A 57,167-nucleotide genomic window follows, 5' to 3' on the forward strand; every position below is an offset into this window, starting at 1 on the left:
GGGGGTGTCTCCGCGGGCGACACTGCCCGAGTGGAGAGCTTCGCTCGTCTCGACCCCGCAAGCGGGAGAGGTGAAGCGCGTCTGGCCAATCGATCTAACAAAAAATTATCATCCTCTAAGAGTCGTCAGCCCGGCGCACGTTCCACGACGTGACGTAACCACACCATACCGCCTTCGAGCGTTTCGCAATGCGTGAGACGCAGCGACTGCCCGGCGCCGGGAGGGTCCCCCTCGGGGCCGTCATAATCCACAATGCTTTGCGTACCGGCCACGCCATCGACGGCGGGATGGATCAGGGTGCTGAACTCATCGATGAGCTTGTGCTTGAGAAAGGCGCCGTTGATCTTGCCGCCGCCTTCGAGAAGAAGCGTTTTGGCACCAAGCAGCGAGGCGACCTCCTCCATCACGCGGGGCAGATCATCGCCCTTGGGTCCGGCGAAGACATAAGACACGCCGTCCTCACGCAATTCCGCGAGGTACGCATCGGACACTTCCTCGCCCAGAACGGCGACGACATGGTCGCCGCCGATATTGTCCTTGCCGTAATGAACGCGGCCCGCTGGATCGATACCGATCGCAAGCTTGCGCCCGCCGCGCGAGGCAATATGCGCTTCGCGCGCAACTTTGGGTGCATCTTTAAGCGGCCGCTCCGCTCCCTTCGCCATCTCGCTCATCGTCTTGCGGCCGACGATCCATCCGTCCGCGCCGAACTGATCATGTATGCGTTCATAATGTCCGCGCAGGACATCTCGCGAGATGCCGTTCGCTGGCGCGGTGAAGCGGCTCGGATGCAGACGGCCGTCGATCGAGGTGCCCATATGGCAGATGATGTAGGGGCGCATGGGAGCTTTTCCTCGCCTGGTGCCGGTCTCTCAATTCGACCAGCGCGGCAAATGCTGGCGATGACGGAGGACGGCCCGGTAGATCACGCCTCTATGCCAATTTGTTTCACCAGTTCGGGAATAAGCTGTCTTAGCTTGCCGTGGCTGAGGAGTGGCGAAGCGGCGATCTCGGCAAGCCGCCGTTCGACGTCGGGCCATTGATTGGTCTCGCGCGGGTCGATGTCGCCCTTGGCAAGGTTGCAGGGATAGCAGGCCAGCACGCGGTTGCTCCGGCCGTTCTGACCGCCCTTGGAGAGCGGGATGAAATGGTCGATGCTGGCCTTGACCTTGCCGCCCGTCTTCATCCGGGAGAGTGCAACGTCGCAGTAGGCGCATCGTCCGCCCCAATCGAAATAGAGGCGCTTGTAGATCACGTCGGCCATCAGCCGCTCTTCCCCAAAATCTCTCGTCGACGAATCACCATTGTCGGCATTGAATCCGACGCCGCAAGAGGAGATTGGTTTACCCGGACAGCGCGCGCCGCACCATGTTCGCCAATTGGGATTTTCGGTACGGCTTGGTCAGCAGCAGCACGCCGGGATCGAGGCGGCCCTGATGCAAGATCGCGTTGTCGGTATAGCCCGAAGTATAGAGCACCTTGACGCCGGGGCGGCGCTTGATGGCTTCATCGGCGAGCTGCCGGCCGGTCATGCCGCCGGGCATGATGACGTCGGTGAACAACAGGTCGAACGGCTTGCCGTCCGCGATCAGCGCCATCGCCGCCGGGCCGTTGGCGGCCGCGATCGTCTGATAGCCGAGGCTCTGCAGTTGGGTGATGACGAAGTTGCGCACCAGCGCGTCGTCTTCCACCACCATGATGGTCTCGTTGCCTTGCGGCAGCGCAGGGGCAGCGGCCGGCGCGGTCTCGACCTGGCCGCGGGCCGGCGGCAGATAGAGCTTGATCGTGGTGCCGTGGCCGACCTCGCTGTAGATCCGGATGTGCCCGCCCGATTGCTTGACGAAGCCGTAGACCATGCTCAGCCCGAGGCCCGAGCCCTTGCCGACCTCCTTGGTGGTGAAGAACGGCTCGAACACCTTGTTCAGCACGTCCTGCGGCATGCCAGCGCCGTTATCGCTGACCGCGAGCATCACGTAGGGGCCGGGCTTGGCGTCCGGATTGGCCTGCGCATAGGCCTCGTCGAGCACGACGTTGCGTGTCTCCAATAGCAGCTTGCCGCCGTTCGGCATCGCGTCGCGGGCATTGATCGCCATGTTGAGCAGGGAGTTGGCGAGCTGCGAGGGGTCGATATGGGCCACCGCCGTTTCCTGCTCGAGTATCGAGTTGACCTCGATCTGCTCGCCGAGTGTCGGGCGAAGCAGCTTGGCGATGTCGACGACGGTGGCGTTGATGTCGACATTGCGCGGCTGCAGCGGCTGGCGGCGGGCGAAGGCAAGCAGATGCTGGATCAATTCGCTGCAGCGTTCCGCCGCCTGGTCGATCAATTCGGCCGTCTTCTGCAGCTCCGGTTCATGGGCAAGGCGGGCTACGAGAGTCTCCGTGGTGCCGGTGATCACGGTGAGCATGTTGTTGAAGTCGTGCGCGACGCCGCCGGTGAGCTTGCCGATCGCATCTAACTTCTGAGATTGCTGCAGCTTGTGCTCGGTTTCGCGCGATGCGGTGGCATCATGGTAGACCAACGCGGCGCCGCTGATCGCGCCCGAGGTATCGCGCAGCGGCCGGCCGCTGATCAAGAGATGAACGGGCCGGCTGCCGCCGACCGGGCGCACCACGATTTCGGTGGCATCGAATGTTTCGCCGCGCAGCGCTCGTGCGGCAGGCATGTCCTGGACCGGCAGCGGCGTGACGCCGTCGGCATGGAAAACCGTGCTGAGCGAGCGCAACAGCTCGACCGTCATGCCCGGCCGGTAGCGCAGCATCTTCTCGGCGGCGGGATTGGAGAGCAACACCTCTCCCTTGGTGTCGATGACAAGCACCGCTTCCGCCATGCTGTGAAAGGTGCTGCGCAGGACGGCGGCCGAAAGCCTGAGCTCCTCGTGCGCAGCAACCAGATGCTCGGTACGCTCGGCGACCGCGGCCTCCAGCGCCTCGTTGGTCGCCTTGCTGGCGCTCAGCGAATCCTGCAGTTCCCGGCGCGAGCGGCGGGCCAACAAGGTGAGAACAGTGGCGAGGATCAGGATCAGCACCACGCCGGCGAGATCGATCGCCAGCAGGAAACTGCCATTGGTCTCGGACTCCGCACGTCTGGCGAAAAGCAGCCGCCGTTCTTCCGCGACAGCCTTTTCCAGATTGCCGGCGATCGCGGCCGTGGCCGCGCGGTCCTCCTGGGCGACGAGCGCGGCGGCGGCGGCGCTGTCGCCGGCGGTCCGGAGCCTGACCAGCTCGCCATTGAGTGCGATCTGGCGCTCCACCAGCGCCTTGGTTTCTTCGATCAATTGCTTTTCGGTGGGGTTGGCTTTGACGGCCTCGATCAGTGCCGCCAGTGCCGGCACGATCGCGTCGCTGGCCTCACGGTATTCGCGGGCGAATTCCTGATCACCTGACAGCGCGTAGGCGCGCGCCGCGCTTTCCGCCCGGTGCAGCTGCGGGCGCATATCGGAGAGCTTTCCGAGGATTCCGAGCGCGCGGTCCACGGAGGCGCTATCGGATCGCGACTTGAGGTCGAGACCGATCGAGGCAGCGCCGATGACGAGGAGGATCGCGAGCCCAATTCCGAGAATGATACGCTGGGAAGGCATTTGCCAGTTGCTATTTCGAGTCGCGTGCGGACGCTTCTGATTTGGTGATGCATTGATTGACCGAGGTCAACAGCGCGTCCGGCGTGAACGGCTTGCGCAGGCAGCATGCCGCGCCGAGCTCGATGGTCATGCGCAGGAAATCCGGTGCGCGTTTGGCGTTGGCGAAGGCGTAGCCGGACATCGCGATGATCGGTGTGTCCGGCTTGCGCTCGTGGAACATCCGTATCGACTCGAAGCCGCGCATGTGCGGCATGAACACGTCGATCAGCATGACGTCGAAGTCGGAAGTTTCGAGCGCGCGCATTCCCGCCTCACCACCGTCGGCAACGGTGACCTCGAAACCCTTGCGCGTCAGACAGACCTCGATGGCAACGCAGACCATCGGGTCGTCATCGACCACGAGAACGCGCGGCACGATGCTTCCTTCTTCGTTGGGCGGCAGTCAGATGACTGACATCCAATGTGACGATTAAGTCGAAACGCCGACAGGTCGTCTGTATGATACAGTGCACATAAGAGTTGCCGGGGGCAATTCCCTCTTCGCTGTATCAGAACGAGAATAACGAGAACAAATGCACTTCCGGTTCCGGATCTAAATCTGCCATGCCGCCGATCAAAGACGCGGGGCGGCCGTCGCCGCTCGGGCTCGTCCTGCTCGCGATCACGTCAGTGGGGTGGGGCCTCAATTTCCCGATCATGAAACATTTACTGACCGAGTGGCCGCCCTTGTCGTCGCGCGGTCTCTGCGGTGTCGCCGGTGCCACGGCGTTGGCGCTTATTGCACTCGCGCGAAGACAGAAATTGAGCGTGCCGGGGGCGATGTGGTTGCGGCTATTGCTGGTGTCGACATTGGCGATCAGCGGCTGGGTCGCTTTCATTGGCCTGGCGCTGCTGTGGCTCAGCGCCAGCGAGGCAGCGGTGCTCGGCATATCGATCCCGGTCTGGGTCGCACTCCTGGCTTGGCCAATCCTGGGTGAGCGGCTCTCGCCGCTTCGCGCCGTCTCGCTGATGGTCGCGCTCGCCGGCATTGCCGTGCTGATCGGCGGCAACGGTTTCGAGGCCAGCATCGAAAAACTGCCGGGGGTCGCGCTCGCATTGGCCGGCGCCATCGGCGTCGCACTCGGCACCGTACTCACCAAGCATTTTCCGCTGGCGATGCCGCCGCTGTCGCTGGCCGCCTGGCAGGTCGGGCTCGGCTGTCTGCCGGTCGCGATCGTCGGCCTTGCGGTCGAGCAGCCGCAGCTCGCCGCGCTGTCATGGGTCGGCTGGGCGTCGCTCCTTAACATGACGCTGATCCAGTTCTGTCTGTGCTACGTCTGCTGGTTTGCCGCGCTTGAGCGGCTGCCAGCGGCCACGGCTTCGATCGGGACTTTGCTGGTCCCCGTCGTTGGCGTGCTCGCGGCGGCTGCGATGCTGCACGAGCCGCTCGGACTGCGTGAGTTCGCGGCGCTGGTATTCACACTTGGCGGCGTCGCGGTGGCGCTTCGGTCCTGATCCAAAAACGAAAAGGGCGGCGCACCGAAATGCGCCGCCCTTCGAACTCACGATATCGTGTTATTGCGCCGGGCAGGGGTGACGCCGGCCGTCATAGCCGAGATAGGTCCCTGACGCCGGATCGTAGGATTTGTACCTGCGCATGCAATAGGCCACGGCATCATCGCCGACCGGAGGCGCAGCGGCGACGATGGTCTCGTCATAGTAATAGGGGTCATCGTAATAGTAGGGGCTGCCGTAATAGCCATACGCCGACCCGATGCCTGCGCCGATCGCGAAGCCCGGCCAGAAGCCATGACGGTGATGACGGTGAAAATGACGGCGGCCACCATGCCAGGCGCCGCCAGTCCAGGTCCCTTGGGTGCCGCCTGCGACAACTGGACCACCGGCGCCGGGGCGGACGCCCGTTGCGACGCCCGGTGCTGCGGCCATCCCACCGCCTCTCACACCAACGCCGCCACCGGCCGCTATGCCAGGGCCGCCGCCTCTAAAGCCGCCACCTGGGGCGATTGCCGCACCGCCGCCACCTCTAAAGCCGCCGCCACCGCCGATAGCTGCACCGCCACCGCCGCCACCGCCGATAGCTGCGCCGCCACCGCCGCCGCCCACAGCTGCGCCGCCACCACCGCCACCGCCGCCTGCAACGCCCGGCCGGCCCTGAGCCGAGGCTTGGCTTGCCATTGCGATCGGCACGAGCAGCGCTATCGCTGCGGCTGTACTCAACACTTTTAGATTGATCATTGTGTGGGCTCCATTTGCGGGAATGAATTATAGGGTTCCTAACCCCCTCACGGGATGGACGTTCCCGAGCCTGCGCATTCGCTGCGCGCAAGCCGAGCCTGTCGGATCGGAACTGTGTGCGGAATGAACGGATCGCGCCGATTCCGCGACCCTGCGCTGGGCGCGACCGGTCAGGCAAGACCATCCTCCCGCCGGCAGGGTTGGAATGTCGGCCTTTGTCTGGACAATCCGGCCCGTGGATGGCATCAGAGCGGCACGTTTTCTCGAACCGGCCCGAGCCTCATGAAGCAGTTTTTGCTGAAGTTTTTCACTTGGTGGAACAGCCAGACGTTCGGCACGCAGTTGTGGACCTGGCGATTCGGCGAACTGGTCGGCGAGGACGAGCAGGGCAACCGCTACTACCGCACGAAGGGCCGCAAGATCGATCCGACGCTCGGCTTCGAGCGGCGCTGGGTGATCTATAACGGCTATGCCGAGGCGAGCCGGGTGCCGCCGTCATGGCATGGCTGGCTGCATCACGTTGTCGATACCCCGCCGACGGAAGAGTCTTACACGCCGCGCGAATGGGAAAAGCCGCATCGGCCGAACCTGACCGGTACGCCCGCGGCCTATCGTCCCTCCGGCTCGACGCTCGCCAGCGGCCGTCGCCAAAAGGCAACAGGCGACTATCAGGCCTGGACGCCGGGAAGCTGACCTCACGTTTATTTTAGCGGGAACTGCCCTAGGTGCACTTGCACGCCAGGATGCGTGTAGATACACGTATCTCATGAAGCAAGCGAACGATCGTGATACCGCTGACTACATGGCTGCTGCCGGCTGCTTCTGCCTGGCATCGCGGCAGGCCGCGCGGAAGATCACGCGGCTATACGATTCGTACATGCAAGAAGCGGGAGTTCGGATCACGCAGTTCACCATCCTGTCGCAACTGATGCTGCGAGGGGATATGCCGATCGGCAAGCTGGCCACAATTCTCGGCATGGAGCGCACGACGCTGACCCGCAACCTCGGGCCGCTCGAGCAGCAAAAGTGGATTTCGGTCAAGGCGGGCGAGGATCCGCGCGCCCGCATGATCGGCATCACCGCGCAGGGGCGGGGTGTGGTGCGTCGCAGCTTTCCGTTCTGGTCGAAGGCGCAGGCGCATATCGGCAAGCTGCTCGGCGCTGACGGCCAGGCTGCGCTGAAGCTTCTGGAATCCCGGAATCTGGGATGAAGTGAAGGGGAGGGACCTTCGGCCGGGGCTTCGTTCATCCAAATAGGTGTAGCTACACTTAACAGGAGAAGCGTCATGCTCGACTTCGTCGGAACCATCGTTCTTGTTGCCGCGATCATCGTCAGCATCAATGCGCTTACCGGCGCGATGCCGATCACCACATCACAGCGCCTCGCGCTTTCGGTCGGCGCCGGTCTGTGGACGGGCTTGGCTGCCGCGCTCGCGGCAGCGAACCTGTTCCTCGGCTCAAATCCGGTGGGGCCGCCGACGATCGGCACGGTCATCGCATTACCGCTGGTCGCAACCGCTATTGCGGCGTCGATCTCTCCATCCGTGCGCGCTGCGCTGCTCGCGATGCCTATGCCCTTCCTGATCGGTCTCAACGTGTGGCGTTTGGGTGGAGCATTCTTCCTGCTGCTCGCGGCGGAGGGACGGCTTGCCGGACCCTTCCCGTATTCGGCGGGTTGGGGCGATATCATAACCGGCGCGCTGGCGCTGCCGGTGGCCTGGATCGCGCTGCGCGGGGGAGGCAAGGCGCTGGTCTGGGCCTGGAATGCTTTTGGGATGCTCGATCTTGTGGTCGCGCTGACGCTCGGGATCACCTCGGCAAGTGGCTCGCCATTGCAGATCATTCACGCCGGCGTAGGTTCGGCAGGCGTGCAGGTGCTGCCGTGGTCGCTGATTCCGACCGTCCTAGTGCCCATGTTTCTAATCGTGCACGCCGTCATCTTCGCCCAACTGACCGCCGCCAGCAGGGCAACGGAGGCGCCGCAACTGTCTTCATCACGTTGACCCAGGCCTGTGGATAGCGGGATCAGCGGGTACAACCGTCGCGTTCATCTTGTGCTGTTCGCGTTATCGCGGCTTAATGGGGACATCTTACGGAGATGGGAAACCATCGCGTCGGTGTCGGGCTCCAGTTCGCGACTGTCCCGGCGAGCAGCGGCCACCGAGTAGGATACGGCCGGGAGATAGGCCCCCGGGTGCAGATATCCTGAAATCGCCCGCTAATGTGTGGCTGCCGTAGGAAAGGAAAGGCCGTCCGGGAAACCGGGCGGCCTTTTTCTTTGTTGGCGGGTTCACTTGTCCCGGATGCGGCTTCCGGCTTTGCTATCCCAGCCTTGCGGCGGCGCGGCCGATCATCTCGCTGCGGCGGGCCTGCGCCGGCGCGATTCGCTCTTTCATGAAGGCCAGCACTTCTGGCGGCGCGGTGTCGGGCGAGCCGGAATTGAACGGCGGCGCGGGATTGTATTCGAGGCGAAGCTGGATGGCTTCCGCGGTCTTTTGGTCGTGCAGCAATGAGACCAGCGTCAGCGCGAAATCGATGCCGGCGGTGACGCCGCCGCCGGTGACGCGATTGCGATCGACGCAGACGCGGGTCTTGGTCGGGATCGCTCCGAAAGCTTTCAAAAAGTCCATCGCCGTCCAGTGCGTCGCCGCGCGATAGCCTTTGAGCAGGCCGGCGGCGCCGAGCACCAGCGAGCCCGTGCAGACCGAGGTGATGTATTTGGCGCCGGGCGCCTGCTTGCGCAAAAAGGCCAGCATCTCCTCGTCGTTGATCATGTCGTCGGTGCCGAACCCGCCGGGCACGCAGATGACGTCGAGCTGCGGGCAATCGGCAAAGGTCGTGGTCGGCGTCAGCACCAGCACGGAATCGCTCGTGACCGGCTCGATCCGTTTCCAGATCAGGTGAACCTTGGCGCCGGGCAGACTGGAAAACACCTGCAAGGGACCGGTGAAATCGAGCTGGGTGACGCGCGGGAACAGCACGAGACCGATTTGCAGCGGGGTGGGGGTTGGAGATGGCTCGGACATCGTGACCTCCAGAAAATTTGCCTTGACGGGAGGCATCATGCCATGGTCGCTTCATGTCATAAACGGCATATTTCCCTCATTTTAGGACATCGGCCAAAGTTGCGGCTGAAGTGCAGGACGGACCAGCATCATGATCGGCGTTCTCATCTTTCCGGATTTCCAGTTGCTCGACGCAGCCGGGCCGATCTCGGCCTTCGAGATCGCGGCGCGCTATGCCGAGGGCGCGCCAGCGATCCGGGTTCTGGCGGTGACGCCGGGGCCTGTGCGCTCGTCATCGGGGGTGGAGATCGTAGCAAGAGGGTTGAAATCGGCATCCGCCGTGACGACGCTGATCGTCGCAGGCGGCGAGGGCGTGCGGGAGGCGGCAAGGTGCGAGAAGACGCTCGGCTTCGTGCGCGCGGCTGCGAAGCGCGGCATCCGCGTCGCCAGCGTCTGCTCCGGCGCCTATGTCCTCGCGGAGGCCGGACTGCTCGATGGCCGCCGCGCCACCACGCATTGGCAGCGCACGCGGCATTTTCTGAAGACCTATCCTCAGGTGAGACTGGAGCCTGATCGCATCTTCGTGCGCGACGGCGACGTCTGGACGTCGGCGGGGATATCCGCCGGCATTGACCTGTCGCTGGCGATGATCGCGGAAGATTACGGCGACGAGATCGCGCAGAAAACCGCAAAGCAGCTCGTACTCTATCACCGCCGCAGCGGCGGCCAGTCGCAATTCTCCTCGCTACTGGAATTGAAGGCGCCGAACGGCCGTTTCGGGCCGCTGCTCGCATGGGCGCGCGAAAACCTCGAGGCGCCGCTCACCGTTGAGGATCTCGCCGAGCAGGCCGGCATGAGTTCGCGGCATTTCACCCGCGCCTTCATGGCAGAGACCGGCACCACGCCGTCAAAGGCGGTGGAGCGGCTCCGCATCGAGGTGGCGCGGCAACGTGTGCAATCCTCCAGCGAGGCGATCGAGCGCGTTGCGCAAACCACTGGCTTTCGCGATCCGGAGCGGATGCGCCGCGCCTTCATCCGCGCCTTCGGCCAGCCGCCGCAATCGCTGCGCCGCGCGGCGCGGGCAGGGTAGGCGGATTGGAAAACCGCTATCTGCGGAAATCCACCCGGCCTTGCGAGAAATACCCGTCTATTCGCTGGTCGCTCACCACGAGGCCAACCCAGGGAACGGTGATCTCCGGGTTGTTCAGGTTGATGTATTTCCCGACCAGCCGGCGCGGACCTTCGCGCATCGCTTCGATAAGGCCTCGGCGCTTGCCCGAGTCCCAATCGAACAGCAAGTAGACACGCTCGCCCACTATTCTCGCTTCACCCTGGCCCTGTTTCCATTTATCGGGCGTATCACCCAGGATGGTCGGATCCGCAGCGCCCTTCCAGCGGCTCGACCACTGACCTTCGATCGTGCCGTGCGGGTAGCTGCTATTTCCTGCGCTCCATTGCAGAGCGTTCTCGTCGCTAGCGGACTCTTCCGGCATCGTGTTGCGGGCGAATTGCATTACGTCATTATCATCGGGATACGGAACATCCATAACGCTGAATGGATTTCGCCGGGCCGGATCGTTGTCGGACACGAGATTTAGTTTGACGTTCATTGGGTAACTCCAACCGCACTTGCGTTGCTGTGTGAACGCTTGGGATCGCAGGTTGGAGTTGTTGCAGCCACCCGATTTCCGAAGGAACCTTGCTGGTCACGCCGGATCGGGCAGCTTTCAGATCTCGAATAGATGTGCCGGGAAGGGGGATCGTCGCCGACAAGCGGTCGACGCGGTCCGCCGTTCGAAGAACGCCGATGGCCGATGTGCGTTGCTGGCTCAGGCGACGTCGGCTTTCGCGCCCTCTTGCTCTTGCTCCGCTGCGAGCAGAGCGTCGAGATCGACGAGCTGCGGATCGTCGTCCTGCGGTTCGCCATTGTGGCCTGCGCTGCCATGGAGATGCATCAGCGTCTGCACACGGCGGGCGTTGAGATGGTCCACATGCTGATGCTGCAGCGCTATCGGCAGCAGCGTCTTGGGCAGCCCGACCACCGCAAAGGCCGCAACCTTGCGCACCTCATCACCCTCGCGCCAACGCAGGGGATGGAGGGTGTAGATCAGTTGCCGGTCGATCTCCGCCGATGACGGTTGCTCGGATTCCGATAGCGCGATGCTGGCAAGGTTGGCGTTGCCCGCGCGGGTGCGTACCGCAGCCGAGCGCAGCTCCCAACAGATCAAGTCCGTCGCCGCGCGGACCTCGCTACGCACCGCATCCACGCTAGCCGAGAATCGGGTGGCTTCCGGTATCGACAGCGCGCTTTTCGTGACGGCCTCGACCAGTGCTGTGGCGCCGGATTCGAATCCCGGTGCGGCTCTTTCGATCGCCGCAGCCATCGCCTCGATCTGATCAGCCAGCGCGTCGCGGTCCCGCTGCGCCTTTGCATCAGCGAGGGCGCGCTCGGCAGACGCTACCTGATCATCAACTTCCACCAATTCGGCACGTAACGTCTTGGCGCGGTCCTCGACCGCGCGCATGCTGGCTTCGGCGCGATCGAGCCGGGAATTGTTGGCACCGGCTACCGCCAGCCGTTCGGCGGCGGCGCGCTTTTCTGCAAGGTCCGCTTCGGTGAGGCTGAGCCGTTCGGCCAGCTTTTGCCGCGCCGAGAGCTTGTCTTTCAGCGCGACCTCGAAGCGCTCGATCGGGCTGAGTTCGCGCTTGAAAAATGCCATGGCGGTTCCTCGCGAGGTTGCGATCATCCGCCAGAATCACCTGGCAGATTCGTTCGTGTGCCAGAGTTAGTGCGAAACTTGGATAACATTGCGGCCTGAGTCGGTACAGTTGCTCTGGCCGGGATAAACCGGCCATCGCAGTTGGGGTGGCTTAGCTGAACGGCGCGGCGCGAATCAGTTGTGCCACTTCGGGAAGATGCGCGCGCTGGATGTTCTGCGCCGCGTGGATGCGGGCGCGTTCGAGCGGTGTAGCGACACCGCCGCTGCTATCGCCTGCCTCTCATGTTCTGGATTCGCTGCTGGCCCTGCAGCAGCTTCTGGGTTTCTTGAAGTTCAGGTCACCTGCTGGACACCTTGAAGAGCCGGTACTGTGGCGTCCGGCGCGCTGACCACCCATGTCGGGGTTCGACCCCACGAACACGCGCCAGATGCGCGACGTGACGCAAAGTGAATGTGCTGTTCACGAAATCGCGTTGTATTACAGAGGCTTAATCGTCCCTAAGATGAGCGGGTTGACGGGTCGATCCTGGCTAATGCGGTTTGTCGGGATGCCAACCGAGCACCGCCAGCATCACGAAGAATCCGACGACATAGGCGGCCGCCACCGGCCAGCCGTGGTTGAGCCAGCGCCCGACCGATTTGGCTTCCGGATACATGTTCGACAAAGCGACGCCTGCCGACGAGCCGAACCAGATCATCGACCCGCCGAAACCGACGGCATAGGCGAGATAGCCCCAGTCGTAGCCGCCTTGTTTCAGCGCAAGCGCGGTCAGGGGAATGTTGTCGAACACGGCGGAAACGAAACCAAGGCCGAATGCGCTCGACCAGGATGCGGCCGGCAGGCGGTCGACCGGCATCAGCGAGGCGGCCGTGACCAGGGCAAGAAGAAAGACCGTGCCCTTGAAGGTTTCCGGCATCACCTTCCAGTCCGGCGCACGCCATGGCGCGGTCAGCAGAATCACCGCCCAGACGGCGAGGCCGAGAACCGGGATAATTTCGAGCAAGGCAGGGAACTTCACATTGGCGGTGATGTTCGCGACGAGCGCGGCAACCAGAATGGCGGCGACGATGACAATCCGTGCCGGGTCGACCTTGAGGCCTTTCGCCGGATCCTTCTGGATCGGCGAGTAGCGCTGCTGCTGAATGGAGGCGGGCACTGCAAAAACGAGCATCGCGACGATGGCCGCGATATAGGCTTCCACCACCGCAAGCGGGCTGACACCGGCGATCCACATCATCGTCGTTGTCGTGTCGCCGACGACACTGCCGGCACCTCCTGCGTTCGAGGCGGCGACGATCGCCGCGAGATAGCCGATGTGAACCTTGCCGCGGAACACGTGGCGCGCCACCGTGCCGCCGATCAGCGCGGCGGCGATATTGTCGAGAAAGCTGGACAGCACGAACACCAGCACGAGCAGCACGACGCCGCCCTTCCAGTCGTCCGGCAACAGCGCCGGCATCTCATCGGGAATGCGGCTTTCCTCGAAATGCCGGGACAGCAGCGCAAAGCCCATCAGCAGCAAGAACAGATTGGCGAGCGTGATCCATTCATGCGCCATATGGTGGCCGAGGCCGGCGAGGCCCACGCCGTCCTTGAAGCCGGTGAAAACCAGCTTGTAGACGATGATCGCGGCAAGACCGGTCAGCGCCACCTGAAGCGTCTTGTGATGGAATAGCGCGACCCCGAGCAGCGTCAGCGCGAACAGGATGAAGTCGACGGGTATTCCGAACACAAGGATTGGGTCGATCACCACGGCCTCGTACGCATTGAAGGGGGCGATACTGTAGCGTTATTTCAGCGCTTTCAGCCATGCGGCGATTTCGCTGACTGCGACGTTGGCCTGCTGCAGCAGCTTGCCCATGGTGAAGAAGCCGTGGAACTGGCCCGGAAAGTGCCTGTAGGTCACGGGCACGCCGGCTTCCTTCAGCCGCGCGGCATATTCGGCGCCTTCGTCGCGCAGGGGATCGGCGCCTGCGGTCAGCACATAAGCCGGTGGCAAACCAACAAGCGTCTTTGCGCGCGCGGGCGAGGCTTTCCAGTGATCGATGTCGGCGGTGCTGTTGAGATAATGGTTGCAGAACCATTTGATGACGGAGTGCGTCAGCAGGATGCTGGTCTCGGGCTCGCTGTGCGAGGGATGCTTCATCGCAAAGTCGGTGGCGGGATAGACCAGCACTTGGCCGGCAAGCGTCGGGCCGTCACCGTCACGCGCAGCCAGCGCCACGACGGCAGCGAGATTGCCGCCGGCGCTGTCGCCGCCGACCAGCAAATGCCCGGCGTCGATGCCGAGCTCGCCGGCGTTGGCGGCAACCCATTTGGTCGCGGTGATGGCGTCGTCGGCGGCGGCAGGGAATTTGTGCTCGGGCGCCAGCCGGTAGTCGACCGAGATGACGATCAACTCGCCCTCATGGGCCAGCTTCTGGCAGACCACTTCATGGGTATCGAGGTCGCCGATCACCCACCCGCCGCCGTGAAAGAACACCAGGCATGGCGCAGCCCCATTGGTCTTACGCAGCGTCTTTGGCGTGTAGATGCGCGCCGGAATCGTGCCGTGCGGCGCCGGGATGTCGAGCGGCTTGTTCGATTGAAGCGCGGGCGGCTCGGGATTGCTGACGACGCGGGCGGCCCGATAGTACTCGCGCGCTTCCGGTGCGGTCAGCGTCTCGTAGGCGGGCCGGCCTGCTTCCTGGAAAGCCTTGTAGACGGCGGCGGCATCGGGATCGAGTGTGACGGGCATGATCGGGAATGAACCTCTGTTTCTGAGTACGTCATTCCGGGTCTGGTCCTTCGGACTATCCCGGAATGCCAACGCTAAGCGGCGGTGCGGCCGCCGTCGACGGTGTATGCGGAGCCGGAGACGTAGCTCGCTTCATCCGAGGCCAAGAACGCCACGATGGAGGCGACTTCGGACGCCTGTCCGAGTCGCCGCGCCGGAATCCGGTCGACGATCTTCTCAGGTGGCGGCGGCTCGTTGCCGGGATTGCGGCCCTGCAGGATCGTGCTGAGCATCCGGCTGTCGATCAGGCCGGGGCAGACGCAGTTCACCCGCACGCCGGTGCCGGTGCACTCCCAGGCGGCGCTCTTGGTGAGCCCGATCACCGCATGCTTGCTGGCGCTGTAGACCGCGATCATCGGCGAGCCGATGAGGCCGGCGATGGAGGCGGTGTTGATGATGCTGCCCTTGTTCTTTTTCAGCATCACTGGCAGCACATGCTTCATGCCGAGAAAGACGCCGACCACGTTGACGTCGAGCATGCGGCGAAAACTCTCCAGCGAATATTCCGGGATCGGCTTGATGTCGCCCTCGACGCCGGCGTTGTTGTAGAACACGTCGATCGTGCCGAACCTGTCGAGCGTGGCGCGGACATATTCCGCGACTTCATCTTCCTGTGTGACGTCAGCGGTGATCGCCAGCGCTTCGGCGGTGGCGGGCAGGCCGCTGATCGCGGCCTTGAGATCGTCTTCCCGACGGTCGACAGCGACAATCCGCGCACCGCGTTCGGCCAACAGGTGAATGGTTGCGGTTCCGATGACGCCGGCCGCGCCGGTCACGACGGCAACCCGGCCATCGAGGTGAATTCGATCGGGCATGTTCTTCAGGTTTCCTCTGGCTCGCCCGGTTATTCCGGATTTTTGCTGGTTTTTGCGCGGGAGCGACTATTTCATTTGGAACGGGGCATGGCTAGATCATGGAACGCCTGTCGGAGGACTGTTTGCGCCGTTCGGGGCCATGATCGAGATCATGGAGCGCCGGTCGGATGACTGGTTTCCGCCGTTCCGGGCCATGATCGAGATCATGGAACGCCTGTCGGAGGACTGTTTGCGCCTTTCGGGGCCATGATCGAGATCATGGAGCGCCGGTGGGAGGACTGGTTTCCGCCGTTCCGGGTCAAGATCGAGATCATGGACCGCCTGTCCGGAACTGATCTCGGCCATTTCGGGCCATGATTCCATGCGGCGGGAAGAGGGCAAACCGCCCTTTCCCCGCCGTATTCAGCGTGTTAACCGGAAGGGACGCGAGCGGCGGATTAGTCTGTACTATGTCGCGAGCCCGATTCGCCTTTTAAAGCCGCGCGAGATGCTTCGAACCATTGCCCTGACCGGTCTTGCGGCCCTGATCGCCGCCACCACGGCCACGCTCGCGCCACCCGCGCAGGCGCAGATCGGCAATATCTTTTCCGATCCGCCGCTGCGGCCGCCGGGCGCCATTCCCCGTGGCAATCAGCAGCAGCAACAATTCCCTGACGACGACGAGGAAGTGCCGGAACTGCCGCGCGGCCGCCTGTTGCCCACCCCGAACCGTCCACCGCCGGGGCAGGGCGCTCCGCCGCCGGGCAGCTTCCAGTCGCAGCCGCTGCCGCCGCCGCCCGGCACTCCGCAAGGCACCCAGCCCGGCGTTGCGGTTCAGCCGCCGCAGCCCGGAGGTCCCGGCGTTGCCAACGCGCCGCCCGGACAGCGCCAGCCCCAGCCCCCCGCCAAGGGCGTGCCGAGTTCGCCGGCGACCCTGCAGCCGGGCGACGAGGTCGTGTCCGAGCCGCCGGCCACCAAGATCACCAACAAGAAGGCGAGCTTCTCCGGTCTCGACAAGATCACCGGCCGCATCATCAATTTCGACGAAGACATCGGCGAGACCGTGCAGTTCGGTGCGCTGCGCGTGAAGACCAGCGCCTGCTACACGCGGCCATCGACGGAAGCCGCCAACACCGACGCATTCGTCGAGGTCGACGAGATCACGCTGCAGGGCGAGGTGAAGCGGATCTTCTCGGGCTGGATGTTCGCCGCCAGCCCCGGCCTGCATGGCGTCGAGCATCCGGTCTACGACATCTGGCTGACCGACTGCAAAGTGCCCGACCAGACCATCGTCAGCGCGCAGCCCGATCCGCCGAAAGCGGCTGCGCCGCCGCCCGGCGCCAAGCGTCCGCCGCCGCCGCCGAAGCAGGCCGCGCCGCGTCCGCCGGGACCACCGCCGCAGCCGCAATTCCAGCAGCAGCCGCAACAGGCGGCTCCACCGCCGCCTCCGCCGCAGCAGCGGCCGGGCGGGCTGTTTGGCGGGCTATTCGGGAATTAAGGACGTCTGCGCTCCCGCGTGGGCATCTTGATATGTCCCAACACTTATTATCCGCCGTGCAACTTCCACTTGCCGTCGGCAGCGCACCGAAGGGTGGCGTCGCCCATCCGGATGTGCGTTGTGAGGAAATCGATGAAGGTGCGCACGCGCGCCGGCAGCGGTCCGGCGTGGCCGACGTAGATCGCATGGATATCTTCGCGGTCCCCGGGATTGTAGTTCTGCAGCACCGGAACCAGGCGCCCGGCCTCAATGTCGGGACCGATGTGGAATAGAGCCAGGCGTGCGCAGCCAACACCGCCGAGCGCGAGCCGGCGGACCGCCTCGCCATCGCTGGCGCGCGCGACCGGCGGCGGAAGAACCTCCTCGATCCGTTCGCCGCGACGGAATGGCCAGCCGCGAATGCTGCGCGGAAAAGTCCAGCCGATGCCGCGATGGCTGGCGAGTTCAGATGGCGTCTTCGGCTCGCCGTAGCGGGCAAGATAAGCCGGCGCGGCCACCACCGCCATGCGGCTGGTCCCGAGCTTGCGCGCAACGAGGCGCGAAGCCCCAAGTGGCCCGACGCGAATGGCTACATCGGCGCGCTCCTGCATCAGGTCTATGACCGTGTCGGTGAGAACGATGTCTAGCGTGATGTCGGGATGTTGGGCGAGGAAGCGCGGCAGCAGCGGCATCACGTGCTGCATGCCGAAGGGGATGTTGCTGTTGACCATCAGATGCCCGCGCGGCGCTGCACCGGAGCTGGCCTCGCGCTCGGCCTCCTCGATCTCGCCGAGGATGCGCAACGAGCGCTGATAGAAGGCTTGGCCTTCCTCGGTCAATTGGAGCTTGCGCGTCGTGCGGTTGACAAGACGCGTGCCGAGCCGGGCTTCGAGGCGGGATACCAGCTTGCTCACGCCTGATGGGGTCAGGCGAAAGCTTTTTGCCGCGGCGGTGAACCCGCCGAGGTCGACGACGCGGACGAAGACCTCCATCTCGGCAGAACGGTTGGTATCGAGCCGGGCCATGTTGATTTCACGTCACAAATGATTGGACTGCCGGCATTCTAATTCTTCCGCCGCCCTTCCGCTATTTGCGTTGCAACAACCCTGTCCTGATCCGGAGCAACGCATGCCCGCCGCCGTCCTTGCGCTCACCGCCGGTGCCTTTGGCATCGGCACCACTGAATTTCTTATCATGGGTCTCTTGCTGCAGGTCGCCGCCGACATGCAGGTCTCGGTCTCCGCGACGGGCCTGCTGATCTCAGGCTACGCGCTCGGCGTATTCGTCGGCGCGCCGATCTTGACGCTGGCGACCCGGCGGATGCCGCGCAAGGCGGTGCTGCTTGCCCTGATGGCGATCTTCACCTTCGGCAACGCCGCCTGCGCGCTGGCGCCGGACTACGGGCTGTTGATGGCGGCGCGGGTCCTCACCTCTCTCGCCCATGGCACATTCTTCGGTGTCGGCTCCGTAGTGGCGACGGGCCTCGTTACCGAGGACAAGCGTGCTTCCGCGATTGCCACCATGTTCATCGGGCTGACAGTGGCTACTCTGCTCGGCGTGCCCTTCGGCGCGTGGTTCGGCCTGATGCTGGGATGGCGCGCCGCATTCTGGGCGGTGGCCGCGATCGGTGTGGTTGCCTTCGCGGTGCTTGTCGTTTTCGTTCCCGGCAATGTGGATGGCAATGAGAAAGCCACTTCGCTTAGCGAGGAGCTGGCGGTAGTCGGCCGTCCGCAAGTCCTGCTCGGCCTCGCCATGACAGTGTTCGGTTTTGCCGGCCTGTTCGTGGTCTTTACCTATGTTCAGCCGATTCTGACGCGGCTGACCGGCTTCTCTGAAGCGGCGGTCTCGCCGATCCTTCTCGTGTTCGGCGTCGGCCTGTCGATCGGCAATGTTGCGGGCGGGCGGCTCGCCGACCGTGGTCTCGGGCGTGCCCTGATTGCCACGCTCGCGGCGCTTGCGCTCGTGCTCGTCGCGCTTGCCGGGGTGCTGTCGATCAAAGGCCTCGCCGTGGCGTTTATCTTCCTGCTCGGCATCGCCGCCTTCGCCACCGTGGCGCCGCTGCAGCTTCGCGTGCTCGAAACGGCTGGCACGCAGGGCCGCACGCTTGCCTCCAGCCTCAACATTGCGGCTTTCAATCTCGGCAATGCGCTCGGCGCGTGGGCCGGCGGGCTTACGATCGATTACGGCTTGGGCCTTGCCGCGCTGCCGCTCGTCGCGGCGGCGATCACCGCGGCGGGGCTCGTGCTGGCGCTATGGAGTTTACATCTCGACCGGCCGTTACCTTCCGCTGCGGCGTGCCCGGCGGAATGAACTAAAGGATCAAAAGGGAGCACGATGATGGAATATCGCAGCCTGGGTGTCTCGGGTCTGAAGGTCCCCGTTATCAGTTTCGGCACCGGCACGTTCGGCGGAGAGGGGCCGCTGTTCTCAGCCTGGGGCCGCAGCGGCGCCGAAGAAGCGAGGCGGCTAATCGACATCTGCCTTGAGGCCGGCGTCAACATGTTCGACAGCGCCGATGTCTATTCGAACGGCGCATCGGAAGCGATTCTCGGCGCCGCAATCAAAGGCCGCCGCGACAAGGTGCTGATCTCTACCAAGACGAGCCTGCCGATGGGTGACGGTCCATTCGACGCCGGCTCATCGCGGCATCGCCTCGTGTCGGCGGTGGACGCTGCCTTGCGGCGGCTCGGGACCGACTACATTGACTTGCTGCAGCTCCACGCCTTCGATGCCTTCACGCCAATCGAGGAAGTGCTGTCAACGCTTGATGGCCTCGTCCGTGGCGGCAAGTTGCGCTATGTCGGCGCCTCCAATTTCTCCGGCTGGCAGTTGATGAAGTCGCTCGCCATTGCCAATCGTCACGGCTGGCCGCGCCATGTGGCGCACCAGGTCTATTATTCGCTTGTCGGCCGCGACTATGAGTGGGAGCTAATGCCTCTCGGTCTCGATCAGGGGGTCGGCGCGCTGGTCTGGAGCCCGCTGGGCTGGGGGCGTCTCACCGGCAAGATACGACGCGGCCAGCCGCTGCCGGCGGGCAGCCGCCTGCGCGAGACGGCGCAGTTCGGTCCACCCGTCGATGAGGAGCGGCTCTATGGCGTCGTCGACGTCCTCGATGCCGTCGCGACCGAGACCGGCCGCACCGTGCCGCAGGTCGCGATCGCATGGCTGCTCACCCGCCCGAGCGTGTCGTCCGTGATCATCGGCGCGCGCGACGAAACGCAACTGCGCGACAATCTTGGCGCCGTCGGCTGGTCGCTGACCGCCGAGCAGATCGCGCGCCTGGACAAGGCGAGCGCGGTGATGCCCTGCTATCCGTACTATCCTTATCGCACACAGGAGGGCTTTGCGCGATTGAACCCACCGCCGATTTGAGCCGATCAATTGCGTTTGGCGATGATCGCAAGCGCATCCGCCCCGCTGATCGGCTGACCGGCGTTCAATTTAAGGAAATCCGCAGGCTCGCCCACGATCGCCTTGTCGAGCAAGGTGCGGTAGCGGCGTCGCGGAATTTCGACCGCACCGAAGCTGCGCAGATGCTCGGTGACATATTGCGTGTCGAGCAGCTCGAAGCCGCCGGCGATCAGCCGCGCCACCAGATGCACCAGCGCCACCTTCGACGCGTCGCGGGCACGGTGAAACATGCTCTCACCGAAGAAGGCGCGTCCCAGACTGACGCCGTAGAGGCCGCCGGCGAGATCGCCGTCCTGCCAGACCTCGACACTGTGACAGTGTCCGAGCTGGTGGAGCCCGAGATAGAGATCGCGGATGCGCTTGTTGATCCAGGTGTCGTCGCGGCCGGGCTGCGGCGCGGCGCAGCCGGCGATGACCGCCTTGAAGGTGGTATCGACGGTGACCTTGAACGCATCGGAACGCACGGTACGGGCAAGCCGCGAGGCGACGCGGAAGCCGTCGAGCGGAATCACGCCGCGCATTTCCGGCTCGACCCAGAACAGGGTCGGATCATCAGCGCTCTCGGCCATCGGGAAGATGCCGCAGGCATAGGCCCGCAGGAGCACTTCGGGCGTGATTTCGGAAGCAGCGGACTCGCGCGAGGTCATGCGCTGGAGAATAGCAGCACGGACAGGGACTATGCTACCTGCCGAAGCGACTGTTAGTTCTCGTAGCCGAACAGTTTGGCCGGGTTGGTCACCAGGATTTTCTGCAGTTCCGCGTCGTCCGCGACGTACCGATAGAGGAGCTCGAGCAGATCGGCATCGTTCGGCGGCTGGACCACCGAGACCGGATGCGGCCAGTCGCTCGCCCATACGCAGCGGTCGGGCGCTGCCTCGATATAGGCGCGCGCGATCGGAATGACATCGTCCCAGGGCGGACCCTGCTTCGAGGTCTTTTCGCCGAGCGACAGCATCACCCAGAAATTGCCCTTCGAGAGTAGCTGCAGCATCTTCTGCAAATTCGGATCGTCCTTGCCGCGTGTGGGGTCGGGACGCGCCATGTGATCGATCAGTACGGGAACGTCGAGGTTCTCGTATTTGGCGACGCTGGAGACGATGCCGTCCTTCTCCGGCTGGATTTTTGCGTACCAGCCGAGCTCGCGAATTCGTGCGATCGCGCGTTCGAAATCCTTGTCCGAGAGCACCGCGCCGAGTTCCTGCCGGAAGCTGAAGCGGGCGCCGCGCACGCCGGCATCGTGGAGTTTAGCCAGATAGGCATCATCGGCTTCGGCAAACACCAGCGCGTTGGCGCAGCCGCGATAATTTGGCCCCATCGCAGCGAGGCCATCGAGCACCACGGCATGATCGGCGCCATAGGTCGTGGTCTGCACGATGATGCCGCGCTCGATACCGAGCGTCTTGTGGACGCGCAGCGCCGCTTCCCAGGTCGCCGTCGGCATCTGGTAGGCGGCACCCGGCCGCACCGGATATTTTTCCAGCGGGCCAAGCACATGGAACTGGCTATCGATGCTCTTCGGCGGCGGCAGCTTTGAGGGACGGCGCGGGTTCGGATCGAACGGAAGATAGGTCGGCATCTTAGGTTCCTTGTCTGATCGCGGTCAGCCGATCACGGCAGTGAAATCGCATTGCACGAGCGCGCCGTTTTCCATGTCCATCTGCAGCGCATGGCGGGCAGGGCGGGAATTTTCGTCGGGAAACATCTTCAGCCACTCGACATTGACGGGCGCGCGCTGCTTGCGGTCCTGCAACCAAACCGTCATCTTGATGATGTCGTCGGTGGTGCCGCCGCCGGCTTCCACGATCGCCTTCATGTGCGCGAACATGTTGGCGCATTGGTCTTCGATGCGCTCGGGCATCGCGCCGGTTTTTGGGTCGCGTCCCAGGATCACGCCCGACATCAGGAGATTGCCGATGCGGCAGGCGTTTGGAATGGGATTGGCGTGCTTGAACTCGCCGATATGAATGCTCTTGCGCCGTGTCATCTCTTCCTCCGCGGAACGCTTATTATTCAGACGAACTGGCAGGACACCGACCCGAACCGGCCGTAATCGGCATGAAAAGTGTCGCCCCTCGTAATCTCAACCGGGCGCGTGAACGAGCCGGCCAGCACCACCTCACCGGCTTCGAGATGCTCACCCTGCGCGGCCAGCCGGTCGGCGAGCCAGGCCACGCCATTGGCGGGATGGTTGAGCACGCCGGCGGCGATGCCGGTCTCCTCGATCTGGCCGTTGCGGAATAGCAGCGCCCCGATCCAGCGCAAGTCGGCATCGAGCGGGCGGATGGGCCGGCCGCCGACAACGAGGGCTGCATTCGCGGCATTGTCGGAAATCGTATCCATCACCTTGCGCGGCGTCTTGGTGTCGGGATCGACGCGGTGCATCCGCGTTTCCAGAATTTCGAGCGCCGGCGTGACGTAATCGGTGGCATTGAGCACGTCGAACAGCGTGCAATCAGGTCCCTTCAGCGGTGTCTTCAGCACGAAGGCCAGTTCGACCTCGATGCGGGGCGCGCGGAAGCGGTCGAACGGGATTGGTGACGCATCGGGATAGAACATGTCGGCGAACAGCACGCCGTAGTCGGGCTCTGAAATGCCGACGGCATTCTGCATCGCTTTGGACGTGAGGCCGATCTTGTGGCCCTTGACGACGCGGCCGCGCGAGAGCTGCAGTCTGGTCCAGGCGCGCTGAATGGCGTAGGCGTCCTCGATCGTGAGGTCCGGGTAATCGCGCGTGAACGCCGGGATCAGGGACTTGCTGCGTTCGGCCTCGTCCAGGCGCTGCGCCAGAAGTTCGACGGTTTGCTGATCGAGCATCTTCTATTGCTCCGCCGCCACGGTGTTGCGCAGGATGCCGATCTTGCCGGATTCGACCTCGACGACGTCGCCGACCTTGAGCCAGCGCGGCGGCGTGAACCGGGCCCCGGCGCCGGTCGGTGTGCCGGTTGCGATCATGTCGCCGGGCTTGAGCGTCGCAAAGGTGGAGAGATAGGCGATCAGGTAATCGAACGGAAACATCAGCCGTTCGGTGGAATCGCTCTGGCGCACCTCGCCATTGACGCGGGTGACGATGTCATGCGGGCCGCGCGGGTCGCATTCGTCCGAGGTGACGATCCACGGGCCGATGCTGCCGGAGCGGTCAAAATTCTTGCCCTGCGTGACGTTGAACTTGCCGTGGTGCAGCCAGTCTCGAACGCTGCCCTCGTTGCACAGCGTCATGCCGAAGATGTGCTCCCAGGCGCGCTCGCGGGGAATGTGCCGGCCTTCCTTGCCGATCACGATCACCAGTTCGCCCTCATAGTCGAGCTGTTCGGAAACCTTCGGCTTCTCAATTGGCTGGCCGGAGCCTACGACGGAGGAGGGATTGCGGACGAACAGGCTCGGATACTTCGGCAGGTCCGAATTGTCCTTGTACTCGGCATTACGGTCTTTGTAGTTGACGCCGATGCACCAGAGCTTTTCCGGATGAGGAATCGGCGGCAGCAACGTGATGTCTTCGATTGCATGGTCCGGCTTCTGCCCGGCAATCGCCTGACGCGCGATATCCAATCCGTTCCCGGCGATCAACGCCCGCAGGTCGGCGAACTTCGTTCGTTCGGTGAGGTCGACGATGCCGCCCGGGATGGTCGCGCCAAAGCGCGGTTTGCCGTTTGCAAGATAGCTCAGAAGATGCATGCGATCGGTCTCCGGATCAGCGCGGCGCGCGACGACGCGGCACACTTCAGGATTCAGTTTTGGAAGTCTGGAATACGGGTTTTAAGGTGACGATCTCGCCGAGCTTGGCGTAACGCGGACCGGCTATGCGGGCGATCGGGTCGAGCGCCTCGGTTTCGATCTTGCCGTTGTTCAAAAGCCCGTCCCTGATGTGGAAGACCAACACTTCGCCGACAATCAGCCGAGAGCGGGTCTCGCCGAATTCCAGGCATTGGCGGAAGCGGCATTCCATCGCAATCGGTGCGGCGGCCAGACGAGGCACCTTGATGCGCTCTCCCGGCAACGTCGACAGCCGCAATTCCTCGACCTCGCTGACATCGGGCGGATGCTCGGTCGAACTTTCGTGCACCGCATGCATCAGGCTCGAATCCGCGATGTGAACGACATACTCCTCGTTGTTGAGGATGTTCTGCGCAGTATCCTTGTAGATTCCGGCTTTGCGGCCGACGCTGATGGCCAGCATCGGCGGTTTCGGTGCAACGAAGGTGAAGGCGGAGAACGGCGCGAGATTGAGAATGCCGCTGGCCGACAGGCTGGTCACCCAGGCAATGGGGCGGGGCACCACGACGCCGGTGATCAGCCGATAGGCTGTTTCGGGGTCGAGATATGCAGGGTCGATCAGCATCGGGATGCGCTTCAGTCAGCCTTGATGTTCGCCTTGCGAACGACTGGAATCCACTTGGCGTCCTCGCGCTCCAGGTAGCTCGTGAACTCCGCCGGCGTCATCGATACGGCCTCGGCGCCGAGCGCATTGAACTTCTCGACGATCGCCGGATCTTTCAGGATTTTCGCCAGCGTATCGTGAAGCTTGGTCACGATCTCGGGCGGCGTGCGCGCGGGCGCGAACAGGCCCGTAAAAGTCTGGCCGTCAAATTCCTTGTAGCCGAGCTCGGTGAAGGTCGGGACATCAGGCAGCCAGGAGGCGCGGCGACTGCCGGTGACGGCGAGCGCGCGCAGCATGCCGCTCTTGATCGAGGGCAAGCCGACGGAGATCTGGTCGAGGGCGAACTGCACCTGTCCGCCGATCAGGTCGTTGAGCGCAGGTGCGTTGCCGCGGTAATGCACCGTCAGCCATTGCACGCCGAGCGTCGACTGCATCAATTCGCTGAGCAGGTGGTTGGTGGTGCCTTGGCCGGGCGAGGCCATCGTCAGCTTGCCGGGATCGCGGCGGGCGAGATCGAGGAACTCTTTGAGATCCCTGGCCTGTAACGATGGATGCACTTCGAGCACCAGCGGGGTCATCGTGAGCGAGGTGATCGGAACGAAATCCCGCCTCCAGTTGTAGGCATCGCGTTTGGCGATTTCGGGCGCGAACAGCACCGGCCCGTTGGCGCCGACGAACAAGGCGTAGCCGTCGGGCGGCATTTTCGCGAATGCCTCGCCGGCGATCAGACCACCGGCACCGGCCTTGTTTTCCACGATGAAGGGCTGGCCGAGCTTGGCCTGAAGCCGGTCAGCGATGACGCGCGCGGCGCTATCGACATTGCCGCCGGCGGGATATGGAACGATCAGGCGTACCTGCCGCGCCGGCCACTGCTGGGCATCAGCGGGCGTGCTCAATGCTACACCGAAAAGTGCCGATACAGCGACGCCAGCGATCGCGAAAAATTTCATCGCATTCTCCCGGAGAGCGGCACATCGGCCGCCGATTTTTGCTTTTGCGCGAGCCCCGTCCCAGCAGCCACGCGCATCTATTGTTTCGCATCGTGGATTTTGCGCTCGCCCCTTCCGCTGTCGACCAAATTGTGGTGTTTTTGTCCACATTGTGGACACCGGGCAAGACATATGACAAACGGTCGGTTGAGGGCGCACAGGCGCGAGCCGCTGCAGGGCGGGCAGGCGATCCGGAGGGCGCTGGCGGTATTGCGTACGCTCGCGGTTGGCGGCGAAAGAGGCGTGCCTCTGGCTGATATCGTGCAGGCGACGTCACTTACGCGCCCGACGGTGCATCGCATCGTGCATGTGCTGATCGAGGAGGGGATCGTCGAGCGCAGCGAACGGACCGGCAATTACATCGTTGGCCGCCAGGTGCCTGAGTTGGCGCTGGCGCGTCCGTCGCGTTCGCCGCTGATGATTGCGGCTGAACCTCATCTGGCTGCGGTGTCGGCGCAACTCGGAGACACCCTGTTTCTGACCGTACGCACCGGTCTTGATACACTCTGCGTGGCGCGTCGCATCGGCAGCTATCCGATCCAGGTTCTATCGATCGAGGTCGGTGTGCGCCGTCCACTGGGCGTCAGCAGCGCTGGCGTTGCGATCCTCGCCGCCATGCCTGCTGCCGAGGCGCGCAAGATCGTGCTCGCCAATGAAGCGCGATTTGGTCCCTATCGGACCGACGCGGCAACGGTGCTCGGCCAGATCCAGCTCGCGCGTCGGAGAGGCTACAATCTGCGCGACGTCGGGCTCGTGCAGGGCACGAAGTCGCTATCGGCCTGGATCAGGACGCCCGACGGCCAGCCAGCGGCTGCGATTACGCTGTCGGCTATCAGGAATAGAATGAACCCGCGTCGTGCGATCGAAGTGGCTGATGTTCTCATTGCCGCCGCGCGGGCGATCGAAGCGGCGACGCCGGCTTAGCTCGCCGCAGCGCTGGCGGGTTTTGCCGCCGCTGCCGGGAGGGCGCGGCGAAAGCGCAGCACGATCCGTGTGCCGTCATGGTTGGGATCGCGTTCGGCCGTGGCGTCGAGCTTGGCGGCCATTGCGCTGACGATGCGCTGTCCCATGCCGGTGGAGCGCGGGTCGGATTTGCCGTTGAGGCCGACGCCATTGTCCGCAATCGCGACCACGATGTCTTCGCCCTCGGCCTTGAGCTCGACGTGGATGGGACCGGCGCCGTCGGGATAGGCGTATTTGACGGCGTTCATCACCAGCTCGTTGACGATGATGCCGATTGCCACCGCGCGATCCGGATCGATCTCGATCGGCTCCGCGTCCAGCGTCAGCCGCGACATCTTGTTGCCTTCGGCCGAACGGCGCAGATCTTCGAGCAGGGCCTCGAGATATTGGTTCAGCAGCACGCTTTTGAGGTCGTGCGAAGTGTAGAGGCGGCGATGCACCTGCGCGACCGCGGCGACGCGGCCCATCGCATTGGTCAGCGCCGCCTTGACGTCGTCCTGGGTTGCCGAATTGGCCTGCAAATGCAGCAGCGAAGCGATGATCTGTAAGGAGTTGCCGACGCGGTGGTTGACCTCGCGCAGCAGCACTTCGCGTTCGGCGGCGAGCGCCGCATAGCGGTCGCGCGAGGCGTGGACCTCCGCTTCGGCCTCGTCACGGGCGCGCTGAAGCGCGGCCTGCCGCAGCGCGCCATCGATCGCGACCTGGAGCAGCGGAATGAAATCGCCCCTGACGTCCTTGACCAGGTAGTCGGCGGCGCCGGCCTTCAGCGCCGTGACGGCAATCGCCGAATCCTGCGCGGCGGTGACGAACACCACCGGCGGGGCGTCGGCGATCGCCATGATCTGCTCCAGCGTCTCGAGGCCGTCGAGCCCCGGCATGTACTGGTCGAGCGCGATCACGTCGATGCCGCCCTCTGCAAGCCGCGCCAGCCCTTCCTCGCCGCTCGCCGCATGCACGACCTTGAAGCCTGCCCGCGTCAGGCCGCGATCGACCAGCCGGGCGAGGCCCGCGTCGTCGTCGATGTACAACAGTGTCGGCGTCGCGGGTTTCATGTGGCGGCCGGTGGGACCTGAATGACCGAGAAAAACAGACCGAGCTGGCGAATGGCGTTAGCGAAACTTTCGTAGTTCACGGGCTTGGTAATGTAGACATTGCAACCGAGTTCGTAGCAGCGCTTGATCTCCTGCGAATCGTCGGTGGTGGTCAGGACCACGACCGGCGTGGTCTTGAGATACTTGTTTTCCTTGACCCGCTTTAGAATGTCGATGCCGGACGTATCGGGCAAGTTAAGATCGAGCAGGATCAGGAGCGCGCTGCCCTTATGATCCAGGCCTGTCCCGTCGTTGCCGAACAGGTAGCTCAGCGCGGCTGTACCGCTGGTGAACGGGATTATCTCATTGTTGACACCGGATCGGCGTATATTCCGCTCGATCAGGCGGGCATGACCGTCATCGTCCTCGATCATGATGATGGTGACTGGATTACTCATGTTCGCGTGTTCCGATTGGCAGACCAATTTATAGGCAGCGTGATTGTGAACGTGCTGCCCTGGTTAAGTTCCGACGCGACCGACATGGTTCCTCCCAAGCGTCGCACCAAGGCGCGGACGTGGGCAAGGCCGATGCCTTGTCCCGGCTTGTCCTGGGTTCCTGCACGGCGGAACAGTTCGAAAATGCGCTGATGGTCCTTTGGATCGATGCCGCGTCCATTGTCCGATATCTCGAAGATCGCAAAGCCGAGTTTGGTACGGCCGCGCACGGTGATTTCGCCTGGGACACCAGTCTTCAGGTACTTCAGCGCATTGTCGATCAGATTGGAGAATATCTGCTCTAGCGCAAGGCGATCGCTGACGATATTCGGCAGCGTGTCGATCCGGATCTCGGCCTGGGCTTCGGCGGCCTGATGCGCCACGGTCGTCACGATGGCTTCGATCAGCTCCTTGGTGTTGATCCAGACCGGCTCGAATTCGCGCCGCCCTTCGCGGGTGAGGTTGAGGATCGCCGATATCAACCGGTCCATCTTGCCGATCGACGATTTGATGAACCCGAGCGCCTCGGCGAAGTCCTCCGATAGCTGTTTGTCGGAGCCTTCGAGCTCGGGCTCTGCGGTATCGGTGGCGTTTTCCGGCGCGGCCGGCGCGGCGGACTGGGCGCGGGAGAGCGATGCGATCCGCTTGAAGATGTCACCGCGCAATTCCTCCAGCTCGCTGGTGAAGCCCATGATGTTCACCAGCGGCGAGCGCAGGTCATGGCTGACGATGTAGGCGAAGCGCTGGATCTCGTCATTGGCTTCGCGCAGGTCTGCGGTGCGCTCGTCGATGGTGGCCTCGAGAGTGAGATGACTGTCACGCAGCTTGGCGTCGGCCAGGTCGCGCGCGCGCGACGAACGCCGCACCAGGAAGATCGCGATGCCGGCCAGCACCACCACCAATCCCGAGCCGATGCCGGTGATGGACGCCGCCAGCGTCTGGCTGCGATCGGCGTTGGTCGTGCGCTCGACGAACAGACGGTCTTCCTCCGTCCGCATCCGCACCGCGAGATCGTCGATGTGTTTCATGGTGTCGCGCCCGATACCCTCGCGCACCAGCTTGGCGGCGTCGTTCAGGCGCTGCGACCGGGCCAGTTCGATGGTGGTGCGGAATTCCTCGAGCCGCTGTTCGTAGAGCGGCATCATCTCGTTGATGAGTTTGCGTTGAACCGGATTGTCGCTGATGAGATGGCTCAATCGCGTCAGCGCAGGCCCCAGCTCGGACGTGGCCTGCTCGAAATCACTCTGAAAATCCGGCCGCAATGTCGCGAGATAACCACGCTGCGCGCTTTCAGCACGCCGCAACTGGAGCTGGATGAGCGATATCTGGTTTTCAACTTCGAGCGTGCGGAGGACCGAGCGCGCGTCCTCGCGCGCCTTGTTCACGAGATGGACCGAACCGGCGCTGATGGCGGTCAGCACCAGCAGTCCGGCCACGAGCAGTAGAATATGGCCCACGGCGCGCTTGCGCTGGGCATCAGCGGTCACGGTAATCTCGTCTCATGAGCAAGCGGAACAAGCGCCCTCGCACCCCCAATACGTCCTAACGTGCGATGGAACCCCGGGTTCCATCACCCCCTGAATATTTCGGGAGGCCGTCCGCTCAGGTTTTGACTTCTCAGGTCTTGGCGTCGACCGGCTGGCCCGAGAGGTACTGCTCCAGCCAGTGGATGTGATAATCGCCGTTGATGATATCGGTCTCCCGGACCAACGCCCGGAACAGTGGCAGGGTGGTCTCGATGCCGTCGACCACCATCTCGTCCAGCGCGCGGCGCAGCCGCATCAGGCATTCGGCGCGGGTCTTGCCGTGCACGATCAGCTTGCCGACCAGTGAGTCGTAATAAGGCGGAATGACATAGCCCTGATAGACCGCGGAATCGATCCGTACGCCAAGCCCGCCGGGTGGGTGGAATTGCGTGATCTTGCCCGGCGAGGGACGGAAGGTCTGCGGGTTTTCCGCATTGACGCGGCATTCGATGGCATGTCCGATGATGGCGATCTCGTCCTGCTTCGCGGGCAGGTCGCCGCCGGCGGCAATGCGGATCTGCTCCAGTACGAGGTCGATGTCGGTGATGCTCTCGGTGACGGGATGTTCGACCTGGATGCGCGTGTTCATCTCGATGAAATAGAACTCGCCATCCTCGTAGAGGAATTCGATGGTGCCGACGCCGAGATACTTCATGTCCCGCATCGCCTTGGCGCAGGTCTCGCCGATCTTGGCGCGGGCAGCGGCGGCGAGCACGGGCGAGGGGCCTTCTTCCCAGACCTTCTGGTGGCGGCGCTGCAGCGAGCAGTCGCGCTCGCCGAGGTGGATCGCGCCGCCGCGGCCATCACCGAGAATCTGAATCTCGATGTGGCGCGGCTTCTGCAGGTATTTTTCGAGATAGACGGAAGCGTCGCCGAACGCCGACTTCGCTTCATTCGATGCGGTCGACAGCGCCAGCTTCAAGTCATCGGCGGTGTGTGCGACCTTCATGCCGCGTCCGCCGCCGCCGGCGGCGGCCTTGACCAGTACGGGAAAGCCGATTGCCTTGGCGATCGCCATGGCGTCGTCATCGGAAGAGACCGCGCCTTCGGAGCCGGGCACGACGGGAATGCCGAGCCGCTTGGCGGTCTTCTTGGCTTCGATTTTGTCGCCCATCAGGCGGATGTGCTCGGCTTTCGGACCGATGAAATGCAGATTGTGGTCGGCGAGGATTTCCGCGAAGCGGGCGTTCTCCGAGAGAAAGCCGTAGCCGGGATGCACGGCGTCCGCGCCGGTGATCTCGCAGGCCGCGAGTAGCGCGGGGACGTTGAGATAGGAGTCCTTGGACGGTGGCGGCCCGATGCAGACGCTCTCGTCGGCGAGCCGCACATGCATGGCGTCGGCATCGGCGGTGGAATGAACCGCGACGGTGTTGATGCCGAGCTCCTTGCACGCGCGCAGTACGCGGAGTGCGATCTCGCCGCGATTGGCTATGAGGATTTTATCGAACATGCGGCCTCAGGGGGCGAGTAGCGAATGGCGAATAGCGAACGGGGGACCAATCCCTATTCGCTATTCGCCACTCACCATTCGCTCATTCAATTATCACCAACGGCTCGCCGAATTCGACCGGCTGGCCGTCCTCGACGAGTATTTGCGTCACCGTGCCCGCGCGCGGCGAGGGGATCTGGTTCATCGTCTTCATCGCTTCGATGATCAGCAAGGTCTGGCCGGCCGATACCTTGGCGCCGACCTCGATGAACGGCTTGGCGCCGGGTTCGGGCGCCCAATAGGCGGTGCCGACCATCGGGGAGGGCACCACGCCCGGATGCTTGGCGAGATCAGCCACTGCCGCCGGTGCGGCAGAGGCGGCCGGCGCCGCGACGGCTGCCGCCTGGAAGCTCGCGGGCATCGCCGCCGCCACGCTGATGTTGCGCGCAACCCGCAGCCGCAGGCCGGCGCGCTCGATCTCGATTTCGGTCAGGCTGGTCTCATCCAATAGGAGCGCAAGTTCGCGAATGAGCGCGCTGTCGTCGCTCTTCAGATTAGCGGCTGTCTTGTCCGCTGACTTATTGTTGTCGGGCTGGCGGGCCATGGTCTTGATCCGGAATTCTCGATGTGGGTGACGGCTGTCGTTCGACGTCAGGTGTTGAGGTCGAGTGTTTGAATTCAGTCCTTCGCCTTGATGCCGAGCTTGGCGGCAAGGCCGTTGATGGCAAGGCGGTAGCCATCGATGCCGAAGCCGCAGAGCGATGCGAAGGCGGCCATCGCCGTGAAGGAATGGTGACGGAAGCTCTCGCGGGCATGGATGTTGCTGATATGCACTTCGACCGTCGGAATCTTCACCGCGACCAGCGCGTCGTGCAGCGCGATCGAGGTATGTGAATAGCCGCCGGCGTTGATGATGATGCCGGCTGCCTTCTTGGCGTGCGCCTCATGGATGAAATCGATCAGCTCGCCTTCGCGGTTGGATTGGCGGCAGTCGGCCTTCAGGCCGAACTGCGCCGCCGTTTCCACGCACAGTTTTTCGACATCGGCGAGCGTTGCATGGCCGTAGGTCTCGGGCTCTCGGATCCCCAGCATGTTGAGGTTAGGGCCGTTGAGCACATAGATCGTCGCAGCAGAGCCTGTGGTATTTCCTTGGGCCATCCGGATTCCAGCAAGAGGGCGGGCGGGTCGCGGCGTTATAGGTAACAACGCGGCCAAGGGGAAGCCTTTAGGCCGCTCCAAGCCCTTTCAAGGGCCTCATCCTGTTCATAAAAAGGCGGATAGAACCCGCTGATTTTACTAATTCACCAAGGTCGCCGAAAGCTCTCGGGCCGTCGCCTGGCCGATTATCCAACGGCCATTGGTCCCAGACCGGCTACGCAGGTCGAAAGCGACCACGCAATGCTGCTCATGGTCGTGCGGTCCTATCACGCATCAATCAGGTTCGCCAATCCAAGCGGCCGCTACCGGTCATGCCTTGATCAGCGAAAAGGGCGGGCATTTCTGCCCGCCCTTCTGCTTGCGAAAGGCCGTCGTTAGGCTTCCAGAATCGCCACGATCTCGTAGGTGTTCGGATCAACGATGACGATCTGCTCCCTGACGAGGATGTACTTATACCTGCGCCATTCCGGATAGATCGTCACAACGCGCTCCGGCAGCGTGTGGAAGGTCACGTCGCGCGGTACCTTGGTGCCGACCGAAACCGAAAAGTTCACATTCGTCACTGGCTGAACGCGTGTCTCCTTGATCGCGGTCGTGATCTGGGTGCGCTGCTCGGTCGAGAGCTTGGCGGCTGCGCCAGCCTGACCTGTGGTCGTCTGGCCCGCGGCTCCGCCCTGAGTCTGGGTCTGCATGCGGTCCTGCTGACCCTGAGCCTTCTGGTCACGGCCGGGCTGATCGCGGCCCTGGGTCGTGGTCTGGTCACGCTGGGTCTGGTCACGCTGCGTCTGGTCACGCTGGGGCTGGTCACGCTGCGTTGTGCTCTGATCACGTTGCATCGTGCCCTGGCCGGTGGTCTGGCCCTTATCGGACTTCTGTTCGGCCTTCATGCCGCCGCGGTCTTCCTTACCCTCGGCCTTCATGTCCTTGCCGCCCTTCATGCGGTCTTCGGAGCGCTGGCTCTTTTCAGTGCCCATCGACTTCTGGTCGGATTCGGCACCCTTCATGCCAGTCGTGCCGCTATCGCGCTGCCCGCTATCACGCTGCATTGCGCCGCCGCCGCCGCGCTCCGAGGGCGCACTCTGCTGCGCCGTGGAACCGGCTGACCCCGGATCACGCCCCGTGCCGGTGCCCTGCGCATTCGCAAAGCCGGTTCCGGCGATCAAGGCCGCTGCAGCGGCCGTAATCAAAAAGCGATTACTCATCGAATGTCTCCTCACGTCTCTGCATTGCCCGCGCGAACAACGAAAGGAATTACGCGATGTTCCGGTTTATCCCGGGTTCCGACGAGTTTGTTTTCTGAATGCAGAATGAACGTCGGCCTGACCGATGACAGGGTTTGCTACGTGTTCGCTCGGCTCGAACCGCGGGTGATTTCTCAGCCGCTGGCCCAGTCAAATTCCATCGTCGCGAGATCGAGCTGACCGTTGCCGCCACCGAAATCGAAGCCGCAAATGTTCTTCGCCAAACAAAAAATCCGGCTGCGCCGCAGCCGGATTTTGTTTTGCCACGCGAATGGGGCCGGTTCGTCTCAGCAGGTCGCCTTGCCGCAGCGGGCATTGTTGATCTTTTCGCGAAGTGCTTCGACGCCGACCGCACCAATCACGACCTGCTTGCCGATCACATAGCTCGGCGTGCCGTTCATGCCCATCGCTTCGGCGAGCTTGAAATTCTCCTCGAGCGTGTTGCGCACTTCGGCACTCGAGAGATCCTTCTCCAACTTCGCCATGTCGAGCCCGGCTTCCTTGGCAGCCGCCATCGCGCGCGCCTTGTCAGCGGCGCCGCGGCCGGTGAGCAGCTTCTGGTGGAAGTCGAGATACTTTTTGCCGGTCGGATCCTGCATGCGCACGGCGACGCCGACCTGGGCGGCTTCGACCGAGCCCGCGCTCAAGACCGGAAATTCCTTGAGCACGACCTTGAGCTTCGGATCGCTCTTCATCAGCTCCATCATGTCCACCATCGCGCGCTTGCAGTAGCCGCAATTGTAATCGAAGAACTCGACGAAGGTGACGTCGCCGTCCTTGTTGCCGAGCGTGACGTTGCGCGGCGAATTGAAGATCGCTTCTGCGTTGGCGGCGACGCCGGCTTCGTGCTTGGCGGCTTCCGCAGCGGCCTGGCGCTTGCTCAGCTCGGCCATCGCTTCTTCGAGCACTTCGGGATGCGCGATCAGGTAATTGCGGACGATGGCCTCGATGTCGCCGCGCTGCTTGTCATTAAAGCTCTGCGCGGGAGCGGCCTGCGGCGCGCCGCACAGCGCCAGAGCGAACAATGCGGGGGCGAGAAGACGGAACGAGGGCATCAGTAAATCCTTATGCGGCGGGTTCCCGGGCATTCCTGCTGAAGGCCGGCTCCTGGAGAATATCTGTTCGGTGTAGCCAAGTGCTGGGGCGCCAAGCGCTGGTACTCTAAGCCTTTTGGCGCCCCGGTCCGATTATAGCCGAACGCGGGTTAATTCTAGTTGCTCTTCTGACCCGGCAGCGGCTTGGCGCTCACAATGTCGTCAGCTTTGACCCATCCCGGCGTCCCGATCGCGAAGCGCGTTTTCGCACGCGAAGCGAGATCGCGCGCGGTCTTGCTGTCGCCGCGTAGGTAGGCAGCCTGGGCCGACGCCAGGTCGGCCTGCGCGTAATCGCCCTTGCGTCCATAGGCTATCGCGAGCTGGGTGTAGCCGATCGGCGCTTCGCTCTCGCGGGCGACCGCTGCGCGTAGGATCGCGATGGCCTCGTCGGTGTAGGCGTTGTTGCCGGTTGCCACGAGGGCCTGCCCGAGCATCATCTCGATCAGCGGCGAGTTGTTGGAAAGCGCTACTGCCTTGCGCAGCGGCGCAATCGCCTCCTGCGGCTTGCCACCCTCAAGCAGCGCCTGGCCGCGCACCTCGTGGAAATAGGGATTGTTGGGCTGCTGCTGGATCAAGGCGTCGATCTGGGCAAGCGCGCTGCGCAGATCGCCGTGCCGATAGGTCGCGATCGCATGGGCATAGCGCGAAGGCAGGCTGTTGTTGGACATCGGATAGCGCCGGTACACGGTATCCTGCCGCTCCATGAACGCCGAGATCTTGGCGCGCACCATGTCATGGCGCAGCTGCAGGGCAGGGTCGTCCTTCTTGTCCCAATAGGGGCTCGAGCGCGCGAGCTCTTCCAGCGCCGCGACGCGCTGAGACGGCATCGGGTGCGACTGAACGTAGGGGTCCGTGCCGCGCGCGGCGAACAGGCTCTCATCAGTGAAGCGCTTGAAGGTCTCGTACATGCCCTTGGCGGACTGGCCGGTAGCGGTCAGAAATTTCACGCCGGCCTTGTCGGCGTTTTCCTCCTGCTGGCGAACGTAGGAGAGCAGGTTGCGGCGGATCACTTCTCCCTGCGCGGAGAACATCGCCGCGCCGGCATTGGTCAACCCGCTGCTGGCGCCGCCGGCCTGCGAGCCCGCAACCATCGCGCCGGCGCCGAGCAGCATCGCGATGATCATCTGCGTCTGGGCCTGCGCCATCTGCTCGCGCATCTTGGCGAGGTGGCCGCCGGCGAGGTGGCCGGTTTCATGCGCCATCACGCCGATGATCTGGTTCGGCGTCTCCGACTGCAGGATCGCGCCGTAGTTCACGAAGATGCGCCGGCCGTCGGCAACGAAGGCGTTAAAGACGCCTTGGTTGATGATCACCATCTGGATGTTCTGTTTTTCCAGACCGGCCGCGCGCAGGATTGGCCGCGTATACTCGCGCAGCAGTTGCTCCGTCTCGGCGTCGCGGAGTACTGGCGGACCCCTGTTCTCCTGCGCCGCGGCCGCAATCGGCGTGACGGCAAGCACGAGGGCCGTGGTTAGCGCGGTCAGCTTCAGTGATTTCTTGCGGAAGATGATACGGAGCATGAGCGGTTTTTGGCGATTTGGCGGCGCCTCCGGCCCTGCCCGGAAGCTGTTCGGTCTCTGATTTAGATCAGAAACGGGTCCCAGTCTGTTGTTTCAACGTCTTTTCTTCACCCGAGCCGGTATCACTTCGCTCGAAAACGCTATAACAAGCCACGGAATACGGCCAGTCTGGGGCGGTAACCGGAACCTGGATTCGGGTGGCGCCCGTGCAATTAGCAGATATCGATGTTGGAATCGACACTTAGAGATCGCGCCAATGCGCTGCTGACCCCCTCGGCACGCAGCGATGTTCCGCCCTTCATGGTGATGGATGTGATGGCGGCTGCCGCTCGTATCGAGGCGGCCGGGGGGCATGTGATTCACATGGAAGTGGGACAGCCGGCAGCGCCTGCACCAAGCTGCGCGATCGCGGCCGCGCACAGAGCGCTCGATGAGGCGCGGATCGACTACACCTCCGCGCTCGGCATGCCTTCGCTGCGGGCTCGGATCGCCAGGCACTACCGCGATACTTACGGCTGTACGGTCGATGCCGACCGTATCGTGATCACGACCGGCTCGTCCGGCGGATTCATTCTGGCTTTTCTGTCGATGTTCGAGCCGGGTGATCGGGTCGCGGTCACGGTGCCGGGATATCCACCGTACCGGCATATCCTGACCGCGCTCGGCTGCGAGCCGGTGCTGATCGAGACATCGAGCACGACGCGTCATGCGCTGACCGGGGAGGCCCTGCTGGCGGCGCATCGCAAGGCGCCGCTGAAGGGCGTGCTGGTCGGCAGCCCCGCCAATCCCACGGGAACGATGATGTCGCGCGAGGCGCTCACCGGCCTGCTCAATGCGGCGGACGCCGCGGACATTCGCTTCATCTCCGACGAGATCTATCACGGCCTCGACTACGCGTTTCCGGCGGTGACGGCGGCGGAGCTTTCGCCGCATGCGCTCGTGATCAACTCGTTCTCGAAATATTTCTGCATGACCGGCTGGCGGGTCGGTTGGATGGTGGTGCCGGAGCCCTTGGTACGGCCGATCGAGCGGTTGCAGCAGAACCTGTCGATCTCAGTGCCGACGCTGTCGCAGATCGCCGCCGAAGCGGCCTTCGAGGGCCGCGAGGAGATGGAGGCGATCAAGCGGGGCTATCAGGAGAACCGCCGCGTCCTGATCGAAGGGCTGCCGAAGGCCGGCCTCACCAAGTTCCTCCCCGCAGATGGCGCCTTCTACCTCTATGCCGATGTTTCGGATTTCACATCCGACAGCTTTGAATTTGCCGGGCGCATGTTGGAGAGGGCGCATGTGGCGGCGACGCCGGGCGTCGATTTTGATCCGATCCACGGCCGCAGCTTTGTCCGTTTCTCCTACGCGCGCTCGGCCGACGAGATGCGTGAAGCGGTGACGCGCATCGCGCGTTGGCTCGGCTAGTGCTGGACCGGAGCTACGTGGGATTGACGCGAATTTGACGTCGGCCGCAAGCTCGTCGTGTCGAGTTGTCACGAGATCGACCGCATTGCTTAGCGCCACCTGGGGTTAGGCTGCGATCCGCGTGATCTCGGTGCAAAGGAAAAGTCCGCAATTCTTGGAACAACGCGTTCCTCGGTAAATTGTTTTGATTGCGTGGGACACCGCGAATGGTCCCTCCACAACCCTGGAGGACAGCCGTGAGCGATCACTCGAAAGGAATCCATTTCGCGTCGCAATTTTATTGGAAAGACACTTGGCTGTGCCGCGACCATAGGGCGCCGGCAAAGACGAAGGACAGACTGATCGGCCTGAAGGCAGCGCTGCACTCAAGTATCTTAAATTCGTGCGCCTGACTCGGCTTCGATGGGAGGCTCGCAATGAAAATCCCTTCTTCCCGCCTCGTGACCCTCACAGTAGTTCTCGTTGCGATTGGCTTCGCGCTTGCACCAGCCTGGGCTCAGCGTAAAAGCGCGCCCGCCGCTCAGTCCACGGCAGAAAAGCCGACGGACCCGGCGCTGCTGCCCGATCAGGAACTTGGACGACGGTTCACGGTCAAGGCGGAGGACCTGCCGCCCCCGAAGACCGGCCCGATCGTCAGCAGCCGCTCCCTGGTGATTCCCCATGAGGGGCAAACTCCCCGCGTCCCTGAAGGCTTCACCACGACCGCCTTCATGACCGGCCTTGAGCATCCGAGGCGTCTACTTGTGCTGCCGAACGGCGACGTGCTCGTGGCCGAACAGAAGGCGGGCTATCTCACATTGCTGCGCGATGAGGACGGGGACGGCAAGGCCGACTGGATTCAGCGCCACGCGGAGGGATTAAACCAACCTTACGGACTCGCTTGGCGGGACGATCACGTCCTGGTCGCCGATCAGGACGGGATCTGGAAGGTACCGCACCGGCTTGGCGCATTGCGTGCGGGCCGCGGTGGTGAGCAGACGAAGGCTGCTGATGTGCCGCCGGATCAGCGAAAACCCTCGCCCGCCGTGGTTGGCGAGGAAATGATCACCAAAAAGGGCGTGTTCGGTATCGTTCAAGGCCATACGAACCGACACCTCGCGATCGACCCGAAGACTGGCGGACTGTTCGTCGGCGTGGGCTCGTCCGGAAACATCGGTGTTGAACCGGCGGTCAAGGCGACGATCCAGCGCTTCGATCCCAATGGCGAGAACCAAGCCACGTTCGCTTCGGGACTGCGCAATCCGACGGCGCTCGCCTTCGAACCTGGAACGGGCGATCTGTATGCGGTGGTTCAGGAGCGCGACGGTCTCGGCGACCGGCTTCCGCCCGATTATCTGACGCGTGTCGAGAAGGGCGCCTTCTACGGCTGGCCTTACGCATATATCGGTCAGCACCCGCAGCCGGGTTTCGCCAAGTTGAAACCAGACAAGGTCAAGGCTTCAGTCAAGCCCGACCTGCTGTTCGAAGCGCATTCCTCGGCGATGGATCTGGTGTTTTATGATGGCGAACAGTTTCCGCCCGAATTCCGCGGCGGCGCCTTTGTTGCGCTCAAAGGGTCATGGAATCGATCCGAGCCGACCGGTTACAAGGTCGTGTTCGTGCCGTTCAAGGATGGCCGTCCGCAAGGGTGGTACCAGAATTTCGCCGTCGGCTTCTGGGTCTCCGGCATGCATCGGGCGGAGATCTGGGGCCGACCTGCTGGGCTTGCGATTGCCAAGGACGGTTCGTTGCTCGTTGCCGACGATACCGGCGGCACGATCTGGCGCATCGCTTACACAGGGTCTCAGAGCCGGACGGGCAAAACCAATGGCAATACTGAGGCGCCACGGTAGCTTTAAATACGGTAGCTTAAATCCCGTCCGAACAGCCTGCGCAGCGGAAGCCGGCACGATCACAACCTGGATTGCGTGCGATGTCGCGGCGCCGGCCGCAACCGCAGCGACGGATGAAGGATGATACAGCAGCGATGTGCCTATCGCAGTTGCACATCATAGCGCGGCCGAGAGGCGCGCCCTCAGGTGCGCAATTGCGCACCTGAGGCTTCTAAGCGAAAACTTGAGTCCCTGCTCCGTGCGCAACGCGCGCACTCGGCAGGGATGACCATTTCCGTCTCGGCGGCCGCTCCGAACACGTGCGGCAGAGTGCGTATCGCAGTCAGGTGCTCTTGAGTTCTCCGTTCATTCCGTTCGGGTAGAAGCCGCCCTTGCTGACGCCGTTCTTTTCCGTGAGGTAGACGATATGCAGAACCTCTTGCGGCGTACGGGTGAAGGCAATCGCGTCGGGGGTTGAAGGTACGAAGTTGGCTTTGCCGTCGACCCTGATGCCCTCGTCTTCCTTTTCGGGGGTGCCGTCAATTTTGTCCCGCGCATCCGAAATGGCGTTGGCGGCGTCCCACGCCTTTTCGCCCATCATGTAGAGCTGAGAGCGCGCCATCCCCATGTGGTAAGCCTCAACGGCAAGGATTCCGGCGGCCGCCTGTACGAATTCCTTTTTCTTTAGCAGCGGCGCCGCGCCCGCATATGCGGTCACGCCGACGTCCTCGAACAGCATGCCGCCGAGCAGGACAGACATGTCATCGGCAAACGGATCGAAATCGGCGGGCAGTCCGGCAGCCTGGGCGGCCGCCTTGAAGCCCGCGTCGAAGTCGATCGCCGGCCGCGAAATGGCGTTTCTGCCGAGCGTCTTGCGATAGAAGCGCACGTGCGCCAGTTCGTTTTCCGCCGTTTCCTCGATGAACTCGCGGATTGCCTTCTCCTTGAACTGAGCCTCGTGTCCCCCCACCACGCGACCCGCGTCCATCCCGGCATCGGTGTCGCTGATGCCCTTGCCAGTCGTGGCGCGCAGATAGAACTCGGCTTCCATGTATTCGAGGTTCAGAGCGAAGGTGAAGATGTCCTCGTCGTTGATCGCGGCACCTTTTGGGCCAATTCCAACGCCGGTCGTCTCTCGCTTTTGCTGGGCATAGGCGCGCGGAATGAGTAATCCGGCGAGGCCAGCGACTGATAGGCCGGCGATGGACCGGCGTGAAATACGTGGCGACTCCATGGCGTAACCTCCTCTGTTTCTGATTGAGGGCCGCGCCACTGTTCACCGCTAAGGACGCTATGGGCGCGACCTCGGCACCAGTGCGATAGTGCTTGACGCGCACAACGTGAGACCATGAGGCACGTTCCAAGCCGTCTCACATCAAAATTGCACGACCTCGTGACGCTTCCTGATAGCGGTCATTTCGCCTTTAGGGATTAGCCATAGCCGACACTGCGTATCTCTGCGGGCACAACTGATCGCAAGTCGACTTGGATATGCCTGGAGCGTGCCGTGCGCTAACTAGGCAGCCGGAAGATCTGCCCGATCTCGGCGCAGAACATCATTGCTTTTCGAGTTACCGAAAGTGGCGGCGATAGATCTGAAGCTTGGCTCTCACGAGCACCGCGAGTGCCGACGCATCAGCCCTATCCGCCCCACGAACTGCGGCTGGTCGTCGATTTTTTCTTCTTCTTCTTATTCTGTGCCGAAAAATCGCTGATAACGCCCTTTCCGCTCAGGTCCGTGCTTATGACCTGCGTTGTGCTCGGCCCGGCGAACGGTCCCTCGGTGGCGACTGCGGGGGCCGCAAGACCGACACAGCCGGCAGCAGCAAGGATCAATGTCAGCTTTCTCATCTGCTTCTCCATTTGCAGTGATACTCACCCCGAAAGCGAACGCCCGAATGTTGCCCACGTTCCTGCGGGTCAACGTGAATAGGCGGGACCGAGATGGCATGTGGAGCACCGCCTCAATGCCGATTGAGTAAGCCGCGAATGCGAAGCAATTGCACATTGCGGCGGCTTATCAAATACGGAGCGCGAGAACGGATGGCCCGGCAGCCACGCGCGATAGTCGAGCACCGCGAAGAGACGCTTTCCCTCGTCGCCTCGTAATGACGTCACCATGAACGTGGTGGGTCGTCCGGAGAGCGCGTACCAGGCCCAAGCGACGCGCGGACTTGCGAGTGGACACACCAGAATTCGAGCCGTTCCATAGGGGGACAAAGAGGTCGTGCCGTTAATCGTCGCCGCGCACTCGCAAGGAGCACGCGCGGCCCAACCGGGACGGATCGTGCCAGGCAGCACCGGCCGGCAGACCGGAGGACGGTCACGATAATGCGTGATTGTGTAACCCTGTGGATCCAGAAGCAGCGAGTCCTGGGCCGTGATCCCGGCTTCCGGTCCCCCAAACGTGCGCGTGCGTTGTGCCGGCACGGTCCAGTCATACAGCACTTCTGCGGGGTACGGAGCTTCGTCGGAATCGAACGGCGTCATCAGGCCCGTGATCGCGAGCCTCTCGGGCCACTCGGTAAGAGGGTCCGCAGGACAATCTGCCTGCAGTTCGGGCATGATCTGGTTGATCTCGCTCTCCGCACGCGGGCCGGACTCCGATAGGTTGCCGATCAGGCCATGCAGCGTGCGCACCGAATTGCCGGTCATTCTCGGTTTGGCCTGTCTGCAGGTGGCGTCGATCCCGGCTAGATCGGTCTCGTCGAGCGCATTAAATCGAACCTGATAGCTGAGCGCATATCCGCTGAATGGTGGAAGGTGATCGCTTGCAAACGGAAAGACGAGACGAAACGGCGTTTGATCCGACGTCTTGAACCAGAGCCAATAGGTTGCAGGCTCTGGAGCGATCGCTGTTTTCCACCACTCAACCGGCGTGTCACCGATCGGTGCTGAGCCCGTGCATTGCGACTGCGGCGCAAGCCAGTCTGTCGGAAGCGGCCGCCAGCCGGTATCGCCTAAAGCGCGGCACTCCTTGACGGTGGAGCCTTCCGACTTGAGGACATACGTCCGGTTGCCGGCAACGAACAAGTCCAGCGACCCGCCTTTGACACCATGAAGCTTTACGCGCATCGCGGAAACACCGGCGTCGGCAACGATTTCGGCCAGCACGAGCTGCGCCTTCGTGAAGGGCGCCATCAGATAAGTACCGCGCCATTTCTTGGGCAGGCGCGGATGTGATGCCGAGCCGCAAGGGGCAAGCTGCGGCAGATCGAGTAGCGCGCGCGGTTCTTGCGCCATCGCAGGAGAGAGCAGGAGGAGGGCGATCGGTATCGTCATCAACACGCGCGGCAGCATGGCGACCTCGCGGTAACCGGCTCCGCAGCTAACGTATGCCGCGATGTTTTGCTCCACGGTATTGCCCGCGTCGTGGTGTCATGGTGGGAAGGCTAGCGAGCTAAAGAAGCCAAATTGCACGCCAATCTGAACAAGCAGGTCGATCCGTCCGACGTCGAGACGGCGCTCACCACGGGCTGAAGGCTGCCGGAGTTCGTTCAATAAAAAACCGCCCGGTTTTGCCGGGCGGTTTCTCTTTTGGTTCGATTCTTTTACTCGCCGCTGCCGAAGCGGCGCGACCACCAGCCTGCCTTCCGTGGCGCGGCTTCGGTTGATGCCGCCGGCGCCGGTTCGGCTGCAGCGGGCGCGGGAGGTGCGACCGGCTCCGGCGCACTCTGGACCACGCCGGGTGCCCGTTCGGCTGGCGCGCTGGTCAGGAAGCTGACCTTCTCGCGCACGGTCGAACGTCGCCGCGCGGCGGCGCGCTCAGTTTCTTGCACGGTTTCTTCAGCCGCGGGGGCGGGCGCGCTCGCGACGGGCTCCGGCTGAGGCTCGGGCGCAGGCTGTGTCTCCGCCGGCTGCGCGGCCGGTTCGGGCTGAACGGGCGCTTGCACCAGCGATGGCGCGGGCTCAGTCGAGCCGCCGTCGAAATCGGCAACCGCGCTTGTCGCTTCCGGGGCCGAGGTCGGCCCAAGCTCGTCCGCGATCGATCCGGCAAGCCCGTCTTCCAATCCGCCACCACGCCGGCGGCGTCCGCCACGGCGGCCGCGACGGCGCGGGCGTCGCTCGCCACCGGCCGGCTGATCGCCGCGGACCACGCCGGGCTGTTCGTCGCCTTCGTCCTCGTCGGCTTCGCCGTCTTCGGCGGTCGCGCCTTCGACAGGCTCGCCTGCGGCGCGCATCGCGTCACCGTCCTCGCGCGGGGCCCCGCCTTCGCGCTGCTCGCCACGGCCGCGCCGGCGCCGCCGGCGTCTGCGGCGATGACCATCTCCTTCGCCTTCGCCAACTGCCGCTTCGGCGGCATCGTCGGTCAGGCCCTCCGTCTCCTCGGTTTCGATCTCGGATTCGGTTTCGAAGTCGTAGACTTCGTCATCGTCATAGGCTTCCTCGATCTGCGGCGGGAAGGCGGCAGCCTGCGCCGCCAGCAACGCCTTGGCGGCTTCCAGCGTGTGTACCTGCTCACCGCGATCGATGACGTAGGACTGCTGGCCGCTGACAGTAGCGTCGGCGACAATGGCCAGCGAAACCTTGAACGCGTTTTCGAGATCGCGCAGATGGCCGCGCTTGTGGTTCAGCACATAGAGCGCAACATCAGTACGGGTGCGCACCACCAGATTATGGGTGGCGCCCTTCATCAGGATCTCCTCGATGCCGCGCAGCAATTGCAGCGCGACCGAGGAAACCGAGCGCACATGGCCGCTGCCGCCGCATTGCGGGCAGGGCTCGGTCGAGCTCTCCAGCACGCTGGCGCGGATGCGCTGGCGCGACATTTCCAAAAGGCCGAAATGCGAGATCCGCCCGACCTGGATGCGCGCACGATCCTGCCGCAGGCAGTCGGAGAGCTTGCGCTCGACCGCGCGGTTGTTGCGCTTCTCGTCCATGTCGATGAAGTCGATGACGATGAGGCCTGCAAGGTCGCGCAGCCTCAATTGCCGGGCGACTTCCTCGGCCGCTTCCATGTTGGTCTTGAGCGCAGTGTCCTCGATGTGGTGTTCGCGGGTCGAGCGGCCGGAGTTGACGTCGATCGAGACCAGCGCCTCGGTCTGGTTGATGACGATATAGCCGCCGGAACGGAGCTGCACCGTCGGCGAGAACATCGCGTCGAGCTGGCTTTCGACGCCCATCCGCGAGAACAGCGGCTGGCCGTCGCGATACTGCTTCACCACCCGCACGTTGGAGGGCATCAGCATCTTCATGAAATCGCGGGCTTCCTGATAGCCAGCCTCGCCGGCGACCATGATTTCGTCGATTTCCTTGTTGTAGAGGTCGCGCAGCGAGCGCTTGATCAGCGAGCCTTCCTCATAGACGAGGGTGGGGGCCTGCGAGCGCAGCGTCATGTCGCGCACGGTTTCCCACATGCGGATCAGATATTCGAAGTCGCGCTTGATCTCCTGCTTTGTGCGTGACGCGCCGGCGGTGCGCAGAATGATCCCCATGCCCTCGGGTACGTCGAGGTCCTGCACCACTTCCTTCAGCCGCGAGCGGTCCTGGGCCGAGGTGATCTTGCGGCTGATGCCGCCGCCACGGGCGGTGTTGGGCATCAGCACGGCATAGCGGCCAGCCAGCGACAGATAGGTCGTCAGCGCCGCGCCCTTGTTGCCGCGCTCTTCCTTGACGACCTGAACCAGCATCACCTGGCGTCGCTTGATGACCTCTTGAATCTTGTACTGACGGCGAGGGCGGAACGGGCGCTCCGGAACTTCCTCCAGAACGTCATCGCCGCCGACGGATTCGACGACATCCTCTTCGGCGTCCTCCGCATCCTCCTCGTCGTCATGGGCCTCGTCGCCTTCCGGAGCGAGAGCGAACTCGTCCGGCGCCGCCGCGGCATATCCTTCGCCGGCGTGCTCGACATGCGGTGGCTCTTCGGCCTCGGCCACGGCTTCGCGCGGCTGCTCCTGACCATGATGCTCATCATGCGCCTGCTCAGCCGGCGCGTGCTCGACGGGAGCATCGGCGACGGCGTGTTCGGTGGGCGCTACCGAGGGCGCGCCGGACTCGGGTGCTGCTTCGGCAACTGGCGCTTCGCTTGCGGTTTCGGTCCGCTCGTCGGGGCGGGTCGATTCATCCTCATGGTGATCGCGCGGATGATCGGGATCATGACCACGCGCTTCCTGGTCGGGCGCTTCCTGCTCGTGGTAGGCTGCATCCTCGTGATGCCCGGCATCGTGCGCCTGCGCCTCGTCGGCATAGACGTCGTCGTGCTCATGCGCCTCGCCCTCATAGGGCTGGGCCGCCTGCGCGGGATCTTCGCCGGCGCTCTCAATGACATTGCTCTGGACGCGGTCGCCATGGCCGCGGCGGCGGGCATTGCGGTGTCGCGAGCGGCGGCGGTGGCTGGAGCGAAGTTCGCTCTCTTCCTCGGCCTCGCGGTGGGCGCGCTCGTCGGCCTCGATCAGCGCCTGACGGTCGGCGACCGGGATCTGATAGTAGTCCGGATGAATTTCGCTGAAGGCCAGGAAGCCATGGCGGTTGCCGCCATACTCGATGAACGCCGCCTGCAGCGAGGGTTCTACGCGCGTGACTTTGGCGAGATAGATATTGCCGCGCAGTTGTTTGCGCTGAGCGGTCTCGAAATCAAATTCTTCGACGCGGTTGCCGCGGACCACAACGACCCGGGTCTCTTCCGGGTGGGTCGCGTCGATCAACATCTTGTTGGGCATTTTGGAACTCTTGACGGCGGCGGGCGCGGTGCATGGCGCGCGCAAATTGCGCGGCCCGGTGACGCGACGGTCCACCTGATTCGGGGGTGAGGGGAAGGCCAAAACGCACTTCTTGGCGCCGCGCCGAACGGGGGCCCACCAGAACAATACGACGTGCGAAGCTTTCGCCTCGCGTCGGCGCGGTCGTTCCGTGGATCTTGGTCGGCAACACAGTCTGGCGCATCAAGCGTCGGCCCGTCTGAACATGTTGGCGGAAAATGATACCGCCGTATCTTTCGCTGAAAGCCCCGGTTCGGCGCCTAGACGCCCGCCGGCCATCGCATATCGGACCGTTTTGAGGTCCGGATAATCAGTTTTGCCGTGTTCTCAAACCGTCCCTGGAAAATTACCTGGGATCGGACGCCGCTCGGGCTCGAAACCGCCGCTCCATGTCAGCCGCGCGCGGCGCTGGCTGGGGAGGGATCGGGAAAGACGCAGGTTCCTCCGACTTCGGAGGTTCCGGCGCTGCACCGGGAGGCTGAACGCGACACAACCGGGAGTATTAGCCGTCAGCACCCCGTACATACGTGGATTGGCGCCTGCGTGCAAGGGAAGCGCTAGGGAACCCTCCGGGCAGCGTCGCACTGCGGCAACACTAGCTTCTTTTCACCAAGCGTGCCTTAAGATCTGATTAACCCTATCGTCCTAATGCGGTAAGGGAAGGCTCCTCCGGAGGCACCGAATCGTTGTCGAGCCGCGCAAATCACCTTGTTTTGCTGGGATGTAGCGCATTGTGCGTTGCAGCATTGCTGTGCGGCCCGATGGTCGGGCCCAGCGTGGGCCAGGGACTGGCCCCTCAGCCCACGGCGCAAGGGCCGGCTTCCGCTACCGCCGTCCCCAATCCGGCAGCGGTGCCGAACTTCCCGGTCGCATCTGACGCCCGCCTGGCGGGTGACGCCAGGCAGACCCGTTTCATCCTCGACCTCGACAAGCCGGTCCAGTTTCGCGCCTTCGCGCTGGCGGACCCCTATCGAGTCGTGGTCGACCTTCCCCAGGTCAATTTCCAGCTTCCGGCTGGGATCGGCGCCGCAGGGCGGGGACTGGTCAAGGCGTTCCGCTATGGCCTCGTCATGCCGGGTGGGTCGCGGATCGTGTTCGACCTGTCCGGGCCTGCCAAGATCGCCAAATCCTACGTGCTGGAGGCGGCCAACGGCCAGCCGCCGCGGCTGGTGCTCGAACTCGAGCGCGCCGACCGCACCGCCTTTGTCCAGTCGCTGGCGCCAGAAAGCCGCCCCGAACTTCGGCCCGGGATCGCCGAGGCGAACGCTGCGGCAAGTCAGCCGGAAGCGCCAGCCGCAGCCGCTGCACCGCAGGCGTCTGACAAGCGCCCGGTGATCGTGATCGACCCAGGTCATGGCGGCGCGGACAATGGCACGCAGGCCGGCGGCGCCGATGTCATGGAAAAGAATTTGGTGCTGACTTTCGGCCTGGCGCTACGCGACCGGATCGAGAAATCCGGCAAGTATCGCGTGGTCATGACCCGGACGGATGACACCTTTGTTGCGCTTGCCGACCGCGTGAAGGTCGCTCGCAACGAAGGGGCGGCGCTGTTCGTCTCAATCCATGCGGACGCTTTGCCGCGCGGCGAAGGCGACGCCCAGGGCGCCACCATCTATACGTTGTCCGACAAGGCCTCCGACTCCGAGGCCGAACGGCTGGCGGATGTCGAAAACAAATCCGATGCAATTGGCGGGGTCAATCTCACTGACGAGCCGACCGAGGTCGCCGACATCCTGATCGATCTCGTTCAGCGCGAGACCAAGACTTTTTCAAACCGTTTCGCGCGCATCCTGATGAATGAGATGAAGAGTACGGTACGGATGCACAAGCATCCGCTGAAATCGGCCGGTTTCCGGGTCTTGAAGGCCCCGGACGTGCCCTCCGTGCTGGTCGAACTCGGCTACGTCTCGAACAAGGGCGACCTTGAGCATCTGGTGTCGGAAAATTGGCGGAACAAAACCGTCGGCTCAATGGCGCAGGCAATTGATACGTTTCTGGCCAAACGGCTGGCAACTGCCGGACCAGGCAAGTGAATTAGCGGTGCGCCTTGCCTCTAAGGTGGCCTGAAAAGGGTCCCGTCCGGTGGCACAAGCCCTAGTTTGGCCACAGCGGCAACGGTATAGAAATCGACTGTTGGTTTTCGGAATCGGTATTTGTCCGCCGGACCTTTTATTGTTCGACCGCGTAGCGGCAAGCCGTTTGGCTGGATTGCCGTGTTAGGTTAGTCGCTGATATCGGCGCACAGGGTTGGAACGGAACTTCGAACATGCGCTTGCTGGTCCGGTTTTTGGGTTTCATGTTTGCCGCCGGGACCGTCGTGTTCCTGGTGGGCGTGGCCGGCGTCGCAGGGGCGATCTGGCATTTCTCCAAGGACCTGCCGGACTATTCGCAGCTTCAGGATTACGAGCCGCCGGTCATGACGCGCGTGCACGCCTCCGACGGCGCGCTGCTCGGCGAGTATTCCAAGGAGCGCCGTCTCTATCTGCCGATCCAGGCGGTGCCCAAACTCGTCATCAACGCGTTCCTGGCGGCCGAGGACAAGAACTTCTACGAGCACGGCGGCATCGACTTCACCGGCATGGCGCGCGCGGGGGCGCTGTATATCCAGAATTACGGCTCCAACCGCCGTCCGCAGGGCGCCTCGACGATCACCCAGCAGGTCGCGAAAAACTTCCTCCTGACCAACGAGGTCTCCTTCACCCGCAAGATCAAGGAAGCCCTGCTGGCGATGCGCATCGAACGCGCCTATTCGAAGGACCGCATCCTCGAACTCTATCTCAACGAAATCTATCTCGGTCTCGGCGCCTACGGCATCGCCGCTGCCTCGCTGGTCTATTTCGACAAATCGGTTAACGAACTCACGATCTCGGAAGCCTCCTATCTGGCGGCGCTGCCGAAGGCGCCCGCGGCGCTGCATCCGGTGCGTAACCGCGATCGCGCGGTGGAGCGGCGCAACTACGTGATCGATCGCCTGGTGGAAAACGGCTGGATCAAGCAGGCCGACGCCGACAAGGCCCGCAAGGAACAGCTCAACGTCACCAGCCGCGGCAATGGCGCGCACACCTTCGCCGGCGAATATTTCGCCGAGGAAGTCCGGCGCGACATCTTCGAGCGCTACGGCGAAAAGAAGCTGTACGAAGGCGGCCTGTCGGTCCGCGCCACACTCGATCCGAAGATGCAGGTGATGGCGCGCAAGACCATGGTGGCCGGTCTCGTCAGATATGACGAAGCTCAGGGCTGGCGCGGACCCGTGAGCAAGCTCGATATCTCAGGCGACTGGGGCGTGAAGCTTGCCGATGTCAAATCGCTCAACGACATCTCGCCGTGGCGGATGGCCGTCGTGCTCGAGACGTCCGACCAGTCGGCGCGGATCGGCTTCCAGCCAAGCCGCGAACTCGGTGGCGCCGTCAGCAAGGTCAGGCAGACCGGCATCATTACGCTCGACGGTGTGCGCTGGGCCAAGGCGGCCTCCGGGCCTGCAAGGGGCAGGACGCCGACCTCGGTGGCGCAGGTGCTGTCGCCGGGCGACGTGATCTATGCCGACCCGCTGTTCGACAAGGAAGGCAAGCCGGTCGAGGGTCAGTATCGCCTCCGGCAATTGCCTGAAGTGTCCGGCGCCATGGTCGCGATGGACCCATGGACCGGCCGCGTGCTGGCGATGGTCGGCGGCTTCTCGTTCGACCAGAGCCAGTTCAACCGCGCGACCCAGGCCTATCGGCAGCCGGGCTCCTCGTTTAAGCCGCTGGTCTATTCGGCGGCGATGGACAATGGCTATACGCCGTCGACCGTCGTGGTCGACGCGCCCATCGAAATCGACCAGGGGCAGGGCGCCGGCGTCTGGCGTCCGGAGAACTATTCCTCCGGCAAATACGGCGGACCGACGACGCTGCGCAATGCGCTCCGGCAATCGCTGAACACCGTGACGGTGCGCCTCGCGCAGGACATCGGCATGCCCTTGATCGGCGAATATTCGAAGCGGTTCGGCGTTTACGACGAATTGCCGAATTATCTGTCCTACGCGCTTGGCGCCGGTGAAACCACTGTCATGCGCATGGTCACGGCCTATTCGATGTTCGCCAATGGCGGCCGCCGCGTGAAGCCCACCCTGATCGACCGCATCCAGGACCGCTACGGCCGCACCATCTTCAGGCATGACGCGCGCGAGTGCCGCGGTTGCGATGCGCCCGGCGGCTGGAAGAATCAGCCCGAGCCGCAGCTCGTCGACCGCCGCGAGCAGGTGCTGGACCCGATGACGGCCTACCAGATCACCTCGATGATGGAATATGTCGTGCAGGCCGGCACGGCGACGGTGGTCAAGGAAGTCGGCAAGCCGATTGCGGGCAAGACCGGCACCACCAACGACGAAAAGGACGCCTGGTTCATCGGCTTCTCGCCGGATCTCGTGGTCGGCATCTATGTCGGCTTCGACAAGCCGCGCAACCTCGGCCGCGGCATGACCGGCGGTCATCTCGCCGCGCCGATCGCCAAGGATTTTCTGAAACTCGCGCTCGCCGATAAGCCGCCGATCCCGTTCAAGGTGCCGGCCGGCATCAAGCTGGTCCGCGTCGATGCCAAGAGCGGCATGCGCGCCGGCCCGGGCGAGGGCGGCCGCACGATCCTCGAAGCGTTCAAGCCGGGCACCGCCCCGCCGGATAATTACTCCGTCATTGGTGTCGCCGACATGGACGGCCGGGTGCCGCAGGGATACCCGCCAGGTTATAACCAAGGCTATCAGCAAGGTTATCAGCAGCCCGACGCGGGCAATATCATGCGCCCGGGGACCGGCGGGCTCTACTAGTCCAAGGGCCCGTTACAATCATAAGCTGTGCTTGGATGTTACCTGACATCGATCCATGGATCGGGCCGTATCGCGGGTGAGCGAATTGCCCGATTTTGACCACGTGACCATGGGATAGCGTCAGACGGCGAATCCCTCGGTAGAGGGATTCTGCACGAGAACGAACGTCGGAACTACGACGCAACGGTTGGAATGAAACTTTGATATTGCGGTGGCTGTTGCGGTTTTCCGGCTTCTTGTTCGCGGCCGGAAGCGTGGTGTTCCTGGTTGGTGTCGCCGGTGTCGCGGGTGCGATCTGGCATTTCTCCAAGGACTTGCCGGACTATTCGCAGCTTCAGAATTATGAGCCGCCGGTGATGACGCGCGTGCATGCGGCAGATGGCGCGCTGCTCGGCGAATACGCCAAGGAACGGCGTCTCTATCTGCCGATCCAGGCGATGCCAAAGCTTGTCACTAACGCGTTCCTCGCGGCCGAGGACAAGAATTTCTACGAGCATGGCGGCCTCGACTTCACCGGCTTGGCACGTGCCGCCGTCCTCTATGTGCAAAATCTCGGCTCCAACCGCCGCCCGCAGGGTGCTTCCACGATTACCCAGCAGGTCGCGAAGAACTTCCTTCTGACCAACGAGGTCTCCTTCACCCGGAAGATCAAGGAAGCCTTGCTCGCGATGCGCATCGAGCGCGCCTATTCGAAGGACCGCATCCTCGAGCTCTATCTCAACGAGATCTATCTGGGCCTCGGCGCCTATGGCATCGCCGCGGCGTCGCTGGTCTATTTCGATAAATCGGTGAACGAACTCACGGTCGCGGAAGCCGCATATCTTGCCGCGCTTCCGAAAGCGCCGGGCACGCTGCATCCGGTGCGCAACCGCGACCGGTCGACCGAGCGGCGCAATTACGTGATCGATCGCCTGTTGGAAAACGGCTGGATCAAGCAGGCTGAAGCTGAGAAGGCCCGCAAGGAGCCGCTGGTCGTGACCAGCCGGTCCACTGCCGGGCACACCTTCGCCGGAGAGTATTTTGCCGAGGAAGTCCGGCGCGACATCTTCGAGCGCTACGGCGAAAAGAAGCTGTACGAGGGCGGCCTTTCGGTTCGCACCACGCTCGATCCGAAGCTGCAGGTCATGGCGCGCAAGACGGTGGCCGCCGGTCTCGTCAACTTTGACGAGGCACAGGGCTATCGCGGACCAGTCAGCAAGCTCGATATCTCCGGCGACTGGGGCATCAAACTCGCCGACGTCAAATCGCTCTCGGATATCTCGCCGTGGCGGATGGCGGTGGTGCTGGAAACGTCCGACCAGTCGGCGCGGATCGGCTTCCAGCCCGGTCGCGAACTGGGAGGCGCCATCTCCAAGGAACGGCAAACCGGCCTCATCACGCTGGAAGGTGTCCGATGGGCGAAGCCTGCCTCTGCCCCGGCTCGTGGTAAGGCGCCGGTCGCGGTCTCGCAAATTCTGTCGCCGGGAGACGTGATCTACGCCGATCCGCTGATCAAGGATGGCAATCCGGTCGAAGGCCAGTATCGCCTGCGGCAATTGCCTGAAGTGTCCGGCGCCATGGTTGCGATGGACCCCTGGACCGGCCGCGTGCTGGCGATGGTCGGCGGCTTCTCGTTCGACCAGAGCCAGTTCAATCGCGCGACCCAAGCCTATCGGCAGCCGGGATCGACGTTCAAGCCGCTGGTCTATTCGGCGGCGATGGACAATGGCTACACTCCTGCGACCATCATGATCGACGGGCCGATCGAGATCGATCAGGGGCAAGGCAGCGTCTGGCGTCCGGAGAACTTTTCGGTGGGCTCTTACCGCGGCCCCATTACGCTCCGTGAGGCCCTCAAATGGTCGGTCAACACCGTGACGGTGCGGCTCGCCCAGGATGTCGGCATGCCCCTGATCGGCGAATACGCCAAGCGCTTCGGCGTCTATGATGAATTGCCGAACTATCTTTCCTATTCGCTCGGCGCCGGCGAAACCACTGTCATGCGGATGGTCACGGCGTATTCGATGCTCGCCAATGGTGGCCGCCGCGTGAAGCCGACCCTGATCGATCGCATTCAGGACCGCTACGGCCGCACCATCTTCAGGCATGATGCGCGCGAATGCCGCGGCTGCGACGCGCCCGGCGGCTGGAAGAACCAGCCCGAACCGCAACTGGTGGACCGCCGCGAGCTGGTGATCGATCCGATGACGGCCTACCAGATCACGTCGATGATGGAAGGGGTGGTGCAGGGCGGCACGGCGTCGGTCATGCGCGAAGTGGGCAAGCCGATCGCCGGCAAAACCGGCACGACGAGTGACGGGAAAGACGTCTGGTTCATCGGCTATTCGCCGGATCTCGTCGTCGGTCTCTATCTTGGCTATGACAAGCCCCGCAGTCTGGGCAGAGCGGCCCAGGGCGGTCATACGGCCGCGCCGATCGTCAAAAATTTCATGAAGCTCGCGCTCGCGGACAAGCCTGCGACATCGTTCAAAGTGCCCGCCGGCATCCGGCTGGTGCGCGTCGATGCCAAGAGCGGCATGCGGCCAAGCCCGGGCGAGGGCGGCCGCGTCATCCTGGAAGCCTTCAAGCCGGGCACTGCGCCACCGGACAGCTACTCTGTCGTCGGGGTTGCCGACGGTGATGGACGGGCGCCGCAGCCGATTTATCCCGATGGCGACACGATGATGCGTCCGGGAACCGGCCGGCTGTATTAGTGCTTCCTTTTCGATTCCATCGAAACGAAGCTCTAGATTCTTGATTTGACGCGTTTTCTTGACGCGAACCGGTTTCCATCCCGCTCGAAAACGCTCTGACCGTTTGCGATTGCGCTTTGCGGCGGACGCCGCTACATCCCTCGCAAGTCAATCCAATAGCGGTCGGTGGCCGCAGACAGAAGAGACCATGCGCGCGGAAGTCGAACGTCTCGTAGAAGAGATCAAGCAGTCAGTCGGGCTGCTGAGGAGGCATCTTTGACGTCGAGAAATCGACGGCACGGCTGGCTGAGCTGAACACGCTCGCCGAAGATCCCAATCTCTGGAACGATCCCCAGAAAGCCCAGAAGCTGATGCAGGAGCGCACCTCGCTGGTGGACGCGCTCGAGGGCATCGGCAAGGTCGAGCGCGAGCTCGACGATAACGTCGAAATGATCGCGCTCGGCGAGGCCGAGAACGACGAAGGCGTTGTCGTCGAGGCCGAAAACGCCTTGAAGGCCCTGAAGAAGGAAGTCGCCCGCCGCGAGCTGGAAGCCCTGCTGTCGGGCGAGGCCGACAAGTTCGACTCCTATCTGGAGGTGCATGCCGGCGCCGGCGGCACCGAAAGCCAGGACTGGGCCCAGATGCTGCTGCGCATGTACACGCGCTGGGCCGAGACCCACGGCTTCAAGATCGAGTATCTCGAAGAGTCCCAGGGTGAAGAAGCCGGGATCAAGTCCGCCACTATCCAGATCAGCGGGCACAATGCCTATGGCTGGCTGAAGACCGAAGCCGGCGTGCATCGCCTGGTGCGGATATCGCCGTTCGATTCCAATGCGCGGCGGCACACCTCGTTCTCATCGGTGCAGGTGTTTCCCGTGATCGACGACTCTATCAAGATCGATATCAAGGAATCCGACGTGCGCACCGACACCATGCGCTCCGGCGGCGCCGGCGGCCAGCACGTCAACAAGACCGAGTCGGCGGTGCGCTTGACCCATATTCCGACCGGCATCGCTGTGGTCTGCCAGGCCGGCCGTTCGCAGCACAAGAACCGCGCGCAAGCCTGGGACATGCTGCGCGCGCGGCTCTATGAAATCGAGCTGAAGAAGCGCGAGGAGCAGGCCGCCGCCGATCAGGCCGCCAAAACCGATATCGGCTGGGGCCACCAGATCCGCTCCTACGTGTTGCAGCCCTATCAGATGGTGAAGGACCTGCGCACCGGCGTGCAGACCTCGGATACCGCGGGCGTGCTCGACGGCGACCTCGACGAGTTCATGGCGGCGACGCTGGCGCAGCGCGCGTTCGGCACCGCGCCCGGCCAGGTCGAGGACGTGGACTAGCCGATGGCAAAGGTCGGCTTCGTCGGGCTCGGCCGCATGGGTCATGGCATGGCCGGCCGTTACCTCGATGCCGGCTTTACCGTTTCTGTTTGGAATCGCAGCAAGGCAAAAGCGGAAGATTTGATCGCACGCGGCGCGCGCTGGGCTGCGTCTCCGGCCGACGCGGCTGATGGCGCCGACGCCGTCGTAACCATGGTCGCCGACGACGAGGCATCGCGATCCGTCTGGCTCGGCGAGAATGGCGCCGCAGCAAAGATGAAAGCGGGCAGCCTCGCGATCGAGTGTTCGACCGTATCGCACCAGCATGCACTGGACATGGCGCGCGAGGTGCGCGGGCGCGGCCTGGTCTACATCGATTGTCCCGTGACGGGGCTGCCGCAGGCGGCGGCAGCGGGCAAGCTGACCCTGCTTGTTGGCGCTGACGCCGCCGATCTCGATTCCGCAAAACCCTATCTCGCGCCAATCGGCGACGTGATCAGGCATTTCGGCGCTGTTGGCACTGGCACGGTCTACAAGCTGATCAACAATCTGATGGGCGCAGTGCAGATCGCGAGCCTTGCTGAAGGTATCGCGATGGCTGAGCAGGCCGGGCTCGATATGAATCTGGTGGCCGAAGCGATGGCGACCGGCGCGGTCGCGAGCCCGCAAGTGATCCGTCATTCAAAGCGCATGGTGGCGCGCGATTTCTCCGGCGCGTCGTTCACAGCGGCGCTGCGCCACAAGGATGCGGCCTATGCCGTGGCTCTGGCCGAAACGCTGCTGCCCGACATACCCGTCAGCCGCGCCGCGCTTGCTGTCTATGAGAGGGCGAAGGCAAGCGCGCCCGACGATGACGAAGGCAAGATGATCGAGATCGTCTCGCAGCTGAAATAGCGTTCGGAAATCGGGTGGACGGCCACGAGCGTCCGGTCCTAGCTGGTCGCGCGATTTCACCAGGTCCTTGCGAAATGACAGTCAGCGACGGCCGGATCGATGCGCGCGACTGGGTATTACTCGCCGTATTGTCGATCCTGTGGGGCGGCTCGTTCTTCTTCAACAGTGTCGTGCTGCGCGAGCTGCCGCCGTTGACGCTCGTGCTGTTGCGCGTGCTGCTCGCCGCCATGATCCTGTTGCCGGTGCTTTTCTTTCGGCGGCTGCCGTTTCCGAAGGGGTGGATGGGCTGGAGGCCGTTCTTCCTCGTTGCCCTCTTCAACAATGTGCTGCCGTTCTCGCTGATCGTCACCGGACAGATGTACATCCCGAGCGGGCTGGCTTCGATCCTCAATGCCACCACGCCGCTGTTCACGGTGGCGGTGATGGCGGCGGCGGGCGAGGAGAAGCTCATCATCAGGCGTGTGTCCGGTGTGATCGTCGGCCTTGTCGGCGTCGTGATCCTTCGCGGCAGCGCCCTCGGCTTTGCCAACGGGCAGGAGCTCGGCGTCCTGCTGTGTCTTGCGGCAGCGCTGAGCTATGGCATTTCCGCGCTGATAGCCCGGCGCGCGCTATCGGATTCGCCGCCGCTTGCCACCGCCACGTTTCAGCTAATGGCATCGAGCCTGATGATGGCTGTCGTCGCCGGCGTCTTGGAGCGTCCCTGGCAATTGCCAATGCCGGGCGTGGCGACATGGCTCGCGGTGCTCGGCCTTGCCGCGTTGTCGACGGCGCTGGCCTATATCGTTTTCTTCCAGGTGCTGCGTCGCTCCGGCGCCACCAACGTTATGCTGGTGACGCTGCTTGTGCCTGTCACTGCCATCCTGCTCGGCTCGTTCGTGCTCGGCGAGCAGATTTCGCCGCGTGAAATCGCGGGCGCGCTCGTCATCGGCAGCGCGCTGTTGTTGATCGACGGCCGGGTGCTGAAGTTTCTCGAACGTTAGTTCGCTTGCGCGGGCGAGGCGAGCCAACTTGACATTTGCCTATATAGCAATACGATTTGCTAAATAAGCAAGAGGGAGAACAGCGTGGTCTCGGCAGAAGCTGGCCGCCGCGCGCGCGAGGCGGCGCGCCTTGCCGGAATTGGAGCCGTCATTCGCAGGGCTCGTTCGGCGCGCGGTTTGACGCTTGATGAACTCGCCGGAATGGTCGGCCTGTCAGTGACATTTCTCTCGCGGATCGAGCGCGGACTGATCGCGTGTTCGATCGGTAATCTCCTGGAAATTGCTGGCGTCCTTCAGCTGCCGCCGGCTGAGTTGTTTGCCGACATCGAAGGCGAGGACCGGACGCGCGCGTATCGCGTGGTGCGGTCAATCGATGCCGTTCCAGCGAAGGGCGCTGACGCAAATTATGCCTGGTGCAAGCTCGCCTCGGGCATGGGCGAGCAGCGGTTGGAAACTTTCCTGCTCGAATTGTCGGCAAAACCGCACAAGCCGACGCTGGTCGCGCATCCCGGCGAAGAAATGTGCTTCGTGCTCGAAGGCAGCGTCGAATTTCAGGTGGGCGACGAAACCATCGCGCTGGAGCGTGGGGATTCGATTCATTTGCGCTCGGACGTACCGCACATGGCGTGGGCGCGCGGGTCCGGCACTGCGCGCCTGCTCATGGTGACATCAATCGAAAATCAGTCGGCCATCGCGGTTGAGTGGTGGAGCAATATTGCGGGCAGGAAAGGCGAACGAGAGAAGACTGCAAAAGGGAGAG

The 57,167-nt window shown here is 63.5% G+C and carries 51 protein-coding genes (1 of these 51 running past the window's edge); 19 read left to right on the forward strand and 32 right to left on the reverse strand.

Annotation, left to right across the window (positions count from 1 at the left end):
- Positions 1 to 125: 125 nt before the first annotated feature.
- From J6524_RS01475 to J6524_RS01490, 4 genes are all read right to left on the reverse strand, one after another.
- The gene (locus J6524_RS01475) at positions 126 to 842 is read right to left on the reverse strand and encodes a dihydrofolate reductase family protein (RefSeq protein WP_225668455.1); all 717 of its coding nucleotides are present in this window, start codon (positions 840 to 842) and stop codon (positions 126 to 128) included.
- A gap of 83 nt (positions 843 to 925) precedes the next feature.
- A complete protein-coding gene (locus tag J6524_RS01480) occupies positions 926 to 1,264 on the reverse strand; it encodes an HNH endonuclease (RefSeq protein WP_225668457.1) in 339 nt (112 codons plus the stop codon).
- A 79-nt stretch (positions 1,265 to 1,343) separates the two neighbouring features.
- Positions 1,344 to 3,578 carry a CHASE3 domain-containing protein gene (locus J6524_RS01485; protein ID WP_225668459.1) on the reverse strand — a complete coding sequence of 745 codons (2,235 nt, stop codon included), beginning with the start codon at positions 3,576 to 3,578 and terminating at the stop codon, positions 1,344 to 1,346.
- Between the two features lie 10 nt (positions 3,579 to 3,588).
- Entirely contained in the window at positions 3,589 to 3,993 is a 405-nt protein-coding gene (locus tag J6524_RS01490) for a response regulator (protein WP_225668461.1), read from the reverse strand.
- Between the two features lie 188 nt (positions 3,994 to 4,181).
- On the opposite strand from J6524_RS01490, the gene J6524_RS01495 reads away from it, so the two are divergent.
- Entirely contained in the window at positions 4,182 to 5,072 is an 891-nt protein-coding gene (locus J6524_RS01495; RefSeq protein WP_225668463.1) for a DMT family transporter, read from the forward strand.
- Positions 5,073 to 5,132: 60 nt separating this feature from the next.
- Here J6524_RS01495 and J6524_RS01500 read toward each other — a convergent pair whose 3' ends face one another.
- Complete coding sequence (locus J6524_RS01500) at positions 5,133 to 5,813, reverse strand: BA14K family protein (RefSeq protein WP_225668465.1); 681 nt, start codon at positions 5,811 to 5,813, stop codon at positions 5,133 to 5,135.
- 282 nt (positions 5,814 to 6,095) lie between these two features.
- Between J6524_RS01500 and J6524_RS01505 the strand changes: the two genes are divergently transcribed.
- The 3 genes from J6524_RS01505 (at position 6,096) to J6524_RS01515 (ending at position 7,815) form a co-directional block, all read left to right on the forward strand.
- Complete coding sequence (locus J6524_RS01505; RefSeq protein ID WP_225668467.1) at positions 6,096 to 6,506, forward strand: NADH:ubiquinone oxidoreductase subunit NDUFA12; 411 nt, start codon at positions 6,096 to 6,098, stop codon at positions 6,504 to 6,506.
- A 73-nt stretch (positions 6,507 to 6,579) separates the two neighbouring features.
- Complete coding sequence (locus tag J6524_RS01510) at positions 6,580 to 7,023, forward strand: MarR family winged helix-turn-helix transcriptional regulator (protein WP_225668468.1); 444 nt, start codon at positions 6,580 to 6,582, stop codon at positions 7,021 to 7,023.
- Between the two features lie 75 nt (positions 7,024 to 7,098).
- Complete coding sequence (locus J6524_RS01515; protein WP_225668470.1) at positions 7,099 to 7,815, forward strand: DUF8737 domain-containing protein; 717 nt, start codon at positions 7,099 to 7,101, stop codon at positions 7,813 to 7,815.
- A 318-nt stretch (positions 7,816 to 8,133) separates the two neighbouring features.
- Here the strand turns inward: J6524_RS01515 and J6524_RS01520 are convergent, their stop codons facing one another.
- On the reverse strand, positions 8,134 to 8,838 hold the full coding sequence (locus J6524_RS01520; RefSeq protein ID WP_225668472.1) for a DJ-1/PfpI family protein: 705 nt from the start codon (positions 8,836 to 8,838) through the stop codon (positions 8,134 to 8,136).
- Between the two features lie 130 nt (positions 8,839 to 8,968).
- Here J6524_RS01520 and J6524_RS01525 point away from each other — a divergent pair, with 130 nt between their 5' ends.
- Entirely contained in the window at positions 8,969 to 9,907 is a 939-nt protein-coding gene (locus J6524_RS01525) for a GlxA family transcriptional regulator (RefSeq protein ID WP_225668473.1), read from the forward strand.
- A gap of 16 nt (positions 9,908 to 9,923) precedes the next feature.
- Here J6524_RS01525 and J6524_RS01530 read toward each other — a convergent pair whose 3' ends face one another.
- From J6524_RS01530 to J6524_RS01550, 5 genes are all read right to left on the reverse strand, one after another.
- The gene (locus J6524_RS01530; RefSeq protein ID WP_225668475.1) at positions 9,924 to 10,427 is read right to left on the reverse strand and encodes a hypothetical protein; all 504 of its coding nucleotides are present in this window, start codon (positions 10,425 to 10,427) and stop codon (positions 9,924 to 9,926) included.
- A 219-nt stretch (positions 10,428 to 10,646) separates the two neighbouring features.
- Positions 10,647 to 11,537, reverse strand: a complete 891-nt coding sequence (locus J6524_RS01535; RefSeq protein ID WP_225668476.1) for a hypothetical protein — start codon at positions 11,535 to 11,537, stop codon at positions 10,647 to 10,649.
- A 530-nt stretch (positions 11,538 to 12,067) separates the two neighbouring features.
- A complete protein-coding gene (locus tag J6524_RS01540) occupies positions 12,068 to 13,288 on the reverse strand; it encodes a citrate transporter (RefSeq protein ID WP_225668478.1) in 1,221 nt (406 codons plus the stop codon).
- Positions 13,289 to 13,327: 39 nt separating this feature from the next.
- On the reverse strand, positions 13,328 to 14,275 hold the full coding sequence (gene lipP1, locus J6524_RS01545) for a LipP1 family hormone-sensitive lipase (RefSeq protein WP_225668479.1): 948 nt from the start codon (positions 14,273 to 14,275) through the stop codon (positions 13,328 to 13,330).
- Between the two features lie 74 nt (positions 14,276 to 14,349).
- The gene (locus tag J6524_RS01550; protein ID WP_225668481.1) at positions 14,350 to 15,129 is read right to left on the reverse strand and encodes an SDR family NAD(P)-dependent oxidoreductase; all 780 of its coding nucleotides are present in this window, start codon (positions 15,127 to 15,129) and stop codon (positions 14,350 to 14,352) included.
- Between J6524_RS01550 and J6524_RS01555 the strand changes: the two genes are divergently transcribed.
- Positions 15,128 to 15,379, forward strand: coding sequence for a hypothetical protein (locus tag J6524_RS01555; protein WP_225668483.1), 252 nt, complete (start codon positions 15,128 to 15,130; stop codon positions 15,377 to 15,379). The genes J6524_RS01550 and J6524_RS01555 overlap by 2 nt on opposite strands.
- A 237-nt stretch (positions 15,380 to 15,616) precedes the next feature.
- Positions 15,617 to 16,606, forward strand: coding sequence for a DUF2155 domain-containing protein (locus tag J6524_RS01560; RefSeq protein ID WP_225668484.1), 990 nt, complete (start codon positions 15,617 to 15,619; stop codon positions 16,604 to 16,606).
- Positions 16,607 to 16,653: 47 nt separating this feature from the next.
- Here J6524_RS01560 and J6524_RS01565 read toward each other — a convergent pair whose 3' ends face one another.
- Positions 16,654 to 17,610 carry a LysR family transcriptional regulator gene (locus J6524_RS01565; protein ID WP_225668485.1) on the reverse strand — a complete coding sequence of 319 codons (957 nt, stop codon included), beginning with the start codon at positions 17,608 to 17,610 and terminating at the stop codon, positions 16,654 to 16,656.
- Between the two features lie 103 nt (positions 17,611 to 17,713).
- Here J6524_RS01565 and J6524_RS01570 point away from each other — a divergent pair, with 103 nt between their 5' ends.
- Both J6524_RS01570 and J6524_RS01575 read left to right on the forward strand, forming a co-directional pair.
- Positions 17,714 to 18,895 carry an MFS transporter gene (locus J6524_RS01570; RefSeq protein ID WP_225668486.1) on the forward strand — a complete coding sequence of 394 codons (1,182 nt, stop codon included), beginning with the start codon at positions 17,714 to 17,716 and terminating at the stop codon, positions 18,893 to 18,895.
- A 27-nt stretch (positions 18,896 to 18,922) separates the two neighbouring features.
- The gene (locus tag J6524_RS01575; RefSeq protein WP_225668487.1) at positions 18,923 to 19,957 is read left to right on the forward strand and encodes an aldo/keto reductase; all 1,035 of its coding nucleotides are present in this window, start codon (positions 18,923 to 18,925) and stop codon (positions 19,955 to 19,957) included.
- Positions 19,958 to 19,962: 5 nt separating this feature from the next.
- Here the strand turns inward: J6524_RS01575 and aat are convergent, their stop codons facing one another.
- Genes aat through J6524_RS01610 form a run of 7 tightly spaced genes read right to left on the reverse strand, consistent with a single transcriptional unit; the run spans position 19,963 to position 25,321 of the window.
- The gene (gene aat, locus J6524_RS01580) at positions 19,963 to 20,643 is read right to left on the reverse strand and encodes a leucyl/phenylalanyl-tRNA--protein transferase (RefSeq protein WP_225668488.1); all 681 of its coding nucleotides are present in this window, start codon (positions 20,641 to 20,643) and stop codon (positions 19,963 to 19,965) included.
- 53 nt (positions 20,644 to 20,696) lie between these two features.
- Positions 20,697 to 21,572, reverse strand: a complete 876-nt coding sequence (locus J6524_RS01585; RefSeq protein WP_225668489.1) for an amidohydrolase family protein — start codon at positions 21,570 to 21,572, stop codon at positions 20,697 to 20,699.
- 24 nt (positions 21,573 to 21,596) lie between these two features.
- A complete protein-coding gene (locus J6524_RS01590; protein WP_225668490.1) occupies positions 21,597 to 21,980 on the reverse strand; it encodes a RidA family protein in 384 nt (127 codons plus the stop codon).
- A 26-nt stretch (positions 21,981 to 22,006) separates the two neighbouring features.
- On the reverse strand, positions 22,007 to 22,810 hold the full coding sequence (gene hpaH / locus J6524_RS01595) for a 2-oxo-hept-4-ene-1,7-dioate hydratase (RefSeq protein WP_225668492.1): 804 nt from the start codon (positions 22,808 to 22,810) through the stop codon (positions 22,007 to 22,009).
- Between the two features lie 3 nt (positions 22,811 to 22,813).
- Positions 22,814 to 23,668, reverse strand: a complete 855-nt coding sequence (locus J6524_RS01600; protein ID WP_225668494.1) for a fumarylacetoacetate hydrolase family protein — start codon at positions 23,666 to 23,668, stop codon at positions 22,814 to 22,816.
- A gap of 46 nt (positions 23,669 to 23,714) precedes the next feature.
- The gene (locus tag J6524_RS01605) at positions 23,715 to 24,332 is read right to left on the reverse strand and encodes a flavin reductase family protein (RefSeq protein WP_225668495.1); all 618 of its coding nucleotides are present in this window, start codon (positions 24,330 to 24,332) and stop codon (positions 23,715 to 23,717) included.
- A gap of 11 nt (positions 24,333 to 24,343) precedes the next feature.
- Positions 24,344 to 25,321, reverse strand: coding sequence for a Bug family tripartite tricarboxylate transporter substrate binding protein (locus J6524_RS01610; RefSeq protein WP_225668497.1), 978 nt, complete (start codon positions 25,319 to 25,321; stop codon positions 24,344 to 24,346).
- Positions 25,322 to 25,492: 171 nt separating this feature from the next.
- Here J6524_RS01610 and J6524_RS01615 point away from each other — a divergent pair, with 171 nt between their 5' ends.
- Complete coding sequence (locus tag J6524_RS01615; RefSeq protein ID WP_225668498.1) at positions 25,493 to 26,284, forward strand: IclR family transcriptional regulator; 792 nt, start codon at positions 25,493 to 25,495, stop codon at positions 26,282 to 26,284.
- On the opposite strand, the gene J6524_RS01620 is transcribed toward J6524_RS01615, so the two are convergent.
- The 9 genes from J6524_RS01620 to J6524_RS01665 form a co-directional block, all read right to left on the reverse strand.
- Positions 26,281 to 27,375 (reverse strand): sensor histidine kinase, encoded by a 1,095-nt coding sequence (locus J6524_RS01620; protein WP_225668499.1) that lies wholly within the window; start codon positions 27,373 to 27,375, stop codon positions 26,281 to 26,283. The two genes, J6524_RS01615 and J6524_RS01620, sit on opposite strands and share 4 nt — an antisense overlap.
- Positions 27,372 to 27,812, reverse strand: coding sequence for a response regulator (locus tag J6524_RS01625; RefSeq protein WP_225668500.1), 441 nt, complete (start codon positions 27,810 to 27,812; stop codon positions 27,372 to 27,374). Before J6524_RS01625 ends, J6524_RS01620 begins: the two co-directional genes overlap by 4 nt.
- Positions 27,809 to 29,338, reverse strand: coding sequence for a sensor histidine kinase (locus tag J6524_RS01630; RefSeq protein WP_225668501.1), 1,530 nt, complete (start codon positions 29,336 to 29,338; stop codon positions 27,809 to 27,811). The genes J6524_RS01625 and J6524_RS01630 overlap by 4 nt, the downstream gene beginning before the upstream one ends.
- Before the next feature lie 130 nt (positions 29,339 to 29,468).
- Positions 29,469 to 30,827, reverse strand: a complete 1,359-nt coding sequence (accC, locus tag J6524_RS01635) for an acetyl-CoA carboxylase biotin carboxylase subunit (protein ID WP_225668502.1) — start codon at positions 30,825 to 30,827, stop codon at positions 29,469 to 29,471.
- An 82-nt stretch (positions 30,828 to 30,909) separates the two neighbouring features.
- Complete coding sequence (gene accB, locus J6524_RS01640; RefSeq protein ID WP_225668503.1) at positions 30,910 to 31,410, reverse strand: acetyl-CoA carboxylase biotin carboxyl carrier protein; 501 nt, start codon at positions 31,408 to 31,410, stop codon at positions 30,910 to 30,912.
- Positions 31,411 to 31,484: 74 nt separating this feature from the next.
- A complete protein-coding gene (aroQ, locus tag J6524_RS01645; protein WP_225668504.1) occupies positions 31,485 to 31,964 on the reverse strand; it encodes a type II 3-dehydroquinate dehydratase in 480 nt (159 codons plus the stop codon).
- Positions 31,965 to 32,338: 374 nt separating this feature from the next.
- Positions 32,339 to 33,166, reverse strand: coding sequence for a DUF1236 domain-containing protein (locus J6524_RS37040; RefSeq protein ID WP_249789248.1), 828 nt, complete (start codon positions 33,164 to 33,166; stop codon positions 32,339 to 32,341).
- A gap of 326 nt (positions 33,167 to 33,492) precedes the next feature.
- Positions 33,493 to 34,260 carry a DsbA family protein gene (locus J6524_RS01660; protein WP_225668506.1) on the reverse strand — a complete coding sequence of 256 codons (768 nt, stop codon included), beginning with the start codon at positions 34,258 to 34,260 and terminating at the stop codon, positions 33,493 to 33,495.
- 155 nt (positions 34,261 to 34,415) lie between these two features.
- Complete coding sequence (locus tag J6524_RS01665) at positions 34,416 to 35,819, reverse strand: M48 family metalloprotease (RefSeq protein ID WP_225668507.1); 1,404 nt, start codon at positions 35,817 to 35,819, stop codon at positions 34,416 to 34,418.
- Positions 35,820 to 36,044: 225 nt separating this feature from the next.
- Here J6524_RS01665 and J6524_RS01670 point away from each other — a divergent pair, with 225 nt between their 5' ends.
- On the forward strand, positions 36,045 to 37,232 hold the full coding sequence (locus tag J6524_RS01670; protein ID WP_225668508.1) for a pyridoxal phosphate-dependent aminotransferase: 1,188 nt from the start codon (positions 36,045 to 36,047) through the stop codon (positions 37,230 to 37,232).
- A 416-nt stretch (positions 37,233 to 37,648) separates the two neighbouring features.
- Entirely contained in the window at positions 37,649 to 39,064 is a 1,416-nt protein-coding gene (locus tag J6524_RS01675; RefSeq protein ID WP_225668509.1) for a PQQ-dependent sugar dehydrogenase, read from the forward strand.
- A 322-nt stretch (positions 39,065 to 39,386) separates the two neighbouring features.
- Here the strand turns inward: J6524_RS01675 and J6524_RS01680 are convergent, their stop codons facing one another.
- From J6524_RS01680 to J6524_RS01695, 4 genes are all read right to left on the reverse strand, one after another.
- Entirely contained in the window at positions 39,387 to 40,277 is an 891-nt protein-coding gene (locus J6524_RS01680) for a ferritin-like domain-containing protein (protein WP_283843211.1), read from the reverse strand.
- 407 nt (positions 40,278 to 40,684) lie between these two features.
- A complete protein-coding gene (locus J6524_RS01685; RefSeq protein WP_225668510.1) occupies positions 40,685 to 40,894 on the reverse strand; it encodes a hypothetical protein in 210 nt (69 codons plus the stop codon).
- A gap of 69 nt (positions 40,895 to 40,963) precedes the next feature.
- Positions 40,964 to 42,343 carry a hypothetical protein gene (locus J6524_RS01690; protein WP_225668511.1) on the reverse strand — a complete coding sequence of 460 codons (1,380 nt, stop codon included), beginning with the start codon at positions 42,341 to 42,343 and terminating at the stop codon, positions 40,964 to 40,966.
- 251 nt (positions 42,344 to 42,594) lie between these two features.
- The gene (locus J6524_RS01695) at positions 42,595 to 45,705 is read right to left on the reverse strand and encodes an Rne/Rng family ribonuclease (protein WP_225668512.1); all 3,111 of its coding nucleotides are present in this window, start codon (positions 45,703 to 45,705) and stop codon (positions 42,595 to 42,597) included.
- A gap of 725 nt (positions 45,706 to 46,430) precedes the next feature.
- On the opposite strand from J6524_RS01695, the gene J6524_RS01700 reads away from it, so the two are divergent.
- From J6524_RS01700 to J6524_RS37565, 7 genes are all read left to right on the forward strand, one after another.
- A complete protein-coding gene (locus tag J6524_RS01700) occupies positions 46,431 to 47,777 on the forward strand; it encodes an N-acetylmuramoyl-L-alanine amidase (protein ID WP_225668513.1) in 1,347 nt (448 codons plus the stop codon).
- A gap of 233 nt (positions 47,778 to 48,010) precedes the next feature.
- The gene (locus J6524_RS01705; protein WP_225668514.1) at positions 48,011 to 50,542 is read left to right on the forward strand and encodes a penicillin-binding protein 1A; all 2,532 of its coding nucleotides are present in this window, start codon (positions 48,011 to 48,013) and stop codon (positions 50,540 to 50,542) included.
- Between the two features lie 206 nt (positions 50,543 to 50,748).
- Positions 50,749 to 53,235 (forward strand): penicillin-binding protein 1A, encoded by a 2,487-nt coding sequence (locus tag J6524_RS01710; protein WP_225669304.1) that lies wholly within the window; start codon positions 50,749 to 50,751, stop codon positions 53,233 to 53,235.
- Positions 53,236 to 53,422: 187 nt separating this feature from the next.
- A protein-coding gene (gene prfB / locus J6524_RS01715) for a peptide chain release factor 2 (RefSeq protein ID WP_225668516.1) occupies positions 53,423 to 54,554 on the forward strand; the annotation gives its coding sequence in 2 pieces (ribosomal slippage) (positions 53,423 to 53,491 and positions 53,493 to 54,554; 1,131 coding nt in all).
- 3 nt (positions 54,555 to 54,557) lie between these two features.
- Positions 54,558 to 55,427, forward strand: a complete 870-nt coding sequence (locus J6524_RS01720; protein WP_225668518.1) for an NAD(P)-dependent oxidoreductase — start codon at positions 54,558 to 54,560, stop codon at positions 55,425 to 55,427.
- Positions 55,428 to 55,501: 74 nt separating this feature from the next.
- Positions 55,502 to 56,407: a DMT family transporter gene (locus J6524_RS01725; protein ID WP_225668520.1), complete on the forward strand. Its 906-nt coding sequence runs from the start codon at positions 55,502 to 55,504 to the stop codon at positions 56,405 to 56,407.
- 84 nt (positions 56,408 to 56,491) lie between these two features.
- A protein-coding gene (locus tag J6524_RS37565) for a helix-turn-helix domain-containing protein (protein WP_225668522.1) crosses the window boundary here: on the forward strand, positions 56,492 to 57,167 show its 5' portion. 8 nt of this gene lie beyond the right edge of the window; the window shows 676 of its 684 coding nt (coding positions 1-676); the start codon lies at positions 56,492 to 56,494; its stop codon lies beyond the right edge, outside the window.

The organism is Bradyrhizobium hereditatis (assembly GCF_020329435.1).
GTDB lineage: Bacteria > Pseudomonadota > Alphaproteobacteria > Rhizobiales > Xanthobacteraceae > Bradyrhizobium > Bradyrhizobium hereditatis.

Bases quoted from the DNA above. Each gene is read 5' to 3' on its own strand.
- J6524_RS01475 (WP_225668455.1), bottom strand. From the start codon at position 842: ATGCGCCCCTACATCATCTGCCATATGGGCACCTCGATCGACGGCCGT.
- J6524_RS01480 (WP_225668457.1), bottom strand. From the start codon at position 1,264: ATGGCCGACGTGATCTACAAGCGCCTCTATTTCGATTGGGGCGGACGA.
- J6524_RS01485 (WP_225668459.1), bottom strand. From the start codon at position 3,578: ATGCCTTCCCAGCGTATCATTCTCGGAATTGGGCTCGCGATCCTCCTC.
- J6524_RS01495 (WP_225668463.1), top strand. From the start codon at position 4,182: ATGCCGCCGATCAAAGACGCGGGGCGGCCGTCGCCGCTCGGGCTCGTC.
- J6524_RS01500 (WP_225668465.1), bottom strand. From the start codon at position 5,813: ATGATCAATCTAAAAGTGTTGAGTACAGCCGCAGCGATAGCGCTGCTC.
- J6524_RS01505 (WP_225668467.1), top strand. From the start codon at position 6,096: ATGAAGCAGTTTTTGCTGAAGTTTTTCACTTGGTGGAACAGCCAGACG.
- J6524_RS01510 (WP_225668468.1), top strand. From the start codon at position 6,580: ATGAAGCAAGCGAACGATCGTGATACCGCTGACTACATGGCTGCTGCC.
- J6524_RS01515 (WP_225668470.1), top strand. From the start codon at position 7,099: ATGCTCGACTTCGTCGGAACCATCGTTCTTGTTGCCGCGATCATCGTC.
- J6524_RS01520 (WP_225668472.1), bottom strand. From the start codon at position 8,838: ATGTCCGAGCCATCTCCAACCCCCACCCCGCTGCAAATCGGTCTCGTG.
- J6524_RS01525 (WP_225668473.1), top strand. From the start codon at position 8,969: ATGATCGGCGTTCTCATCTTTCCGGATTTCCAGTTGCTCGACGCAGCC.
- J6524_RS01530 (WP_225668475.1), bottom strand. From the start codon at position 10,427: ATGAACGTCAAACTAAATCTCGTGTCCGACAACGATCCGGCCCGGCGA.
- J6524_RS01535 (WP_225668476.1), bottom strand. From the start codon at position 11,537: ATGGCATTTTTCAAGCGCGAACTCAGCCCGATCGAGCGCTTCGAGGTC.
- lipP1 (WP_225668479.1), bottom strand. From the start codon at position 14,275: ATGCCCGTCACACTCGATCCCGATGCCGCCGCCGTCTACAAGGCTTTC.
- J6524_RS01555 (WP_225668483.1), top strand. From the start codon at position 15,128: ATGTTCTTCAGGTTTCCTCTGGCTCGCCCGGTTATTCCGGATTTTTGC.
- J6524_RS01550 (WP_225668481.1), bottom strand. From the start codon at position 15,129: ATGCCCGATCGAATTCACCTCGATGGCCGGGTTGCCGTCGTGACCGGC.
- J6524_RS01560 (WP_225668484.1), top strand. From the start codon at position 15,617: ATGCTTCGAACCATTGCCCTGACCGGTCTTGCGGCCCTGATCGCCGCC.
- J6524_RS01565 (WP_225668485.1), bottom strand. From the start codon at position 17,610: ATGGCCCGGCTCGATACCAACCGTTCTGCCGAGATGGAGGTCTTCGTC.
- J6524_RS01570 (WP_225668486.1), top strand. From the start codon at position 17,714: ATGCCCGCCGCCGTCCTTGCGCTCACCGCCGGTGCCTTTGGCATCGGC.
- J6524_RS01575 (WP_225668487.1), top strand. From the start codon at position 18,923: ATGGAATATCGCAGCCTGGGTGTCTCGGGTCTGAAGGTCCCCGTTATC.
- aat (WP_225668488.1), bottom strand. From the start codon at position 20,643: ATGACCTCGCGCGAGTCCGCTGCTTCCGAAATCACGCCCGAAGTGCTC.
- J6524_RS01585 (WP_225668489.1), bottom strand. From the start codon at position 21,572: ATGCCGACCTATCTTCCGTTCGATCCGAACCCGCGCCGTCCCTCAAAG.
- J6524_RS01590 (WP_225668490.1), bottom strand. From the start codon at position 21,980: ATGACACGGCGCAAGAGCATTCATATCGGCGAGTTCAAGCACGCCAAT.
- hpaH (WP_225668492.1), bottom strand. From the start codon at position 22,810: ATGCTCGATCAGCAAACCGTCGAACTTCTGGCGCAGCGCCTGGACGAG.
- J6524_RS01600 (WP_225668494.1), bottom strand. From the start codon at position 23,668: ATGCATCTTCTGAGCTATCTTGCAAACGGCAAACCGCGCTTTGGCGCG.
- J6524_RS01605 (WP_225668495.1), bottom strand. From the start codon at position 24,332: ATGCTGATCGACCCTGCATATCTCGACCCCGAAACAGCCTATCGGCTG.
- J6524_RS01610 (WP_225668497.1), bottom strand. From the start codon at position 25,321: ATGAAATTTTTCGCGATCGCTGGCGTCGCTGTATCGGCACTTTTCGGT.
- J6524_RS01615 (WP_225668498.1), top strand. From the start codon at position 25,493: ATGACAAACGGTCGGTTGAGGGCGCACAGGCGCGAGCCGCTGCAGGGC.
- J6524_RS01620 (WP_225668499.1), bottom strand. From the start codon at position 27,375: ATGAAACCCGCGACGCCGACACTGTTGTACATCGACGACGACGCGGGC.
- J6524_RS01625 (WP_225668500.1), bottom strand. From the start codon at position 27,812: ATGAGTAATCCAGTCACCATCATCATGATCGAGGACGATGACGGTCAT.
- accC (WP_225668502.1), bottom strand. From the start codon at position 30,827: ATGTTCGATAAAATCCTCATAGCCAATCGCGGCGAGATCGCACTCCGC.
- accB (WP_225668503.1), bottom strand. From the start codon at position 31,410: ATGGCCCGCCAGCCCGACAACAATAAGTCAGCGGACAAGACAGCCGCT.
- aroQ (WP_225668504.1), bottom strand. From the start codon at position 31,964: ATGGCCCAAGGAAATACCACAGGCTCTGCTGCGACGATCTATGTGCTC.
- J6524_RS37040 (WP_249789248.1), bottom strand. From the start codon at position 33,166: ATGAGTAATCGCTTTTTGATTACGGCCGCTGCAGCGGCCTTGATCGCC.
- J6524_RS01660 (WP_225668506.1), bottom strand. From the start codon at position 34,260: ATGCCCTCGTTCCGTCTTCTCGCCCCCGCATTGTTCGCTCTGGCGCTG.
- J6524_RS01665 (WP_225668507.1), bottom strand. From the start codon at position 35,819: ATGCTCCGTATCATCTTCCGCAAGAAATCACTGAAGCTGACCGCGCTA.
- J6524_RS01670 (WP_225668508.1), top strand. From the start codon at position 36,045: ATGTTGGAATCGACACTTAGAGATCGCGCCAATGCGCTGCTGACCCCC.
- J6524_RS01675 (WP_225668509.1), top strand. From the start codon at position 37,649: ATGAAAATCCCTTCTTCCCGCCTCGTGACCCTCACAGTAGTTCTCGTT.
- J6524_RS01680 (WP_283843211.1), bottom strand. From the start codon at position 40,277: ATGGAGTCGCCACGTATTTCACGCCGGTCCATCGCCGGCCTATCAGTC.
- J6524_RS01685 (WP_225668510.1), bottom strand. From the start codon at position 40,894: ATGAGAAAGCTGACATTGATCCTTGCTGCTGCCGGCTGTGTCGGTCTT.
- J6524_RS01690 (WP_225668511.1), bottom strand. From the start codon at position 42,343: ATGCTGCCGCGCGTGTTGATGACGATACCGATCGCCCTCCTCCTGCTC.
- J6524_RS01695 (WP_225668512.1), bottom strand. From the start codon at position 45,705: ATGCCCAACAAGATGTTGATCGACGCGACCCACCCGGAAGAGACCCGG.
- J6524_RS01705 (WP_225668514.1), top strand. From the start codon at position 48,011: ATGCGCTTGCTGGTCCGGTTTTTGGGTTTCATGTTTGCCGCCGGGACC.
- J6524_RS01720 (WP_225668518.1), top strand. From the start codon at position 54,558: ATGGCAAAGGTCGGCTTCGTCGGGCTCGGCCGCATGGGTCATGGCATG.
- J6524_RS01725 (WP_225668520.1), top strand. From the start codon at position 55,502: ATGACAGTCAGCGACGGCCGGATCGATGCGCGCGACTGGGTATTACTC.